Origin of the sequence: Cognatiyoonia sp. IB215182 (genome assembly GCF_033963905.1) — a bacterium.
In the GTDB taxonomy this organism is placed as follows: Bacteria; Pseudomonadota; Alphaproteobacteria; order Rhodobacterales; family Rhodobacteraceae; genus Yoonia.
On record NZ_JAXBMB010000002.1, the window covers coordinates 450900 to 495409 of the forward strand.

A 44510-nucleotide genomic window follows, 5' to 3' on the forward strand; every position below is an offset into this window, starting at 1 on the left:
CGGGTCTGGACCAAGGCAGAACTGCAGGCCGTCGCGGCCTTCACCAAGCGGCACGAACTGATCCTGGTCTCAGACGAAATCCACCATGACCTGACCATGCCCGGCCAGACCCATACGCCCATGGCCCATATCGATGGGATCACCGAGCGGTTGATCATGATGACAGCAACCACAAAAACCTTCAACATCGCAGGCAGCCATGTGGGCAATGTCATTATCGAAGACCCTGACCTGCGCGCCCGGTTTGGCAAGCGGATGGCAGCCTTGGGCATGTCGCCGAACAGCTTTGGCCTCTTCATGGCCACCGCCGCCTATACGCCAGAAGGTGCGGCCTGGGTCGATGATTGCTGCGCCTACATCAACGAAAACCGCAAGATTTTCGACACAGGCGTCAACGCGATCCCCGGCCTCGCCTCCATGCCGCTTGAGGCCACCTATCTCGCCTGGGTTGACTTCACGAATACCGGCATGGCCCGCGAAGAATTCACCGCGCGCGTGCAGGACAAAGCAAAGATCGCCGCCAACCACGGCCCGACCTTCGGCAAGGGCGGTGAGAGCTTTCTGCGCTTCAACCTCGGCGCCCCGCGCGCGCACGTGGAAGACGCTGTGGCACGCCTGCAGGGGGCATTTGCTGATTTGCAGTAACGCCTACTAGAAGAACGGGCCGTACTTCCAATCGTCGGCGTCCGGCGTCACCTCGTCCAGATCATAATCCGCGCCCTGCAACCGCCTTGCGATATCCAGCCCGTCTGCCGCCGCCTGATCAACGAGTTGTCGACCCAATGCCTCGTCCTGCGCAACGCCATGACCGCGCATCAGGTTCAAGCCATGGTTAAAACGGGCAACCGGGTCACCAGCTTCCGCCGCGCGCCGATCCCATTCGGCTGACGCATCCGGATCATAGGCGCCACCCATGCCGTTGTTTTCCAACTGGCTCATCCAGGTCATCGCCTTGGTGTACCCCGCCTCGGCGCATTGTCGGGTCAGTTCCCGTGCAAGCTCATGCGCGTCATTCTTGGTGGCGTTGATGCCCAGCGAGCAGGTCACCGAGTCGATCACGCCCATTTCGATCTTGCGGATCAGCATTTCGCGGCCCGTATCCTGCGGGTTCAGAATGCCCAGTTCATCCTCCACCGTAACCGGTGGATCTGCATGAACCGTTACTGGAAACAGTGCGGCAAGAAGTACGAGATGTCGCATGTCGATGACCTCCACGCAGCGAATATATCATCCGGCGCACATCTCGTCACCGCGGCAAAGGTCATAGAGACCCTGACCGGTGCTGGCTGATGCCCCGTCGTTACAAATCGGTCATCTGGCTTTGATCCCCCTGTCATCTTGTTTCGCAACCCTTTGCGCGGGTGGTGCAACCACCCGTTGTGCCACCAAAAACAGGGAGACAGATATGCCAGTTACCACCAGCCGTCGTTCGCTGATCACCGGGGCCGCCGCCTCGGCGCTTGCCCTGCCATTTTCCGGCCTCTACGCCCGCCGCGCCGCTGCCTTGACGCGGATGGAGCCCATCGGCTCCCCCTATGGCCCCGTCGCACCGGTGCGCGATCAGGTCACCGGCCTGCCGCTTTTGCAATTGCCCGAAGGCTTCACCTACCAGACCTTCGGCTGGTCCGGCGATCTGATGGATGATGGCAACCCGACCCCCATCGACCATGACGGCATGGCTGTCGTCCGCTCGCGCGTTGTGAATGGCGAAACCGAGCTCACCCTCGTGCGCAATCACGAAGACAAGCTGAACCCCATGATCGGCACGATCCCGGCACCCGCCGTCTATGACACCGCTGACGTGGTGGATGAAGAGGATGCCGGTCGCCCCTCTGGCGGCACGACGAACCTTGTCTTTCGGGGTGGGAAGTTCGTCTCAACCGTGCCCTCACTTGGCGGCACCTTCGACAATTGCGCCGGCGGACCGACGCCGTGGGGCACGTGGCTGACCTGCGAAGAAGACCTGATCAACTTCACCGATCAAGGCGGTAAGAAACACGGTTATGTCTTTGAGGTGGCCGCTGATCCGGATCAGACCACCGGTAACCCCATCGTCGGCATGGGCCGCTTCGTGCATGAGGCGATCGCCTATGACCCGGTCTCAAACGCGATTTTCCTGACCGAGGACAGCCGCAATCAGGCGGGCCTCTACAAGTTCCTGCCCAATGATGACAGCCGTCGCATCGGCGCGCTGGAACAGGGCGGCGCGCTTTACATGGCCAAGGTCGCGGGCGAAGACAAGGCCGATCTGATCCAGCCGATCATGGGCGAAAGCTATCAGATTGAATGGGTGCTGATCGAAGACCCCGATCTGGACCCGCAACCCTTTACCGAAGCCCCACACGAGGCGGACAACCTCGCCTCAGGCCCCTTCGTGCAAGGCCGCGATGCGGGTTGTTTGCGGATGAGCCGCCTGGAAGGGTGCTGGTATTCCGCCTCTGACCGGCTGGTCTATCTGGTCGATACCTCATCCGGCGTCGATGAAGACGGTGCCATCGGACGCGGCGACGGCTCTGTCTGGACCTTCGATCCCGCCTCTGACCGGCTGACCTGCATCTTCCAGGCCGAGAACAAGGCGGCAGGCAACAATTTCGACAACGTCACCGTCAGCCCCCGTGGCGGCGTGCTGCTCTGCGAAGATGGCGGTGGCGTCGAAGATGATTTTGGCATTGGCGAACGCCTGATGGGCCTGACCCCGGCGGGCGAGACCTATCTCTTCGCCAAAAACAACGTGATACTGACCGAGGCCGACATTCGCGGCGCTGGCAAGTCGCTCGAATTCATCACCGCCGACGATCACCGCAACAACGAATGGGCCGGCGCGACCTTTGATCCCTCGGGCCGGTTTCTGTTTGTGAACATCCAGACGCCGGGCATCACCCTCGCTATCGAAGGTCCCTGGGAGCGCGGCTTGCTTTGATCAGATGAACGGGAGGGGCGGCTCTGGTCGCCGCCCTTCTCATCGCTCAGTTCGGCGCATCATTCTGTGCCAACAGGTCTGCCAATAGCGGATGCGGGAAACTCCTCCGGATCGTGACCGCAAAAAACGCCTCTGTAATCTTCAGATCAAAGGGCGCCGTCACAATCCGGCCAGAGGCGAATTCATCCGCCAGAACCACCGTCGGTGCCACCGCCAACCCGGCATTCGCCCGCGCTAGAAGCCTCACCATCGCCATATCATCCACATCCGCCAGAACACGCGGCGTAACCCCAAGTTTGGCCACCAGACTGTCAAACGCAATCCGGATCGCATTGTCGGTGGGCACGATAAGTGGTTCATTTTGCAGCGCTTCTTTCAGGCTGGCATGGCGCAGACGTTCCGGTGTGCCATGCAGTGCAACAACCTGCTCGGCCAGCCGATGTGCGGTAAAATCACCCCCCGCCTGGGGTGGTTCGGTCGTCAGCACCACGTCCAGCGCGAGAGATTTGAGCGCAGAAAAAAGCACTGCGGCACTGCCCGATTTCAACACCAGATCAACGCCCCCATCGGTCAGAAGCGGCGCCAGAAACCGCATCTGAAAGTTCCGCGACAGGGTGGAGAGCGCACCAACCCTTAACGGCGGCTTTACCATACCGCTGCCATCAAGCGTCGCCAGCAATTCCGCCCCCGTCCCAAAGATCCGATCCGCATGATCCAGCACAATCCGCCCCACTTCGGTCAGTTCCAGCTTGCGACCTACCCGCTGGAACAGATCATGGCCCAGCCGGGCCTCTAACTGCTTGATTTGAGTAGATAAAGCCGACTGAGACAGGTTCACGCGCGCGGCCGTCCGGGTCAGGTTGCCGTCATGCGCGACCTCGCGGAAATACCGCAGATGGTGATAATTCAGGTTGTCCATAGTTCTTTTTCATAGAACATTTCATGCCAAAAGATATATTTTTCTTTTCGTCTTCGTAGATGCATATGACCCGTCAGAGCCGCAAAAAGGGTCAGATATGGACATCCTCTTCGACATCGCGACAACTATCGTCGCGCAGATGCAAAAGCCAACGCTGGCCTTCCTTCTGGGCGGCATGATGCTCGCCGCCTTGGGCAGCAAGCTGGAAGTCCCTGATCCTGTTTACAAATTCATCGTGATCCTTCTCTTGCTCAAGGTCGGGCTGGGCGCAGGTATCTCCATCAGAGAGGCTGATTTCTTCGCCCTCATGGTGCCCGCGATTGGTGCCGCGCTCATTGGCATCCTAATCGTCTTCCTCGGCGGCATCACCCTCGCCAGACGGCGCGGCGTGGCCCCCACGGACGGGATGGCCACGGCGGGGCTTTTCGGCGCCGTATCCGCCTCGACCCTCGCCGCAGGCATGGCGATGCTCGACAGCGAAGGCATCTTTTACGAAGGTTTCATCGGCGCGCTTTACCCGTTCATGGATGTCGCGGCCCTGGTGACGGCCATCATCCTCGCAAGGATGAGTGCTGCACGCAAAGCAGTCACCGCCACCGCTGGTGGCGGCGCAACCATTACCATGGGCGGCTCCGGCAGCCCAGGTTTCAATGGCGATCTGATCAAGGGTATTCTTGTCGACACGCTGCGCAGCCCGGCCATCTCTGCCCTGCTTCTAGGCATCATGATCGGCCTCTTCGCACGCCCCGAAAGCGTCTACGAAAGCTTCTACGAACCGCTCTTCCGTGGCCTTCTGTCGATCCTGATGCTGATCATGGGGATGGAGGCATGGTCGCGTCTGTCAGAACTGCGCAAGGTCGCCCATGCCTACGTTCTTTACGGCATCACGGCCCCGATCATCCACGGTCTTCTGGGCTTTGCCGTGGGCCTCGCCGCCCATCACCTGACAGGTTTCTCTGGTGGAGGTGTTGTCCTGCTGGCCGTCATGGCCGCCTCAAGTTCAGACATCTCCGGCCCACCCACCATGCGTGGTGCCCTGCCAGAGGCGAACCCATCAGCCTATGTGGGCACGTCCACCGGGCTCGGCACGCCAGTCGCGATCCTCAGCATCCCGCTTTTCGTCGCACTGGCTGAGCAATTCATCGGTTTCTAAGACAGCAACGTCATCGCGGCACTCCGCCGCGATGGCTCAATTCCCGATCAGACCCGTAGGCACAAAATCGGGACGTACAAAATCGGCAGCAGGCTGGCTCGCCACAGGTGTCAGCCACTTGAACTCAAACACCCGCTCATCATCCTCGTCAACCGAGGACACAACAAGGCACTGATAAAGGTGCTTTGGCCCGTCATAAATATCCACATGGCCACGCAACCGCTCCGACCCTTCCAGATCAAGAGCAAACCCCCCGTCCCAGAACCGCCGGATGCGATAGGTCTCATCACCATCATGGACCGCCAGCCGGTCCTTGCGTTTCAGCGCAGCCTTGCGCGCTTCTTCTAACCCCTGACGCACAGCCTCAGGCAAAAACGTATACATTACAGTCCCCTCCAGACATGGCTCAAAATGACCGAAAGAAGGTAAATTTCAAGTAACGAAATCCGCCGCGGCGCGGCAAACCCTTAGAATTAAGCCTTCACGCGGGGGCGCAAAACATGCGGTTTGGCCGCATCGTAAAGCGCGCTGTCCGGAAAGCCGTGCGAATCGGCCAATGCAGGCCCCACCAGAATCAATGCCGTCCGCGTGATTTTCGCCGCGCGAACCTTCTCACGAACATCCGTCAATGTGCCCCGAATGATCATCTGATCCGACCACCCGACGCGGTACACCACAGCCACAGGACACTCCGCCCCGTAATGGGGCACCAATTGCCGCTCAATCTCGCGCAGTGCGCGAACGCCCAGATGAATCGCCAATGTGGCCCCAGAACGCGCGAAATTCTCCAGCGTCTCGCCTGCCGGCATGCCTGTCGATTTCATCGACATCCGGGTCAGAATGATCGATTGCGCCACTTCCGGTACTGTCAATTCAGTTCCCAAAGCCGCCGCCGCCGCCGCATAGGCTGGCACACCGGGAATGATCTGGTAATCGATCCCATCCGCCTTCAGCCGCCTGATCTGCTCGGCAATTGCGCCGTAAAGCGATGGATCGCCAGAATGCACCCTCGTCACATCCTGACCCTTCTCATGCGCCTCCATGATCACCGCATGCGTCTCATCCAACGTCATCGGCGCCGTATCCATCACCAACGCCCCTTCGGGCGCACAAGACACAACCTCGGCAGGCACCAGAGAGCCCGCATACAAACAAACCGGACAAGCGCCAATCAGCCGCGCCGCTTTCAAGGTCAAAAGCTCCGGGTCACCCGGCCCGGCCCCAATAAAGTAAACCGTCATGCTGCCTCCCAGGGGATGGTGGGTGGGGCGGCTTTCGCGCAGCGAAACAGCGTCATCCCACCAGATCCCCATCAATCTTGCGCGCGTAACCACGCGGCGTATACATCCGCGGCCCCTCGCCCAATTGCGCCAACCGCGAGTGCGATGACCCGATCAAAACGACGGTCAGCATATCAACCTCGTCAACCTCCAACTCATCCAAGCGGCGGTAGCGCACATGCTCCTCCGGTCGTCCCAGCGAAGTGGCCAGCATCACCGGCGTTGCCCCGGGCCGGTGCTTCAGCAAAATGTCCCGTGCCTCCGCCAGCAATGTCCGTCGGCGCATGGAGACCGGATTGTAGAAGGCAATGACAAAGTCTCCTTCTGCCGCCGCTCGCAGGCGCTTCAAAATATCTTCGCGCGGCGTCAGCAGATCAGACAGCGAAATCGCGCAAAAGTCATGCCCCAAAGGCGCCCCCGCCCGTGCCGCCGCCCCTTGCAACGCGCTCACCCCCGGCGAACATATGATCTCGACCCGGCGCGCCGCATCCGAAACCCCCATCTGATCCGGGCCCCGGTCCAACAGCTCAAAGACAAGCGCCCCCATCGCATAAATCCCGGCATCACCCGAGCAGACAAGGGCCACGTTCTTGCCCGTCCCCGCCTGCTCCAACGCATAGCGGCACCGGTCTTCCTCGCCACCCAGTGGAAAATCCGACCTTTCCTTGCCGACCGCCAGCGGCCCCAGCAGATCAATATAGAGGCCATAGCCCACCAGCTCATCCGCCTCTGCCACCAGCTTCGACACCTCAGGCGTCCGCCATGCGGCTTGCCCCGGACCGATACCAACAACCGAAAGCCGCCCACGCCTGCGCCCGCGCAATTCCGTCAACGGGGCGGTGGCTTCCGCAATCGCACAGGTGGCGTGCGCCGATTTCTGCTTTGGCACGCATAGTGTCGCCGCATCGCCCGCCTGCGCCAATGCTGCGGCCTCCGACACGCCATGCGTGCCCACTTCTGCAAAAACCACTTCAGAAGGATGCGCCAATCGAGGTGTCTCGGCTTCCAACTCCCTTGCGGAAAACAGCCGTAGCGGCAGGCCCGCTTTCTCCGCAAGATCAATCACCGCCGGTTCATCGGCCTTGAGCGCCACCGTATTAACGGAGCTTAAGGCCTCAGAGCAAATCCCCGCCTCGGTCATTGCTTCATCAACAAGCGCGGCCACCTCATCTGGCGGACAATCCCGCGCGCAGCCCACCCCCAGCGCAAAGCGCGTAGGTGCAAACTGCAGATGATCCGGTCCCAAATCGGCCAACCGGGCGGGACCGCAACTGATCCGCAGCCCATCACCCGTTGGCAAACCCTGCAACCAGGTGGCGTCCCGCGCGTCCGGCCCTTCGACCGTTGCACCAGCCCCAGACAATAGAAGAGCCATAGCATCCTTTGCATGTTGCGGATTGACCAAGGACCAGCCAGCGGGCGGCGCATCCAGCGCCACACCAAGCGCCACATCCCCCGCAGTGGTCACGGCCGCGACAGCACCCAAAGCCTCCGCGATCTCTGCGGCCAACCGGTTAGCGCCGCGATGCCCACCCAAGAGCGGCACGACGACCGATCCATCGTCAGAAACCGACAGCACCGGTGGCTCAGCCGTTTTGTCAGCCAACAAAGGCGCGACGGCACGGATCAGGATGCCTGACGCGCAAACACCCACAATCGGCACCCCGGCGGCAAAAAGATCACGCGCATGATCCAGCGCGTTTGGAAAGAACCCATCCGCCTTATCCACCCGACCCTCCCGGCCGTAGACCTGCGCATCCAGGACCTCGGCCACGCGATGGGCCGTTGCCTGCCCCGACCGCGAAAGCGCGAGAACAACCGGTTTCACAGCCATGGATCAGCCCCTTTCGCAAGCAGGATCATTGAAAAATAGGGGGCGCGTTCCGGCGCATCCGCAAGCGGCAAGACGACCTCTTCCGGAAGGCTCGCCCGTTCAACGTAGACGGCCGTTTCGGTTAGCCCCAGTTCAGCAATCACCCTTCGTATCTTCGGCAAATGCCGCCCCACCTTCATGATCGCGACACTCTCGGCACCGTCGATGCGGGCGCGGAGTTCCGCTTCAGGCAAAGGCCCCGGCAAGATCGTCAACCGCTCATTCCGCGCAGCCAGCGGCATCCCCGCACGCGCTGCACAGGCCGTGACCGAAGTCACCCCCGGCACAACCTCAACCCGATAACGCTCTGACAGGCGCGCAAAAAGATACATGAACGAGCCATAGAAAAACGGATCTCCCTCGCAAAGGCAAACCACATCACTCCCCCGATCCAAGGCATCTGCTATCCGCGCGGCACCTTCATCATAAGCAGCCTGGGCTGGCGCGCGCTCCACCGTCATTGGAACATCCATCACAATCTCTTCAGCGTCCGACGCGATCAAATCCGCCGCAATGCCCCGGGCAAAACTCGCGGCCCCCGCAAGGGTCGGGTAGGCCACAACATCCGCCCCTTCGATCAACCGCGCCGCGCGTAAGGTGATCAGATCCGGCGCACCGGGACCGACGCCGACGCCAAAGAGCGTCCCATGGGATGGTGGGAGGGGCGAATTGGCATTGCCAAGAGCGTCTCCCATCATCGCTTCACCAGGTTCCACTGCGTCACCGGCATCAACGGGCGCCACCCGGTTAACCCACCGACGGGCTCCGCACGATGCACAGACAGTTTCGCCAGATCGCCACCATACTCTTTATGCAGCGCAATCAACTCGGCCTCACTCTCCAACGTCACCGCATTCGCGACCAGCCTTCCCAGGGGACGCAGCGCCGCCCACGCTGCCGCAAAACTCTCGCGGCTCAAACCGCCACCGACGAAAATCGCATCGGGTGCCTCCAAACCCTCCAGCGCCGCTGGCACCTCACCATCCACCAGTTCCAGCTTCGGCACACCCAGCGCCAGCGCGTTGGCTGCGGCCATTGCGCGCCTGTCAGCGCGCGGCTCGATGCCTACTGCGCGCGCATAGCGGGCCGCACGCATCCATTCGATGGCAACAGAGCCGCTGCCACAGCCGATATCCCACAGAAGCGCACCCCGCATGGGCATCAGCTTGGCCAAGGTCGCCGCACGGACTTCCCTCTTGGTCATTGTGCCGTCTGATTGGAAAAGCTCATCTGCAAGGCCAGGTACACGCGGTAATAGAGCCGCGTCAGGGGCGGCCACACATTCGACAGCAAGTGTGTTGAAAGCCGGGACAACATGCTCCCAACCATCAGCCACCCCATCAAACCGCGCCTCATCCTCGCCACCCATCGCCGCCAGCACAGTCATACGTGACTGCCCAAAGCCACGCTCCGTCAAAAAACGCGCAATATGCGCGGGCGTTTCCTCACCGGTCGTGAGAATCAACAACCGCGCATCGGGCTGGATAAAGGCAATCATTTGTTCGACCGGGCGGCCATGCACGGTGAGCGTTTCCACATCCGGCAAAGACCACCCCATTCTCGCGGCAGCCAGCTGAAATGCGGAAAGCTGCGGATGATAGATGATCTCGCCAGGATCAATCGCCCGCCCGATCCGCGCACCGACGGAGTACCAGAGCGGATCGCCCGTCGCGAGCACAACAACACGCCGCCCACGCAAGCCTTCAATAGTGTCGATCAACGCATCAAATGGGTGCGGCCACGAAAGGCGCTCCGCCGTTAGATTATCCGCCAGTGTATGATGGCGGTCACCGCCGATGATGATCTCGGCGGCCTCAACCACAGCACGGGTAGCAGGCAAAAGGCCCGCCATCCCATCCTCACCTATCCCGACGATATGAAGCCAAGGTTCAGACATCCTCCGGCAACCCCGCTGCCAGCGCATTGACTGCAGCTGAGGCCATAGCTGACCCGCCGCGCCGTCCACGCAAGGCCACAAATTCACAGCCGCGCGGATCGCGCGCAAGCTCCGCCTTGCTCTCTGCCGCGCCTACAAAACCGACCGGGAAGCCTAGGATCAGGGCAGGTTTTGGCCATCCGTTCTCCAGCAGTTCCAGCAAATGAAACAAAGCCGTCGGTGCGTTCCCGATAGCAACAACGGCACCGGCCAACTGGTCTTTCCATAGCGTCACTGCCGCTGCCGAGCGGGTATTGCCGATGTCCTTAGCAAGCGCGGGCACAGCCTGATCATTGAGCGTCACAACAACTTCGTTCTCTGCGGGCAGGTACCGCCGGATGATGCCAGCCCCGACCATCTCACAATCGCACAAGACCGGAGCACCCGATTGTAAGGCAGCCTGACCCACGGCTGCCGCCTGAGGTGAGAAGGTCAGACGATCCACAATGTCCACCATACCGCAGGCATGAACCAGGCGTGTCATCAAAGGCCGCATCTGGGGCGCAAAACGATCCAGCCGCGCCTCGGTTCGAACGGTCGCGAAACTCTGCGCATAAATCGCTTGTGGATCTTTTTCATAAGGTCGCATTGGGCCTCAAATTCGTCGCAGAAGAATTTGCCCACACAAGAATTTTTCGAAAAATTCTTTCATGAGATACGCCCCTTACGCGCGCTGACCGGACCGTGGGGGTGGTCAGCATGGGGGTATGACGCATGACGATGATGGTGGTGGTGATCATGATCATGCCCATGATGATGGTGATCATGCTGCGCCTCTAACCGGCAGAGCCCCGTGCAGAATGTCTCGCATAAGCTGCAATCGGCAACGTTTGATCCCGGCGCATGGGCGCCCTGCCCTTCGACATGGTGGTGATGGCTCTCCTGTATCGCGCCAACTTCCGCCTCGAAACCCAGCACCTGCACGCGGTATTTGCAGAGCACGCATGTCGGCGGTGGTACGGCACCAAAAGCAGGATGTTTGCGATCTGCCGCACTGATATGCACGTGCCCCCCATCCTCTTGCGCCAATACCTGCGCGCGATAGCCACAAATGCCGCAATTGGGGGGCGGGCTATCACTGTCCTGCTCCATAATCCGTTCGGCGAAGGTTTCGAGCACCTTCGGATGGTCACCCAGATACCCTGCCTTGACGAACGCAATCTCTGGATGCTCCGCCGCAACCTGATCTGTAAAGCCGTAAATCCGATCAATCAGAATGCCCGAAAACAGAAAATACGGGAAGACGATCACGCGCTTGTAGGGGAGCCGCGCCACGTGGCTCAGACATGGTTCGACCAGCGGGAAGGTCACCCCGGAATAGCCAACCTCGCACCAGCCAAAACCCATCCCCTCTTGCAGCAGGCGCGCAATCTTTGAGACATTGGCATTGGCATCCGGGTCCGATGCGCCCCGACCGATCACGACAAGGCAGGTCTCGGTCAGTGGTACCTCACCCAGATCATCATTGGCGCGGTCGACCGCTTCCTGAATGCGGCCCGCGGCGGCAGCAATCATCTTGGGATCCACGCCCAATTCACGCCCGTAGGACACGTCAATCCCGTGTTTTGCGGCATAAGAATTGAGGACCGTGGGAATATCGTTCTTGGCATGCATCGCCGCGAACAGCATGCCCGGCACTGCCAGAATCCGTTCGCAACCCGCAGCGCGCAGATTATCCAGACCGTCGCGAATGACCGGATTGGCAAATTCAAGATAGCCGTAATCGGTGACCCAATCGGGTGGCAAGTAACCGGGCAGTTTCTCGGCCAGCACGGCAAACTCATCCACCGCCGATTGGCTGCGCGAGCCATGGCCGCAGATCATCACCCCGGTTTTCATGCGGCCTCCTCTTCGCGCTCTTCTTCCTCCGGCTCAGGCTCTTTCTTTTTGCCCTTCAAAGCGCCCCACAAAGCCGCCAAACCAGCCAGCCCAATCGCAGCACCCGCAACCCAATGGTCATGACCTGCAAGTTCCCCCCAATGACCGGGATGGGCTGCCGCTGCCGAGCCTGTCAGAACCAGTAGCAATGAGATGATAAAGCGCATCCGCTCCTCCGATTTTATGCACGACCAGAGGCCCGAGTGTGTCGGGGAATGACGCTATGGCGCTTTGGTTCCCTGTTTGGGTCAACCGCCACACCAACAACCGTTCTGGCCACTTTGGGCTTCGTCTGTTTGCCTTTATACGAAGCGGCCAGAGCAACAGCAAACCAATAAACGACAGTTTGCGGACCAATCTCGGCGGCGAGCGCGCGCCGCAAGCGCGGCGATCATGTGCATCCACGCACCTGTTCTGCGCCCTGATCGCCCTTGGTTGGGTCACTGCCTTGCGCTAGCTCAGCATCAAGCAAAGGAGTAAGGCAATGGGCCAACTTGTTGACGGCGTCTGGCAAGACGTTTGGTATGACACAAAATCCACCGGTGGCGCGTTCAAGCGCAGCACAGCGAAGTTTCGAAACTGGATCACGGCTGACGGGTCAGCGGGCCCATCAGGTGAGGGCGGATTTCAGGCCGAGAGCGGTCGTTATCATCTTTATGTCTCTTATGCCTGCCCTTGGGCTCATCGCACATTGATCTTTCGGCAGCTGAAGGGGTTGACCGAACACATCTCCATCTCTGCGGTGCATCCGGATATGCTGTCAGATGGCTGGACCTTTGATACGGACGACAAGGGTGCAACGGGAGATACGCTTTTCGGCCTGCCCTTCGCGCGCGACATCTATCTGAAGGCCGACCCACAGATTTCGGGCCGTGTCACTGTGCCCATCCTTTGGGACAAGGCTCGTGAAACCATCGTCTCGAATGAATCGTCCGAGATCATCCGCATGTTCAACAGCGCCTTTGACGATATCACAGGCAATAGTGACGATTACTGGCCGGAGGCGCTGCGCGATGCCATGGCGCCGGTGAATGACCGCATTTACGACACGCTGAATAACGGCGTCTACAAATCCGGCTTTGCCACGACGCAAGAGGCATATGACGCCGCCGTGCATCCGCTTTTTGATACGCTTGACTGGCTTGAGGCACGTCTGAGCGACAACCGCTATCTGATGGGCGATCAATTGACCGAAGCGGACTGGCGGTTATGGACGACCCTTGTGCGGTTTGATCCGGTTTATCACCTGCATTTCAAATGCAATCGCAAGCGTATCGCGGATTACCCCAACCTTTCGGGTTATCTGCGCGAGCTTTACCAGATGCCGGGCATCGCCGAGACGGTGAACATGGAGCACATCGTGCGCCACTATCACTACAGCCACGAAAGCATCAATCCGCACCGGATCATCCCGATCAACCCGATACAGGATCTCTGGGCACCTCATGGCCGGAACTAGGGCTGCCGTAGTAGTGAACGATCTCGGCCAGATCGCGCGGCGGCGTCGCGGTCTGGATAAAGGCCCGCGCGTTGGCGCTGTGATGAAAAATCGAACCATCTGAGAAGAAGGTTGTGTTGGTCACGAACACGACATTGGCCTGAGGTTGCCGAAACTGCGCAAAATCGGCAACTGTCAGGGCGCTCCCTTCTGTCAAAACCAGATCAAGCACGATTACATCGAACAATGTCGCTTCGATCTGGTTCAACGCCTGTTCACCGGTATTCACGAGGGTCACCTCAGCGTCCAAGCGCTCCAGATGCTGCTGCCAGAGCAGACCCAGGTTCTTGTTGCTTTGGACGATCAAAACGCGCATGTCTTCCTCGCTGATCCACACTTTATTAACTAGGCGTGAACAAATGGTAAATTAACCTCGTGCAAACACAAATCTGTCCAAATTACTAACGAAGTGTTAACGCACACGTCACCCTGTACCAAAAGACACTCACCAAAGCTAAAGTTGACGTGAACGGCAAGAATCCGCCGCCAAAAAATGAAAACACGAGCAGAAATTGAACGCATGACTACCTGGATAACGACTTGTGACACCTGCAAACGCGAGGGCTGGGAAGAGGGTGAGATGACCCAAACCGATGGTGAGTCGCTTGCGGATCTGATCGAGGCAGCGGCGACCGGGCTATCGGGTGTGAAGACCAGACGCGTGTCCTGTTTGATGGGCTGCAAAAACGCCTGCAATGTGACGATACAGGGACAAGGTAAACTGAGCTACACGCTTGGGGCGTTTGTGCCTGATGCAGATTCAGCCTCTGGCATTGTCGCCTATGCAATGGCGCATGCGGGATCAGAGACCGGGCAGGTGCCTTACCGCGAATGGCCGCAGGCGATCAAAGGCCATTTCGTGACACGGCACCCGCCCTTGCCGGAGGATGAATGATCACGTCGCGTGATCACGGCGGCGGTATTGATGCAGCCATTGCGACCTTTGGTGGCACGCGAGAGGGATGGTTGGATTTGTCGACGGGGATCAACCCGGTGCCTTATCCGATGCCAAAACTGCCGCAGGACGCATGGCGGGCGCTGCCTGATCAAGCCGCGTTCGACCAGCTTTATGCCCGCGCGCGCAGCTTCTGGAATGTGCCAAAGAACGCGGCGATCATCGCTGCACCGGGTGCGTCCGCGATCATTGCGGCCCTGCCGCACGTCTTGTTACAGGGCACCGTTTGCATCCCCGGCCCGACCTATAACGAACATGGTGCGGCATTCCGCGCTGCGGGATGGACACTAACGTCAGAGCCCGGCGATGTCCTTGTCGCGGTGCACCCCAACAACCCCGACGGGCGGCGCTGGACCACAACCGAACTAGATGCGGCCATCACAATTGTCGATGAAAGCTTCTGCGATGTTGCGCCTAACGCTTCACTTATGAGTCGTGCCGAAAAGCCGGGGACAATCATTCTGAAGAGTTTTGGCAAGTTCTGGGGCATGGCCGGGCTACGCCTTGGATTTGCCGTTGGCGACCCGGATATCATTGCACGCCTTGGCGAGCTGCTTGGTCCGTGGCAGGTCTCGGGGCCAGCATTGGCCATCGGGGCGGAAGCATTGGCCGACCCGCAATGGGCGGATGAGACACGTGCGCGCCTCGATCAGGACGCCGCACGCCTTGACGCGCTGCTAAAAGGCACCGGCGCGGAAGTGGTGGGGGGCACAACGCTCTTTCGCCTCTACAAGGTTCAGGACGCAAAAGCGGCACAAACCCATCTGGCGCGCAGGCATATCTGGTCGCGCGTCTTTCCTTATGCTGATGACTGGCTGCGGCTGGGCTTGCCTGCGCCAGAACGTTGGCCAGAACTTGAAGCCGCGTTTTGACTCTGATCCTGGGCATGCTGCTTGATGCGCTGTTGGGAGAGCCGCGTTGGCTTTGGTCGCGCATCCCCCATCCCGCCGTGGCGATGGGGCGCCTGATCGGCTGGTGCGACAGATCGTTCAACACCGGGCCACGTCGGCGGCTGATGGGCACCATGACCCTCATCGAGTTATGCATTCTGGCGGGTGTTATCGGCTGGCTGCTGCAACTGATCCCTGGGAAGGTGGTGGATGTCGTCATCCTAGCGATCCTGCTTGCGCAAAGATCCCTTGTCGATCACGTGCAGGCCGTCGGCGACGCTTTGCGACTTTCCCTGGGGGACGGACGGCGCAGTGTCGCCATGATTGTCGGACGCGATACGCAGGACATGGATACCGCTGCCGTCACGCGATCTGCCATCGAAAGTGCGGCCGAAAACCTCTCCGACGGGGTGATCGCACCGCTTTTCTGGTTTGCGGTCGCAGGTCTGCCGGGCTTGTTGATCTACAAGGTCACGAATACCGCCGACAGCATGATCGGCTATCGCACGCCGCGCCATGCTGAATTTGGCTGGGCCGCGGCCCGATTTGACGACCTGCTGAACCTGATCCCCGCCCGGCTGACGGCGGCGTTGATCTGGGCGGTTGCATCCCGGCCCAATCCGGCACCGATCATGCAAGAGGCGCCGCTGCACCGTTCCCCCAATGCAGGTTGGCCAGAGGCCGCGATGGCCCATGGCCTGGACATCGCGCTCAGCGGGCCGCGCAGCTATGAGGGCGCGCTGCGCGATTATCCGTTTGTCAACGCAGCGGGCCGCCACGATCTGGGGCCGGACGATATCGATCAGACCGTGCGGGTGCTGTGGCGGACATGGGCGCTGACACTGGTGCTGTCGGTCCTGGCCACCATCCTGATCTGACGGACACCACCGAAAGCGTTACCCCAGATCGAAGCTCCACTCCGGCATGCCCAAGGCCCCGTCGGCCAGAAAACCGATTTCAACCGTCTCGCCCACACCGATTTCAGCACTGCGCCCTTGCCCGGTGATAACGACCTCACCATCATCAATGTCCATTTCGCCGCGCCAAAGCTTCGTCACCTCAAACCCGTCCATCTCAAGCGCAAGGACCCAGTCATCGATAACCGCATCCGTGTCATTGGTGATTACGATCTTCCCCTTAAAGCCATCGTCCCAGCTTTTGACGATATCAAAGGAAACATCAGGGTCCTCCATGGCCATTTGCGGTCTGATTGGCGCCGGTTCCGCAGATGGGACCGGCGTTGAGGGGGTTGCCACCGGGCTGGCCGGCGCCAAAACAGGTGCCGCATCAAGCGCTGCTGGCGACCTCGCATCTGCCGTCTCGACAACTTCTAGGGTGCTCGCATCACCATTGCCCAGACCCACATCAGCTGGGTCGGTTGAAATGATGAAATCGTCGAAATAGGCGCTCACATCCCTCTCTGGCAGCCAACCATCGTCATTGCCGCCAAAGAAGCTGCTGAAGTAAAGCCGGTCGATGCCTGAACCGTCGGTGACAAAACGGAGACCGTCGAGGTCCAGCACCTCTTCACCATCCATCCAGACTGTGATTTCACCATTTGCCCGATTGCCGTCATTGATGGTGACCTTCTGGGTCAGTTGGTGCCACTCACCGGGCTGAAACTTGATCGGTTCGCCATCCGCATCCTCAAACTCAAAGCTTTCGCCATAACGGCCAGGTTGATCCATGTGATATAGGTAAAGCTCTGCCGCACCATCCTCGCGCCACATGTAGCGCGCGGTAAAGCCATTATCTCCGGTGACGTCCCGACCACCGCTGGCCAGCCCCTCGGAGGCGAGGCCGGGAAGCTTGCCGCCCGAATGGTCATCGCCGTCAAAGTCGAAATCCTCTTCGAACATCACCCAATAGGACAGGTAATATGTGTCTTCCTCGGGTAAGACCCAGGATGAGGCAGCCGCATCCTTTTGGTCATCCTGATAGGTCACTTTCAGCGACTGATTGCCAGAGACGGCGTATTCGCCGCTGATTTCGGCGTTTTGGCCGGTCTTGCGGCCAAAATCCACTGCCCAATCCTGTTCTTGCAGATCAAGGTCATAGGCCGCGCCATCGTCGTGATTCTCAAAACCACGCGTGATCGGGCCCGTCGTCACGCTTCCGTCTGAACTTTGATAGTCTTCCATATTCGCTCCGCTCGTTGCTGCACCCCCCTCATCGCCCGGCTACAAGCATGGTCGCGCAAACTCAAAACACTTCCTGTCGTGAGTGGAGCGTTCAGCGAATTTTGGCGGCTTGCCTGCAAAGACCCGCCCATTGACCTAACGTTCGGACCTTGCGCTGCGGCAAACGCTTGCTACGGTCCCCTTGACATTTTGCCGGAGCTTTCTGATGCGTCTTGCCCTTGCCTTCACTCTTCTTGCCAGCACAGCAACCGCCCAGACCTGCGGTGGTGACGTCAATGCCTTTATCGCCGGTGTGAAGGCCGAGGCACAAAGCGCGGGTCTGCCCGCCGCAACAATTGACCAGTTCTTTCAGGGCGCGCGCATTGACCAGTCTGTTTTGCGCGCAGACAGGGCCCAAGGCGTCTTTCAAAAGGATTTCATCAGCTTCTCGCGCGCGCTCATTTCACAAAACCGGATCAACAATGGCCGGGTTTATGGCGACCGTTACGACCGGACCTTCAACGCCATCGAACAACGTTTCGGTATTCCGCGCGGCGTGTTGCTGGCCTTCTGGGCGTTTGAGACCGATTACGGCCAGGTTCAGGGGTCGTTCAACACACGCGACGCTTTGTTGACGCTGGCCCATGATTGTCGTCGGCCAGAGCTTTTCCGCCCCCAACTGATTGCCGCGATTGAGCTTTATCGCCGCGGCGGCATGGACCCTGCGCGGACAACAGGCGCCTGGGCGGGTGAAATCGGGCAATTGCAAAAGCTCCCGCGCGAGATTGTGCGGCAGGGCATGGATGGCGATGGCGACGGGATCGTCGATTTGAAGAACTCCGCCCCCGATGCGCTGATGACGGGTGCCAATGTGCTGTCATCCCTTGGCTGGCGCGCCAATGAACCGTGGCTCCAGGAAGTCATCGTGCCAGCAGATCTTGATTGGTCGCTGACCGGCCTGAACAACAAGCTGAGCGTGCGGGATTGGGCCGCACGCGGCGTGACCGCACGCCAGGGGCGTCTCGGCCCGGCCAATCTGCCCGCATCGATCCTTTTGCCGATGGGACGCGACGGACCTGCCTTTATCACCTATCCGAATTTTGAGGTCTATTTCGACTGGAACAAGAGCTTTGTCTACGTAACCACCGCCGCCTATTTCGCCACCCGGCTAGGCGGTGCGGCGGTCTACGACGCTGGTAATCCCACGCCACCACTCAGTGGCCCGCAAATGCAGCAATTGCAGCAAAAGCTGGCGGCGCGTGGGCATGATGTGGGCGGGATTGACGGTATTCTTGGCGCCAAGACACGTGCGGCAGTGCAAGCAGAACAAGTGAGGCTTGGCCTGCCGGCGGATGCCTGGCCCACGATTGATCTGCTCAACCGGTTATAATCACTCAACGAATTTCCCGAACCGGATAGCGTTGGCCGTCTTCGGTCAGCAGGATCAGTCTGTCACCCGCCTGCACAAACCTGTCACAGCGGCTGCGCAAGGTCCGAAAATCAATGCAAACCGTGCCATCAGCGTCAATGATGTGGGTGCCGAACCAGCTTCCGCCGCCATTCTCTGCCGAATAGGTCCAGCTATAGCTCCCACCCGGGGAATAGCGCGACTTGCCGCCATCAAAAAACTCCAGCTCGCGCCCCAGGATCAGGGCCGAGAGCGCCTGCGCATCAAGGGCCTTGTCCGAAGGACGCGTTTCAAAGGATTGCGAAAAGCCTGTGCTGGCTGTGACAACGAGGCTAAGAAACATGGAGCATAGAAACTTCATGCGACCGATCCTATCCAAATTGCCCCCTGCGCCAACTCACGAATTGGTGTCGTTAATGTAATGCCTCGGCCTCGACAGCCGTTTCTTTGCGGGAACTTATGTCAACCGCACGGACCATCATAAAGCGACCTGACAATGCGGGGCTTTTCGGAAACCGCCACCTCCCCAAAATCCGGGTCATAGCGCTGTTCAATTGCCCCTCATAAACAGGATCATCGCCCTGATCGAAACCGTCATAAGTCTTGCGAAAATACACATCATGGCCCGTCCGCTGACCCATCAACGTCGCGGTCAATTCGGCCCCCATATCACGATGAAATGTATTGGGTTCGGTTATGTCACCCAAAAGCTGCCCTGCCGCTTCTGCAATCACCGCTTCAAACGGAACAGGCTCCGCGCCCAAACCATATTCGTAGCGCCCGGTCCAATGGCCGCTTATCGATATCCTGTCATCCGTGCCCATATCCGTGCATGCCACGTCTGCCGAACCGCGTCCACGGGATGGCGGGCGGGGCGCGTTGCGTCAGCAACAGCGCCGCCTGGCATCATGCAACCAGCGCTTCGGCCCGCTTCAGATCCACTGACACCAATTGCGACACACCCTGTTCGCCCATGGTCACGCCAAAAAGCCGGTCCATCCGGCTCATCGTCACTGCATGGTGTGTGATGATCAAAAACCGCGTATCGGTCCGCCGTGTCATCTCATCCAGCAGGTCACAGAAACGCGTCACATTGGCATCATCAAGGGGCGCATCGACCTCATCCAGCACACAGATCGGGGCGGGATTCGCCAGGAACACAGCAAAGATCAGCGCCAGCGCCGTCAGCGTCTGTTCCCCACCTGACAAGAGCGACAGGGTACTCAGCTTCTTGCCGGGCGGCTGGCACATGATCTCCAGCCCAGCCTCAAGCGGATCATCGGATTCCACCAGCACCAGCTTGGCCTCACCGCCACCGAACAAATGCGTAAACAGCAATCCGAAATTGTCATTCACCTGCTCGAAAGCCGTCAAAAGCCGCTCGCGCCCTTCCTTGTTCAGGCTCGCGATACCAGACCGGAGTGCCGCAATCGCCGCCTCCAGATCCGCCTTCTCGGAGACCAGCGCATCATGCTCGACCTGCACCTCCTTGGCGTCCTCCTCGGCTCGCAGGTTAACCGCACCCAGACTGTCGCGCTGCCGCTTTAGCGCATTGACTTCACCTTCGATTTTCTCTGCGGCAGGCATCTGTTCCACATCGACGGCCAGGCTTTCGAGAAGTTTGTCCGGCGTGACCTCCTGCGCCTCCATGATCCGCTCGGCGGCGTAGGCGACTGTCTCGCGGGCAGCATCGCTTCGCGCTTCGGCACGGGCACGCGCCTCACGCGCTTCCGAGGCAACGCGCTCTGCCTCACGTTCCGCATGGCCTGCATCCCGCAGCACAGTCTCGGCTTCGGCCAGCTTATCGGCAGAGGCTTTCCGTCGCGCTTCCGCCTCATCAATCGCATCAGCAAGTTCTGCCCGCTTAGCGGCAATCACTTCCGGTGCCGCAGTGGCCTCGGCCAATTCCGCTTCGGACGCCTCCTTGCGTTCAGCCAGTTCCGCCGTACGTTTGCTCGCCGTTTCCAACCGGTGCTTCCAGCCCGAGATTTCTTTTGTGATCTCCTGCGAGCGCTTCAGCCGCTGTTCACCTTCGCGGCGCACCTCGTCAAAGGCCGTGCGGCGGGACATCATCGTGATCCGGGCCGCCTCGACCGTCATTTTGACATCCTCGACCGCCGCCCGCGCCGCATCAAGGTCACCCAAATCGGATGCCGCCTTTTCGGCGCTCGCCAGCGCCTTGCGGGCAGCCATCGCCTCCTCTTCGTGGCGCTTCACCGCAAGCCCCAGGCTCTCCAGCTTACCTTCGCTCAGGTTCCGTTCCGCCTCAGCACGGCTTGCAGCGCGGTTGGCATCGGTCACCGCCTGATCGGCGTCGCGGCGCGCTTTCCGCGCGCTATGGTCAGCTTCGGTTTGCTCTTTCAGCAAGACGGTCAGCGCCTCATGCGCTTGGGCTGCACCCTGTGCCGTCGCATTGGCCTCTTCAAGATCGCGCTTGAGTTCGGTGAGCCGGTTCAGCTGTTGCAACCGCAACGCAGCCGTGGACGGCGCATCTTCGGCACCCGCGCGGAAACCGTCCCAGCGCCACAAATCGCCCTCAACCGACACCAGCCGCTGCCCCGGTTTCAGATCGGCCTGCAAGCGCGGCCCATCGGCCTGATCTACCAGCCCGACCTGCGACATCCGCCGCACCAAGACTTCCGGCACCGTCACATAATTGGTCAGTGCCTTCACGCCATCGGGCAATGTCTGAGGCGCGGTATAGCCCGGCAGCAAAGCCCAGCCCGACTTGGCGTCAGACCCCACAGCGGGTGCACGCAAATCATCCGCCAAAGCCGCGCCCAGCGCCTTTTCGTAGCCGCCTTCGACGCGCAGAAGGTCCAGCACCTGTCCGCCTTCAGCCGTGTCACGCTCCACTAGCTTGGCCAATGCGGCCACCTCCGCCCGCAGCGCGTTTGCCTCGCCTTCCGCCTCCGACCGCAAAGCCCGCGCCTCGCTTTCGCGCGATTGGGTTTCTGCGCGCGCCGCTTCAGCCGCTACCAGAGCCGTATCGGCGGCCTCAGCGGCCGCGATCGCGGCCTTTTCGGCCTCACCGGCACTCGCAAAATCGGCTTCGGCCTTCGTCAGGTTCGCGCGCGCCTCATCCATGGCTGCCTTGGCACGCGCGGCCTCAGCTTCGCTTTTTTCCAGCGTCGTGCGATTGTCATCCAGCAAGCGCTGCGCGGATTGATGCCGCGCCGCAAGCCGCGCCACATCCTCTGTCATCCGCGCGGTATCGGCCTCACGTTCCTGCAAGACACCAGCCGCTTCCCGCGCCGCCACCTGTGCTGCATCCAGCCGCTTGTCATGCCCCTCTCCGGCCTTCGCGATTTCGCGCGCTTCCCATTCGAGCCGTTCAATCGTCTCGCCCGCATCCTTGTTCAGCCCGGCCTCACGCTCCATATCGCGGCCCAGCTGATCGATGCGCGCGCGCAGCGTCTCGATCATATCAAGCGCACGCTGTTCCTGATCCTTCAGCGTATCCCGCTGCACCTGCAGGCGCTGCAGAACCGCCGCTGCAATCGCCTCTTCTTCGCGCAAGGGTGGCAGCGCATCTTCCGCCCCCTGCCGCGCTTTCCCGGCCTCGCGCGCCGCCTTTTCGGCCTGCGCTGCCGCGGTTGTCCGCTCGCGCAACTGTTCGGACGCGGCCAAGAGCGCCTCGTCAGCCTCTTTCCAGCGACGGTAGAGCAACATGCCCTCCGCCTTGCGCAACTTCTCACCGATCTCGCGATAGCGCGCGGCCTGCTTGGCCTGTCGGGCGAGTTGCGCAAGCTGTGAGGCCAGTTGCTCAATCACGTCATCAACACGGGTGAGGTTCGTCTCAGCCCCTTTCAGTTTCAATTCAGCCTCATGACGCCGCTGATAGAGGCCCGAAATCCCCGCCGCTTCTTCCAGAATACGGCGGCGCGACTTGGGTTTCGCGTTGATCAGTTCCGCGATCTGCCCCTGCCGGACAAGTGCTGGCGAATGCGCCCCGGTGGAGGCATCGGCAAACAGCATCTGCACATCCCGCGCCCGCACATCCTTCGCACCCACTTTATAGGCCGAGCCCGCATCGCGCGTGATCCGCCGAATGATCTCCAGATTATCGCTGTCGTTGAAGGCCGCCGGGGCCAACCGTTCCCCATTGTCGATGATCAGCGACACTTCGGCAAAGTTCCGGGCAGGCCGGGTGGAGGCGCCGGCGAAGATCACATCCTCCATCCCGCCCCCGCGCATGGCCTTGGGGCGGTTTTCACCCATGACCCAGCGCAAAGCCTCCAAGAGGTTCGATTTGCCGCAACCATTCGGCCCGACCACACCTGTCAGACCGTCGGCGATGATAAGATCGGTTGGATCGACAAAGCTTTTAAAGCCATTCAGTCGGAGCTTGCTAAACCGCACGCGATGTCCTGCTCTTGATTCCCTCAAGTTGACAAATCTTGTCCCCTCGCCACGGCGCGAGTCAACGCGGGTGCGCTAGATAAGGCCAAAACCGGCCACTTATCCACAAGATATTGGGGTAAACCTCCTCTTTTGGCCCCAAATATCCCCGCCGGAGGCATCCAACCGCACCATAAGCGCCGGTCCTGACCCTGCGACCGTCGCTTTCCACCTTGACCCTTCTGCCTCCAAAGGCGCACACATAACGCGTATGGTTCCCCGTCGATGCCCAGCATTAGGGGATGAAATGGGAATGTGGACGGGTCGATCTACCTCAGAGACCTCAAGCCACAGCCGCCCCCGCGACTGTATGCGGAGAGCGTTTGCGACAATGCCACTGGGGCAATCCCCGGGAAGGCCGCAAAACGCCAAGACCCGCAAGCCAGGAGACCAGCCGTACAAAGTAACGCAACCTGCCGTCGGGGATGACGGTAAAGGAGGATCAACATGTCTATCGCATCAGGTGCCGTTCATCGCATCACGTTTAAACCGGCAAGCCCGGCTGCTTACCGCGCTCAGGCGGTGTCTTCACCGGATATCAGGCGCACCACGACCGCTTAGTCCCCAAACCATGCGGCGTGACCGCATGACATCTGATCAAACGCGATAGGACACACCATGCCCGCAAAAATCCCTGCTACCGTTGTTACCGGCTTTCTTGGCGCCGGAAAGACCACTTTGATCCGCCATATGCTGCAAAATGCCGAGGGCAAGAAGATCGCGCTCATCATCAACGAATTCGGCGATCTCGGCGTCGATGGCGATATCCTGAAAGGCTGTGGTGAGGGAACCTGCACCGAGGATGATATCGTCGAGCTGTCCAATGGCTGCATCTGCTGCACCGTGGCCGATGACTTCATCCCGACGATGGAGCAGCTACTCAGCCGCGATGACAAGCCGGATCATATCGTCATCGAAACCTCCGGCCTCGCCCTGCCGCAACCGCTGATCCGCGCGTTCAACTGGCCCGGCATCTCGACCAAAGTGACTGTCGATGGTGTCGTGACCGTTGTCGATGGCCGGGCCGTCCATGATGGGCAGTTCGCCCATAACGTCGATGCCGTCGATGCCCAGCGCGCGCAGGACGAGAACCTTGATCACGAAACGCCGCTGTCAGAGCTGTTCGAAGATCAGGTCGCCTGCGCCGACATGATCGTCGTGAACAAGACCGACCTTCTGAACGAAGATGAGGCTGTGGCGCTGACAACTCGCCTGAAGACCGAGTCTCGTCAGGGCGTACAAGTGGTCAAAGCGGCGATGGGCGCACTTCCCGTCGATGTGCTACTCGGTCAGGGCATCGGGGCCGAGGCTGACCTCGAAAGCCGTCACGAAATCCACCACCATCATCACCACCACGATGACGATGACCACCATCACGATCATGAACACGAGCACGGCCATGATGAGTTCGAAAGCTTCATCGTCACCCGTGGCGAAGTCACTGATGCCGCCGCCTTCGCCGCGCAAGTGGCCGACACGATCCGCGCGCATGGTATCCTGCGACTGAAAGGCTTTGTCGCCGTCGTAGGCAAGCCGATGCGGCTGACACTACAGGCCGTGGGCCCGCGCGTAGACACCTATTTCGACCAGCCCTTTGGTGACGCCCCACGCGACACAAGGCTGGTCGTGATCGGTGAAACGGGGCTCGACCAGGCCGCCATCAGCGCAGCACTGACCGCATGATTATCGTCGAACGGAATGACCCGCACCATCCCGGCGCCAAGGCTTTGCTCGAACAAAGCCACGCGCTGATGCGTTCGCTCTTTCCACCGGAAGAGAACTTTTTCCTCGATTTCGACGCACTCGCTGCACCCGACATTCACTTTTTCACCGCCCGCGAAGGCGATGAGGTCGTCGGCACTGGAGCATTGAAAAACTGCGATGACTACGGCGAGATCAAATCCATGTTCGTCGCCGAAGAGGCGCGCGGCAAGGGCGTCGCCGACGCTATCCTGCGTCAGATCGAGGATCAGGCCCGCGAAGACAACCTGTCCGTCCTGAAACTGGAAACCGGAGATGCGCTGGTCGCCGCGCTGAAACTCTATGTGCGCAATGGATACAAGACCTGCGAAGCCTTCGGTCCGTACATGACGGCAACCCGCTCCGTCTTCATGGAGAAGGCGCTGTGACCCAACCAAGACGCAGGCCCGGACACTCAACCTGACATGCACCTGCTCGCCGCCACCCCTGGCGCCATCGCTGACGGCACCGAACCGGTTGATCTGAACCAGACACCCGCAGATGTCGTCATCATTTCGGCAGCGGATACAGAACTCGCCGCCCTTTCGGACGCGCGGGCCGAGATGCACAATCCGCCCACCCTGCGTCTCGCCAATATGATGCACCTGACCCACCCGATGTCGGTCGATCTGCATCTGGACAATTGCGCCACGAAGTCCCGCCTCGTGATCGCCCGCATTCTGGGTGGCGCGGGCTACTGGAAATACGGGCTGACCCAATACGCGGCGCGGCTGCACGAAGCGGGTGTTCCCTTCGCCGCCCTGCCCGGCGATGACAAACCGGACCCGGAATTGCGCGAGCTTTCCACGGTCACGCCAGAGGACTACGATACGCTCTGGTCCTATCTCATCGAAGGCGGCCCGCAGAACAGCACCAACCTGCTGCGCTATGCCCAGGCCATGCTGCAGGGTGGCGAAAGGCCCAGCGCGCCCGCACCACTCCTCCGCGCGGGCATCTATTGGCCCGGCGCGGGCATAGCCGATCTCGATGCGGCCAAGGCAGGTTGGATCGAAGGCGCGCCCATCATCCCCATCATCTTCTATCGTGCCCTCGTTCAGGGCGGCGGTCTCAACCCGATCAACAAGCTCACCCGCAGCCTCAGCCGCGCAGGTCTTAACCCGCTCCCCATCTTCGTCGCCAGCCTCAAGGACCCCGTCAGCACTGCGACGCTCAAAACCCTGTTTGACGCAGCTCCACCTGACGTGATCTTGAATTGCACTGCATTTGCCGTCGGCTCGCCGCATGATGGCGATGACAGCCCGGAAAACCCGCTCATCGCCAATCACGCGCCGATCTTCCAGGTGATCCTGTCGGGCGCTGCCGAGGCCACATGGGCCGAGGGGCAACAGGGCCTCACCGCCCGTGACATCGCAATGAACGTGGCCCTGCCCGAGGTTGACGGGCGCATCCTGTCACGCGCGATCAGCTTCAAGAGCGAGGCGTTCTTTGATGAGGCCACCGAATGCCCCATCGCCACCTATCAGGCGCGGGGCGACCGAATCGATTTCGTCAGCCAACTAACGAAAAACTGGGCGGCGCTGCGCCGCACCGCTCCAGCCGGCAAAAAGGTCGCTCTGATCCTCGCCAATTACCCCAATAAGGATGGACGGCTCGCCAACGGCGTCGGCCTTGATACGCCTGCAGCCACCTTGCACGTACTGAACCTGCTTCAAGCGGAAGGCTATGCCGTCAACCCGCCGCCCGATAGCGCCGCGCTGATGCACAAAATCATGGACGGCCCGACCAATTGGCTGACCGACCGGGCCGAGAAGGAAGGCGGCGAGGTGTTGCCCCTCGACACCTACAGAGCGCATTTCGAGGCGCTGCCTTGGGACGTCAAGGAACAGATCACCACCCGCTGGGGCCAGCCGGACGCTGATCCCTTTCTCACTGATGACGGCTTCGCCCTTTCAATCCATCGCTTCGGCAATGCGGTCGTCGGCCTGCAACCGGCGCGCGGCTACAATATCGACCCGACCGACACCTATCACTCGCCCGACCTCGTCCCGCCGCACAACTACCTCGCCTTCTATTTCTGGCTGCGGCATCATTGGGGTGCGGACGCCATCGTGCATATGGGCAAGCACGGCAATCTTGAATGGCTACCCGGCAAGGCGGTCGCCCTGTCCGAGACCTGCTGGCCCGAAGCCGTATTCGGCCCCACACCCCATATCTACCCGTTCATCGTCAATGACCCCGGTGAGGGTACGCAGGCCAAAAGGCGCACAAGCGCGGTCATCATTGACCACCTGACCCCGCCGCTCACCCGCGCCGAAAGCTACGGGCCGCTCCGCGACCTCGAAGCGCTGGTGGACGAATACTACGAGGCCGCGGGAGTCGACCCGCGGCGGATCGGCCATCTGCGAAAGGAAATCCTCTCGCTGTCAGAGGTCACGGGCCTTTCTAAGGACGCAGGCTTCACCGGCGACAATGACAGCGATCTTGGCAAACTCGACGCGTACCTTTGCGAACTCAAAGAGGCGCAAATCCGCGACGGACTGCATGTTTTCGGACAATCGCCAGTGGGCCAACAGGAACGCGACCTCGCCATTGCCCTCGCACGTGTGCCACGTAGCGACGGCAAGGGGGCGAATGCTTCGCTGCTCCGGGCGCTCGCTGAGGATCTGGACCTCTCCATCGACCCGCTTGATTGCGACATGGCGGCACCGGCAGCAAAGAAGCCAGACACACTGGCTGATGGCACGGTCTGGCGGACAAACGGCGACACAGTGGAGCGTCTCGAAAATCTCAGTCAAAAGCTCCTGCGGGACGGCGGGTGGGGCGATGTGGGGTTCACCCCACGAGCGTCACAGGCCGTCCTGACCGAAATCCGGGAAAACATCCTCCTTACAATCAAAGCCAGCGGCAGGTCCGAGGGGGCGGCCCTCCTTACCGCCCTTGCAGGGCACTTCGTCGGCCCGGGCCCGTCTGGTGCCCCGACCCGAGGACGCCTTGATGTTCTCCCCACTGGGCGCAACTTCTACTCTGTCGACAGCCGGGCCGTCCCCACCCCAACCGCTTGGGCTCTGGGATGGAAATCGGCCAACCTCCTGATCGACAAGCACCTTCAGGATCATGGCGACTGGCCGCGTACAATGCTGATCACTGCATGGGGTACCGCCAACATGCGCACCGGCGGCGACGACATCGCGCAGGCGCTGGCCCTGATGGGCGTGAAGCCCACATGGGACAGTGCCAATCGCCGCGTCACCGGTTTCGACATCTTGCCCCAATCCGTGCTTGGCCGCCCCCGTGTGGACGTCACTCTGCGTATCTCCGGCTTCTTTCGTGATGCCTTCCCGCAACTCATCGCATTGGTCGATAGCGCCGCCCGCGCTGTCCAGGCCCTTGATGAACCCACAGACCTCAACCCAGCCGCGGCCCGCACCAAGGCGGGGGAAGACCAAACCCGCGTCTTCGGCTCCAAACCCGGCGCATACGGTGCAGGCCTGCAAGCTCTCATCGACGAACGCCTCTGGTCGGACAAAACGGATTTTGCCGAAGCCTATCTGGAATGGGGCAGCTACGCCTACGGCGCTGGCGCCGAGGGCCGGAAGGCCCGGAAAGCCATGGAGCAGCGCCTGTCGCAAACCGAAGCCATCGTGCAAAACCAGGACAACCGCGAACACGACATCCTCGACAGTGACGATTATTACCAGTTCGAAGGCGGGGCCGCCGCCGCGATCAGCACGCTGCAGGGTCAGGACAGGCCCATCTACCACAACGACCATTCCCGCCCGGAACGTCCGATCATCCGCACGCTGGATGACGAAATTGGGCGGGTCGTCCGCTCCCGCGTGGTGAACCCCAAATGGATCGACGGTGTGAAACGCCACGGCTACAAAGGTGCGTTCGAAATCGCGGCCACAGTCGATTATCTCTTTGCCTTCGCAGCCACGACCGGTGCGGTGCGCTACCACCATTTCGATCTGGTGGAAGAGGCCTTTATCAAAGACGACGCCACCCGCACCTTCATCGACGATGCCAACGCCCCAGCCCTGAGAGAGATCGCCGAACGGTTGCAGGAAGCGATCGACCGAAACCTCTGGGTACCCAAATCGAACTCTGCTCGCGCCCGTATCGCCGGACTGCTGTAAGCTGGGTGCAACCCACCATATGAAAGGGAAAGCCATGACCGAAGAAGACGACCGCCACGCCGCCAAGATGGCCAAGAAAAAGGCAGCCCGCGACAAGATCATGGCAACGAAGACTGATCAGAAGGGCCTGATCATTGTCCATACCGGCAAGGGTAAGGGCAAATCCTCGGCGGCATTTGGCATGATCTTCCGCTGTATCGCGCATGACATGAAATGCGCCGTCGTGCAGTTCATCAAAGGCGGCATGTCAACAGGCGAACGCGATCTGATCCTGTCGAAATTCAGCGATACCTGCGCCTTTCACACGATGGGCGAAGGTTTCACCTGGGAAACACAGGACAAATCGCGCGATACCGAAATGGCGCAGGCTGCCTGGGCCAAGGCGAAAGAGTTGATCCTCGATAAGAGCAACAAGATGGTGCTCCTGGACGAGATAAACATCGCAATCCGCTACGACTATGTCAGTGCCGCAGAAGTTGTCGCATTCCTGCGCGATCACAAACCTGAAATGACCCATGTTGTCCTGACCGGTCGCAATGCGCATGACGACCTCATCGAACTTGCTGATCTGGTCACCGAGATGGAGTTGGTCAAACATCCCTTCCGGTCAGGGATCAAGGCCCAGATCGGGGTCGAATTCTGAGCAACACACAAGTCGGGATGGGCTGTGCAACAGAATGCGCGACGACAAGAGAATTGGCATTAGCGAAGACGCTGCACAAATTGATGCGCGGCGACCTTCTCACATCACGCAATCATGATCTGCTCGATGACAGGATCAACCGCCTTTGTCAGTTCCAAATTCGTTCAGTTGCTGGTTAGTCAAATCGGGGCGGCCTTTTGCGGAACGGCGAGCCGCGAGAGCCTGACTAGCCAGCCCGAGAGCTAATCCTTTCTTGGATCGCACTTGCCAAGCAATCGTCGCGAGACAGACGTGCAACTCACCAAACCATTCCCGATCGAAAAATGACATGATCGATACCGCAAGCGCAATTTCACAGCGGTTCGCAGCTGCCGACACTGTGAGGCATTGAACTGTATGGTTCAGTCCACATATAACGCCTCGATAATGGCCCAGCTAACCCTTTCACCAGCAAATCTCGTGGCAAGCGGCGTACAGCGGGCCGTCTATCTGCATCCGAATGATCGCACCAAACTGATCAAGGTGCTTAAGCCCGATGAAGAGCTTGCCCACCGGAACAACTTTAACGGTGTGATGGACAGGTTGATGCCCAGTACGCGGATACGTCAGATCCGCAAGGAGTATACTGAGTATCTGCGGATCATGCTGAAACACCCTGAGCCCGATTTTCGCGCACCTATGTCGCATATGTTCGGCTTTGTCTCGACCAATGTCGGGCTGGGTTGCCTTACGGAAAACGTCATGGGACCGGATGGCAGCGTGGGCGAAACGTTGGGTCAAAAGATTAGGCGTGGAACGCTCACCGATTCACAGATCAATCTGCTGAACGATACGATTGACGCCCTTTTCGAGCATGGCGTCCGGGCAAGCGATTTGAACCCGAACAACTTTGTCTTTGGACGCCGGGCCTATGGTAATGAGTTGGGCCCCGAGGAATGCGTGCTTGTGGATGGTTTTGGCGATATTCATGCAATCCCGGTCAGGTCCATGGGCCGCTGGCTGAACCGCATGGGGCTGGCCGACAGTTGCAAGCGGCTGGCGCGAAACACAAAGCTGATTTGGAACCCAAAGACGCGCCGGTTCTCGCGCTCTTGAACGCGTTCCGATAGGTTGCAGCAAATCACCTTTGCAGAGGATTTTGCCGATGCCAAAGCACCGTGTTCTGACCGAATTTGGGATGGGGACGAGCCTGCGCCGACAGGATTACACCGAAGCTGCGCGGCGGGGCCTGCAGGACGCGCTCTGGCATAACTCGATCAATATGGCGGAGCTTTTCGGATTTCCGAAAGAGGCGATGCTAATCGATGTAGAAATTGGCGTGCAGCAGCCCGATCAGGTCGATACCGAAAGCCTGCTTAGCATCTTTCCTTACGGGCAGCCCACGATCACTGTCACCCACGGTGGCCTCGACGTGCCGCGCCCGGATGGTAATCCAACGGTGATCGCGAATGTCGCCATCAATGTGGCCTTCATGATGGAGAAAGCCTGATGGAGCAGCGGATTATCATCGAGATGGGGATGGGCAATGATCTACACGGGATGGATTACCAAAAGGCGGCCGCGCGCGCCATTGAAGACGCGATCCGGCATTCAACGCTGCCAATCTTTGAAAGCCTCGAGCTGCCGCATACCGATATGCGGCTGAAGGTGACAATCGGGGCCCAGGAGCCGGACAAGATAGATGCAGACGCGCTGAAATCAGGGCTGCCGCGGGGCCACGCGGTGCTCTCGGCTGTGAAGGGCGGGTTGAATGTCCCAAATCCCGAAACGGGCGAGACTGCAGTGGTTGCAACCGCTGCGGTCGAGGCCTTTCTGCCCACCCAAAAAGGCAAATGGAAAATGCAATAGATGGAAATGACGGCAGCGCACCGCGCCGCCCTTCAGGATATCCTGAAATGGCGGCGAGATGTCCGGCACTTCCGGCCCGATCCGATATCTGCGGCCACGCTGCGACGCCTACGCAATGCGATAGACATGGCGCCATCGGTTGGCAATGCCCGGCCATGGCGGGTTTTGCAGGTAACAACACCTGCCTTGCGCGATGCTGTCATTGCCAATTTTGAGGCTGCCAACAGGACGGCGTCCGCAATCTATACGGATGAAAAACGTCAGGATTACAATGAGCTGAAGCTTGCGGGCCTGACCGACGCGCCGGTGCATCTGGCCGTCTTTACCGAGCAAGAGCCACCAGAGGGCCACGGGCTCGGCCGACAAAGCATGCCAGAGATGCTGACCTATTCGACCGTGGCCGCCGTACACACACTGTGGCTGGCCGCACGGGCCGAGAATATCGGGGTTGGGTGGGTGTCGATCCTTGACCCCGATGCGGTCACGCAGCTTCTGAAGGTGCCGCAGACCTGGAAACTGACCGCATATCTTTGCCTTGGAACGCCTGCATTTGACGATGACACGCCGCTGTTGGACCGCAACGATTGGCAGGCCAATACACCAACGGATTGGCGTGAGGTTTAGGGCGTCAGATTCTCCGGAAAATCTCGGCAATTTCTCAGCGCTGCAAAGCAGCCTTGCGTACCGCGCTGAGCGTTGCACCGGTGGCCAGCGCTTCTTCATCCAGCTGACATTCGATAACTGCAATCGTGCCAGCGGCTTGCGCGCGGGCAAACGCGTCCGGGAAATCCTTTGTCTTCGTTACCACTTCCCCATGCCCGCCATAGGCGCGCACCAATGCCGCGAAATCAGGATTGATCAGCGCCGTGCCCGAAACTCGTCCCGGATAGGTCTTTTCCTGATGCATCCTGATTGTACCGTAACGCTGGTTATTCATGATCACGACAATGGGCTTCGCGCCGTGCTGGATGGCTGTTCCCAGCTCATTGCTGGTCATCTGAAAGCACCCGTCACCGGCGAGGCAAACCACTGCGCGGTCGGGGTGTTCCAACGACGCCGAAATCGCGGCGGGCAGCCCGTAGCCCATGGATCCTGAGGTCGGGGCTAGCTGCGTACCATATTGTTTGTAGACGAAATACCGATGCAGCCACGCCGCATAATTCCCGGCGCCGTTAGTGACAATTGTGTCGTCGGGCAAGTGATCCGACAACCACTTGACCACCTCTTCCTGTTTCAGCGCGCCGGGGCTTTCTTGCGGTTGGATCCATGCCTCGTAATCCGCGCGGGCGGCGGCGGTCCAATCAGGCCACGCGCCTGCTGGGGCCGCATCCGCCAATTGGCGCAGCATCGCGGGAGCAGCGGTCACAACACCGATATCAGGTGTGTAGACTCGGCCAATCTCATCCGCATCGCTATGCACATGCACAATGGTTTTTTGCGGATCGGCGGGATCGACCAGCGTGTAGCCTTGCGTTTCTATATCGCCAAACCGGGTACCGAGCAGGATCAGCGTATCCGCCTCCCGCACGCGCGCAGCGAGCCTAGGATTGATCCCCACATTCAGATCACCGGCGTAACTGGCGTGGTGATTGTCCATGTAATCCTGCCTGCGAAACCCAACGGCGACAGGTACTTGCTGGCTTTCTGCAAATGCATGCAGATCGGCTTGGGCCTGCGTGCTCCAATGCGGGCCGCCGACGACGATCAGTGGTTTTTCCGCCTGCCCCAGAACATGCATGATCGCTTGAACAGCATCGCCGGGAACGGGCTGCATCATCGCTTGCGAGATACGCAGGTCCGGCACATCCGCCGAGGCGCTGAGCATGTTTTCCGGCAATGCGAGCACCACCGGACCGGGCCGGCCCGACATCGCCATATGGAAGGCACGCGCGATGTATTCAGGCAACCGATCAGTGTGATCGACCTGCGCGACCCACTTCGCCAGGCCGCCAAAGAGCGCCTTGTAGTCGACCTCCTGGAAAGTCTCGCGATCCGTATGCCGGTTGTCGATCTGACCGACAAACATGACCATCGGCGTGCTGTCCTGCCGCGCGATATGGATACCCGCGCTCGCATTGGTCGCACCGGGCCCACGTGTGACGAAGCAGACACCGGGCTGGCCCGTCATCTTGCCATAGGCCTCGGCCATCATGGCCGCCCCGCCCTCTTGCCTGCAAACCACGTTGTGGATACCACTGTCGTAAAGTCCATCAAGTGCAGCCAGAAAGCTTTCACCCGGCACCGAAAAAACACGGCGCACGCCGAGCTTAACCAGTTGATCGCTCAGGATTTTTCCGCCGTGCCGGATCATCTTACCCTCCCCTGACGTCTTGACGTGGATCATGTGCGAAAGCATGCGCTTGCGCAATCGGCCAATCGCGTTAGCTGTTGTCACGAGCAAAGAAAGGCATTCATCATGACAACACTTCTTGGGATTTCAGGATCGCTGCGTAAGGCATCCACGAATACGATGCTGATGCGCAACGCGGCAGAGATTTTCGGGCCGGATGAGTTCGTTGAGGCGGATATCAATCTGCCACTCTACAATGGCGATCTGGAAGCGGCGGAGGGGATCCCCGCAAGCGTCCAGACACTCGCCGATCAGATCGCTGCCGCCGACGCCGTAATCATCGCAACCCCCGAATATAACAAGGCAATTTCCGGGTCGCTCAAGAATGCGCTCGACTGGGTCAGCCGCACAAAAGGCGGACCGTGGAAGGCTAAACCAGTGGCAATCATGTCCGCCGCCGCAGGCCGCGCGGGCGGTGAACGCAGCCAGTTTTCCCTGCGTCTTGCGATGATGGCATTCCGCCCGCGCATCCTGCAGGGGCCAGAGGTTTTGGTCGCCAATTCCAGCAAGGAATTTGATGAGAACGGCAAGCTGACGGGTGAGCTTTACATCAAACTTCTGACCGAACTGATGGACGAGTTGCGGGCCATGACCTGAGCCACAACCTTTTCTGGCAATCGCCTCCTGCTGGCCATAGATATGAACGGCAAGACAAGACGGAGACAACAATGGCGCGCGGTGCAGGTGGTAGTGAGGGCGGAACGGGCAGCTTTCTGATCGGGCTGATCATGATGATCGGGGGTGGATACCTGCTCTTGAACAATATCGTCGTGCGCCCGAATTTTGGATTTGGTGCCGTCGCATTCCGTTTCGGCGGCTTCCCGATCACCAGCGGCATGATCCTGATCCCGTTCATGTTTGGCGTGGGGATGATCTTTTACAACTCCAGAAACTGGATCGGCTGGCTTTTGGCGGGAGGTTCGATGATCGGGCTGATCTTCGGCGTCATCGCGAATATGGAACTGCAACTCACGCGGATGAGCGCATTTGACCTGATCGTGATATTGGTGCTGCTGGTCGGGGGGATCGGGTTGTTTTTGCGGTCGTTGAGGGCGGGGTAGCACATGGCTGAATTGCTTTATTGCTATGCGTTGCGACGAGTGACGCCACTTCTTGATGAAGAGGAATGGTCAGTATTGAAGCCCCACCTCGATAATCGCCTAAATGAAATCAAAGAGTATCGAGAGCAGCATCACTGCTCCATTTCCGAGGCTGCGGCAAAATCGAGTGCGTCTAGTCTGCGCGTCTATGAACAACTCACCGGAGCTCGCTTGGATCATCCCGACCAGCTATGGAGGGTTAGAAGAACGCAATATGGCCCGGTTTGCACGCAATGCGGTAAACCGTTGCGCACACCGCGGGCAAAGTTTTGTGCCGAATGCGGATGCCTGAGGGATGGAGATATCCAAGTTTCCTAGATTGCAGGTGGGCAGAGTAACGTTGTATTTTGGTTGGCTGGGTGGCTTAGATTGGTAAACTCACCCATCCGACGACGTGTACCTTGCACGCGCCGATCTATCGGCAGTCCGCGGGCTGCCGATACCGCGCTTCTTCCCGGGCGCTTTGATGGTTCAAGGATATCGCTCCAAATGCCTTTCGCACCAAGACCAGCCAAATCGACAGCCCGGTGGGGCGGACTGTCGATGGATCGGCGCGCTTCGCGCTTATCCCGATCCGGGCGCGACCACACTGTTGTTCTAGTACCCGATCGCACATCCGTCCTTACGCGGATCGCTTCCACCTTCTAGAACGCCGCTCTCATGCAGCAGGATTGCCTGTGACCCGCCGATCGCCGTTGCTGGCGTTTGCACGTTGTGACCGAGGTCGCTGAGTTCCGCCTTCACCGCGTCGGAATACCCGTTCTCCACATTCAGCACGTCGCCTTCCGCAAAGCAGCGGGGGGCGTCCATGGCGGCCTGCGGGCTCAACCCGAAATCGGTCACATTGGTGACGAACCGTGCATGGCCAGTGGACTGGTATTGCCCGCCCATCACGCCGAATGGCATCAGCACCTTGCCCTTTTTCTTCAGCATGGCCGGGATGATCGTGTGCATGGGGCGTTTGCCGGGGCCGACCTCGTTCGGGTGGCCCTGTTCAAGCGTGAAGCCCGCGCCGCGGTTCTGGAATAGAATGCCGAATTTGTCTGATGCAATGCCAGAACCGAAAGAGTGGAAGACCGAATAGATGAGCGACACGCACATGCGGTCCTTGTCCACCACCGTGATATAGATCGTGTCCTTATGCACCGCCTCGGCGCCGGGCACATTGCCCGGCATCGCCTTTTTCGTATCAATCAGCGCCGCGAGCTTTTCCGCCGTTTCCGGCGCGGTCATATGGTCAAGCCGCGTCATGTGGTCCGGATCGGCGAGGAAACGGTTGCGGGCGTCGTAGGCGAGTTTCGTCGCCTCGGCCTCGATATGCGCGCGTTCCGCCCCCCACGGGTCCATACCTGCAATATCGAAATGTTTGAGCATGTTGAGGAGGAGGATCGCGGTTGCCCCCTGCCCGTTTGGCGGATGCTCATAAAGGTCGAGGCCGCCATACTCGCCCATGATCGGATCGGTATAGTCGCAGGCGGTGTTCGCGAAATCATCCAGCGTATGCGTGCCGCCCAGCGCGCGGAGCGAGTTCACCATGTCTTCGGCAATCTCGCCTTCGTAGAAGCCCGCCCGGCCCTCCATCGCGATCTCGCGCAGGACTTTTGCCTGACCCGGCGCGCGGAAGATCTGACCCGGCGCCGGTGCTGCACCATCCATCAGGAACAAGTCACGCGCATGGCCGGAGAGGTTGTCCACCGCTTTGCCCCAGTCATCGGCAACGCGTTCGGCGACCGGCACCCCTGCTTCCGCGTAATGGATCGCAGGTGCGAGGATAGATTTCAGCCCGATCTGCCCCCAATCCTTGGAGAGCTTGCAGAAGGCGTCAACAGCGCCGGGAACGCTGATCGCATCTGCCGAATATGGCGCGATCACATCGCCCTTGGCCCGCAAAGCCTCGGCATCAATGCCAGCGGGCGCGCGGCCCGATCCATTAAGCGCCTTGACCTTATCTGAACCGGGCGGTGTGAACAGCACAAAGCAGTCGCCGCCGATGCCGGTCATCTGCGGCTCGCAAAAACCCAACAGAACCGCCCCCGCAATCGCCGCATCCATGGCATTCCCGCCAGCCTCAAGGATTTGCACCGCTGTCTTTGCGGCAAGCGGGTGCGAGGTCGCGCACATGCCGTTTGTGGCGTAGACGGCGGAGCGACCGGGTTTGTGGAAATCACGCATGTTCGGGGCCTTTCATGTTCTTGCCCAGACCCTAGGGCGAAGTGCGGGCTGTGCAACGGGAAATCCTTGCCTTTGCCGGTGGGCGGCGTAGCCTGTGGGTCAGACGAATGGGAGGACATGATGCGAGACGTCTTTATCACCGGTGCCGCGCGCACGCCGATGGGTGGGTTTCAGGGTGTGTTTGCCGATGTCGATGCGCCGACCTTGGGCGGTACGGCGATCAAGGCGGCGATGGACGGCGCCGGCGTCTCGACGGTTGATGAAGTTCTGATGGGATGCGTTCTGCCCGCTGGTCAGGGTCAGGCCCCAGCACGGCAGGCGGGGTTTCTGGCAGGTTTGGGCGAGGAGGTACCCGCAACGACGCTCAACAAGATGTGCGGGTCGGGGATGAAAACCACGATGATGGCCTTTGACCAGATCGCGCTTGGCGGGGCCGATGTGATGGTCGCGGGCGGTATGGAGAGCATGACAAATGCACCATATCTGATGCCGAAACTGCGCTCCGGGGCACGGATCGGGCATCAGGAAGTACAGGATTCGATGTTTCTGGACGGGTTGGAGGATGCCTACGACAAGGGCCGCCTGATGGGCACCTTTGCGGAAGACTGCGCCGAACAGTTCCAGTTCACCCGCGAGGCGCAGGATCAATATGCGATTGCCTCGCTGTCGAATGCTTTGGACGCGGAGCGTTCGGGGGCGTTCGATGCAGAGATCACGCCAGTCGCGGTACATGCCCGCACCGGAGAAGAGGTGATCACCCGCGACGAACAACCCAGCAAGGCCCGGCCCGAAAAGATACCCATGCTCAAGCCTGCGTTTCGCAAGGATGGGACGGTCACAGCCGCGAATGCGTCGAGCATCTCGGACGGGGCGGCGGCACTCGTGCTATCCTCGGTGGGTGGCCGCGCCCGGATTTTGGGCCACGCAAGCCACGCGCAAGCACCAGGATGGTTCACCACAGCGCCCGTGCCTGCGGCGCAAAAGCTGCTTGCCAAGGTCGGATGGTCGGTCGAGGACGTCGATCTGTGGGAAGTGAACGAGGCCTTTGCCGTCGTCCCGATGGCTTTCATGCACGAGATGGGCATCCCGCGGGATATCGTGAATGTGAATGGCGGGGCCTGCGCGTTGGGCCATCCGATTGGTGCGTCGGGGACGCGGATTATCGTAACCCTTCTGCATGCCATGGAAACACGCGGCCTAAAACGCGGGGTCGCTGCGATTTGCATCGGCGGCGGCGAAGGCACGGCAATCGCGATTGAACGGGTCTGACAGCGCTGCTACCGTTCGCTAAGGGCTGTGCGCCCCGTCGACACGCAGCCACACCATTTAAAGGAACATAACCATGCACATTGTCAGCATCCTCGTCGTGGTATCAGAAAGGTGCATGGTCCGATAGGTTTCGCCATATCCGCGACCATGTGCCCCCGGACCTTGTTCGGGGGCTTTTTTGTTTGAATGCCAATAAGGCCGAAATAGATGAAACGACGCACGCCTCCCGCGTTAGTTACGCTGATCCTGCTAACCGGCGTCTCGACGCTGTCGCTCAACATGTTCCTGCCATCGCTTGCAAATATCGCGCAGGATCTCGACGCGCCTTATGCGGTCGTCAGTCTGTCGGTCGCGGGTTATCTTGGTCTGACCGCCGTCATTCAGTTGATCATCGGCCCGCTGTCAGATCGGATTGGCCGACGCCCGGTGTTGCTGATGTCACTGGCCGTATTCACCTTGGCGTCGATCGCCTGTGCCCTGGCCACGCAAATCTGGGTGTTTCTGGCGTGCCGTATGCTGCAAGGGGGGATTGTCGCAGGATATGCGCTGTCCCTTGCCATCGTGCGCGACACAAGGCCAGAGCGAGAGGCCGCTGGACTGATCGGTTATATCAGCATGACGATGGCCATTGCCCCGATGTTGGGGCCGATGCTGGGCGGCGTGCTGGATAGCTGGTTTGGGTGGCGGGCCGCGTTCTGGGTCTACGCCATCGCGGGAATAGGACTTTTTGCGCTGTGCTGGATTGATTTGGGTGAGACCAGATCACTCGCATCGCAGCGGATTGACACGGATCGCCCTCGCCTGCGCGCGCTTCTGCGCGAAAGGCTGTTCTGGCTATACGCCCTCTGCAGCGCCTTTTCGACGGGCGCATTCTACGTCTTCCTGAGCGGAGCGCCGCTGGTCGCGCAGGTTCAGTTTGGCGTAGGCACCGCAGAGATCGGGTTCTGGCTTGGCAGCATTACCGCAGGTTTCGTCTTCGGCAGTTTCTTCTCCAGCCGCTTTGCGCCCCGCAATGCGCCTCTGACGATGATGATCACCGGCCGCATCGTGGCCTGCCTTGGGCTGCTTGCCGGTATTGGTGTGACGGCTTTAGACGCAATCACACCCGCGCTTTTCTTTGGCAGCACAGTTTTTGTCGGAATCGGCAATGGGATCACGATGCCGAGCAGCAATGCTGCCGCAATGTCGGTGCGGCCTGACATGGCGGGTAGTGCGGCAGGACTGAACGGCGCATTGGTGGTCGCGACGGGTGCGCTTTTGACAACTTTCGCGGGCATCACGTTACCCGCCGAAGCTCCGGGTCTGACCCTGCTATGGCTGATGTTCGGTTCATCAGCGGCGGGGCTCTTCGCGGTGCTCATCGCCATGAAATTGCGGCGAAAACGGCCAAACATGACGGAACGTCACTAGGCCTCTTGCCGCCCGGCACAACCCGGACCGTCTTGCATCCCGAAGAAGAACAGGATGACATACACCTGTTGCATAGCGTCACTAGTGCCTCGTTTCATCAAAATCTGCGTTTTGTCGCGCCTCCAAATGGGGTGCGTTTTTCAACTGGGAAGGGGACTTTATGTCTGATCTTATGATTACGGGCGTCATTGATGGCGGCCTGAGTGGCGGGCTGCCGAAAGCCATTCAACTTTTTGCTGTGAACGATATTGCTGATTTGTCAGTTTACGGCGTCGGTTCGGCCAATAATGGCAATGGCGGCGGAGCGGTGGAGTTCGACTTTCCGTCCGTCTCTCTCGCGGCTGGTGAGACGATTTACATCGCCAGTGAAACAGATGCTTTCACCGCCTTCTTTGGATTTGCCCCCGATTACACCGGCGGCGTGGCCAGCATCAACGGCGACGACGCGATTGAGCTTTTTGAGAACGGCGTGCCGGTCGATGTCTTTGGCGACATCAATGTCGACGGAACCGGTGAGGTGTGGGAATACATGGATGGCTGGGCCTCGCGCGATCCTTCCGTAGGCCCCAACCCCGTATTCGAGCCCGCAACTTGGACCTTTAGCGGGCCCAACGCGCTGGACGGTGTGACGTCAAATGCGACCGCGCCCAACCCGTTCCCTGTGCCTGATGGCGGCACGACCGATCCGCAGATTGCGATCAATGAATATCGCATCTCTTCGTCCGGTGCCTCGGACGACACGTCAAACTTTGTGGAGTTGTTCACGGAACCTGGCACCGCGCTTGACGGCAAAACGCTGCTTGTGCTCTCGGGAGAGTTCGCACCGGGCCAGGTCGATTTCGCCATTGATCTGACTGGCGCTGTCGCCGATGAGAATGGCTTTGTCTTGATCGCCAATGATCAGAACCCGAACCTTGGTGCAGGTGATGTTGGCGTCGCAGGCCTTGATTTCTTTGGTTCACCGCAAACTTTCCTGCTGGTAGACAACTTCACTGGCGCTGTTGGTGATGATCTGGACGCCAATGATGATGGCACTTTTGATGTCACGCCATGGGACAGCATCATCGATGGGGTTAGCGGTGTGGATGGCGACGGCACGCCTGATCTGAGCTATGCCGATACGGTTGTCCCTGCTGACGGTAATTTCTCCGCTGCCGGTGCGGCACGAGATGAGGATGGGACAGGCGATTTTGTCAGCCTCGCCTTTGGCGACACGTCAGGTGACACGCCTGGATCGACCAATGATCCTGAAGTGCCGGTTGAGCGTGTCACCATCATGGAAATCCAAGGCGCGGGGCATGTCTCTGGCCTGATCAGTGACAACCCGCTTGATCCGACGACAGGCGATGGCAGCGGTCCGCGCGTGATCACGACCGGTATTGTGACAGCGGTCGATTCCAATGGCTTTTACATGCAGGATGCGGAAGGCGATGGTGATATTGCCACGTCTGACGCGATCTTTGTCTTCACCGGCAGCGTTCCCGGCGTGACCATTGGTGACGAGGTCGATGTGACCGGCAATGTCAGCGAATTCTATCCCGGCGGTCAGGACACCGGCAACCTCAGCACCACGCAGCTTGGTAGCAATCCTGAAATCACTGTCCTGTCTTCGGGGAATGAACTGCCAGAGGCTGTGATCCTTGGCGCAAATGGCCGCCCCCTTCCTTCCGAAAACATCGAAGACGACAACTTCACCTCATTCGATCCAGAAACCGATGGCATCGATTTCTGGGAAAGCCTTGAAGGGATGCTCGTTACCGCGCCGCAGCCTGTCGCGATTTCGGGCACAAGCCGGTTCGATGAGATATTCGTGGCCGTCGATGGCGGTGCGGATGCGACCGGCATCTCGAATCGCGGCACGCTGAATATCTCGCCAGACGACTTCAACCCTGAGAAGGTGCAGATCGATTGGGATTTCGGGCTTGATGCGATTGAAGCGAATGTGGGCACCACGTTTGAGGATATCACCGGCGTCGTGTCCTATGATTTCGGGAACTTCCAGATCAACCCGACAGAGCAGCTTGTTGTTGTGGAAGAGTCGACCCTCGAACCAGAGGTGACCGCGCTAGCGGGGTCCGAAAACCAGCTGACAATCGCCACTTACAACGTCCTGAACCTTGATCCGGTGGTCGAGCGTCAGGAACTGACCAACAACGGTGAGGCGCGCAATGTTGATGACGATGTGGGCAATGGCCGATTTGACGCGATTGCCGCGCAGATCGTCAACAACCTCGGCAGCCCAGATATCATCGGCCTGCAGGAAATCCAGGACAATACCGGCGGTGAAACCGGTGACGGCGTCGTGTCAGCGTCGGAGACTTTTGAGACCCTGATCGCGGCGATTGATCTGGCTGACGACGGGCTGATGAATGACAGCTCTGGCTATGCCTATATCGACAACACGTTTATCACCGATCTCTCCAGCGGCGGTCAGCCCGGCGGCAACATCCGCACCGGGTTCCTCTATAAGGAAGATCGAGTGGATCTGGTCGAAGGCTCTGTCCAGACCATCGGCACCCAGGACCCCGGCGGCGCATTCGAAGGCGCGCGCCTGCCGCTGGTCGCCACGTTTGAGTTCAACGGTGAAGAGGTCACGGTCGTTAACAACCACTTCTCATCCAAAGGCGGCAGCGCCCCGATCCTGGGCGTGGAACAGGACTTTGCCGACCGTCAGGAAGACGTGAACGTGAACGGCTCGCTTGATGAACGTCAGGCGCAATCGGCGGCTGTCAGCGAATTTGTCGCCGACGCGTTGGCAGAGGACCCCGACGCCAATGTCGTGGTTGTCGGTGATTTCAACGAGTTCGAGTTCGTCTCGCCCCTCACCCAGTTGGAAGATGCAGGACTGACCAATCTGACGAACACGCTGCCAGAGGACGAACGCTATACGTTTAACTTCCAGGGCAACTCTCAGGCGCTGGATCATATCCTTGTGTCAGACGCACTGGTCGACGATGCCGTTTACGATGTTGTGCATGTCAATTCGGAGTTTGCGGAGACCGAAAACCGCGCCAGCGACCATGATCCTGGTCTCGTGCAACTGACCATCGGTGATGTCGCGCCAGAGACTGTCGATGTGGCCGTGGCCTTTGATCCACGCGGCTTCTTTGGCAGCAAAGCGACGGAGTTCATTGATGGCGAAGCGGTCGATGTGGACCGGCTGCCCTTCATCAGGAACGCTGTGAATTTCAACGATATCGACGTGAAGATCAAAGCCGAGGCACCGGGCCGCGAAAAGATCACGTTCGTGGATGGTGAGTTGGGGATCTGGTCGCGTGGCGACAACATCTTCAGTGGCGAAACCAACCTCGTCAACGATGACGAGCAATTGGCACTGACCTTGAAAGATGGTGATTTCGGCGATGCGCTTGAAGTGGAGTTCGAATTTGCGGACTTGCACGGCAGCGGTGAGGTTGAGGTCGAATTCTTCGATGACGGTGTGCTGATCGGCTCCGAGATTTACGACGCTACCAGCGGCGCAATCACCGCTGATCTGGATGGCGAGAGCTTTGATCAGGTCAAGATCGGCGCGGTAGGTGATACCGCATTCGCGCTTGAAGGTTTCGGGTTTGAACGTCTGGTCGGCAGCGACAGCTTCGACTTCGTCTAAAGGAAAAGAGTCCGGGCGCCGCGAAGCGCCCGGACCTCCTTACCCCACAAATAGCGGAGTTTGCAGGCCTTACACACGTGCTCAGACCAAGGGGCTTCGCCTTGGCATCTGTTTGGCCTGCTGCCGGTTTCGTGGACGCCGAGATACGGTGTTTATGAAACTGGAGAATCTACATGACGAGAAGGATGTTCAGCCGCGAGTTTAAGCAGGAAGCGGTGGAAATGGTGACGAAGCGCGGCGTGAGTACGGCGCAAGCTTCGCGGGATTTGGGAATACATGCGACTGTGCTGCGCCGTTGGGTTCGGGCAGCCGCAGTTGATGGGCCGGCGGCGTTCCCAGGGAATGGCAAATTAACACCTGAGCAGGAAGAGCTGAGGTCTCTTCGACGTGAGGTTTCTAAGCTGAAGGCGGAGCGTGACATCCTAAAAAAGGGTGAGACCATTTTCCGCCATTGGTCCGAGGACAATGGTCGAACGCCTACTTTGCCAAGGACCAACTGTGATGTTTGGGTTTGTGGCGAAGCACCGAGGGGTATGGCCGGTCAGTTGGATGTGTGATGCGCTCGGTGTGTCACGAAGTGGCTTCCATGCTTGGCTGACACGGCCATGCAGCGACCGGTCGATCCGCGACGAAGAGTTATCTGTGGCGATCCGGGCAAGCTTTCTACGCTCGGATCGCACATATGGAGCACGGCGGGTTTGGCACGATCTTCTCGAAGAAGGTTATTCCTGTGGCTTGCATTGCGTTGAGCGATTGATGCGACAAGCCGCATTCAAGGCCCGTCCCAAACGTCGGCAACCACCGAAAGACCAAGGCATGAGGTCGGTCATAGCTGCGAACGTGCTTGAACGAGAGTTTGATGCGGAAGGGCCGAACCAGAAATGGGTGGCCGACTTCACTTACGTTTGGACTGCGGAAGGATGGCTCTACGTTGCAGCCGTCATCGATCTGTTCTCGCGCCGCGTCGTCGGTTGGTCCATGAGCGATCAGATGACCTCCCAGATGGTCACAGATGCCCTGATTATGGCGATCTGGCGCAG

Annotated in this window: 41 protein-coding genes, 1 pseudogene and 1 riboswitch (1 of these 43 only partly in view); of the genes and pseudogenes, 24 read left to right on the forward strand and 18 right to left on the reverse strand. The window is 59.7% G+C overall.

Annotation, left to right across the window (positions count from 1 at the left end; genetic code table 11):
• Nucleotides 1-645 carry the 3' portion of a MalY/PatB family protein gene (locus tag SLH47_RS05950; RefSeq protein ID WP_320238492.1) on the forward strand. 525 nt of this gene lie to the left of the window's left edge, so only the last 645 of its 1170 coding nucleotides appear in the window; its start codon lies off the left edge, out of view; it ends in the stop codon at nucleotides 643-645.
• Nucleotides 646-651: 6 nt separating this feature from the next.
• Here SLH47_RS05950 and SLH47_RS05955 read toward each other — a convergent pair whose 3' ends face one another.
• Nucleotides 652-1200: a sel1 repeat family protein gene (locus tag SLH47_RS05955; protein ID WP_320238493.1), complete on the reverse strand. Its 549-nt coding sequence runs from the start codon at nucleotides 1198-1200 to the stop codon at nucleotides 652-654.
• Nucleotides 1201-1405: 205 nt separating this feature from the next.
• Between SLH47_RS05955 and SLH47_RS05960 the strand changes: the two genes are divergently transcribed.
• Nucleotides 1406-2920 (forward strand): PhoX family protein, encoded by a 1515-nt coding sequence (locus tag SLH47_RS05960; RefSeq protein WP_320238495.1) that lies wholly within the window; start codon nucleotides 1406-1408, stop codon nucleotides 2918-2920.
• 46 nt (nucleotides 2921-2966) lie between these two features.
• Here SLH47_RS05960 and SLH47_RS05965 read toward each other — a convergent pair whose 3' ends face one another.
• Nucleotides 2967-3839 carry a LysR family transcriptional regulator gene (locus SLH47_RS05965; protein ID WP_320238496.1) on the reverse strand — a complete coding sequence of 291 codons (873 nt, stop codon included), beginning with the start codon at nucleotides 3837-3839 and terminating at the stop codon, nucleotides 2967-2969.
• 97 nt (nucleotides 3840-3936) lie between these two features.
• Between SLH47_RS05965 and SLH47_RS05970 the strand changes: the two genes are divergently transcribed.
• Nucleotides 3937-4992: a sodium-dependent bicarbonate transport family permease gene (locus SLH47_RS05970; RefSeq protein ID WP_320238497.1), complete on the forward strand. Its 1056-nt coding sequence runs from the start codon at nucleotides 3937-3939 to the stop codon at nucleotides 4990-4992.
• Between the two features lie 36 nt (nucleotides 4993-5028).
• Here SLH47_RS05970 and SLH47_RS05975 read toward each other — a convergent pair whose 3' ends face one another.
• The 8 genes from SLH47_RS05975 to SLH47_RS06010 form a co-directional block, all read right to left on the reverse strand.
• On the reverse strand, nucleotides 5029-5376 hold the full coding sequence (locus SLH47_RS05975; RefSeq protein ID WP_320238498.1) for a hypothetical protein: 348 nt from the start codon (nucleotides 5374-5376) through the stop codon (nucleotides 5029-5031).
• Nucleotides 5377-5465: 89 nt separating this feature from the next.
• A complete protein-coding gene (gene cobM / locus SLH47_RS05980) occupies nucleotides 5466-6233 on the reverse strand; it encodes a precorrin-4 C(11)-methyltransferase (protein ID WP_320238499.1) in 768 nt (255 codons plus the stop codon).
• A gap of 52 nt (nucleotides 6234-6285) precedes the next feature.
• The gene (gene cobJ / locus SLH47_RS05985) at nucleotides 6286-8106 is read right to left on the reverse strand and encodes a precorrin-3B C(17)-methyltransferase (protein WP_320238501.1); all 1821 of its coding nucleotides are present in this window, start codon (nucleotides 8104-8106) and stop codon (nucleotides 6286-6288) included.
• On the reverse strand, nucleotides 8097-8840 hold the full coding sequence (cobI, locus tag SLH47_RS05990; RefSeq protein WP_320238502.1) for a precorrin-2 C(20)-methyltransferase: 744 nt from the start codon (nucleotides 8838-8840) through the stop codon (nucleotides 8097-8099). The genes cobJ and cobI overlap by 10 nt, the downstream gene beginning before the upstream one ends.
• Nucleotides 8840-10042, reverse strand: a complete 1203-nt coding sequence (gene cbiE / locus SLH47_RS05995; RefSeq protein ID WP_320238503.1) for a precorrin-6y C5,15-methyltransferase (decarboxylating) subunit CbiE — start codon at nucleotides 10040-10042, stop codon at nucleotides 8840-8842. Before cbiE ends, cobI begins: the two co-directional genes overlap by 1 nt.
• Nucleotides 10035-10670, reverse strand: coding sequence for a precorrin-8X methylmutase (locus SLH47_RS06000; RefSeq protein ID WP_320238504.1), 636 nt, complete (start codon nucleotides 10668-10670; stop codon nucleotides 10035-10037). Before SLH47_RS06000 ends, cbiE begins: the two co-directional genes overlap by 8 nt.
• Nucleotides 10671-10729: 59 nt before the next feature.
• Complete coding sequence (locus tag SLH47_RS06005) at nucleotides 10730-11920, reverse strand: sirohydrochlorin chelatase (protein ID WP_320238505.1); 1191 nt, start codon at nucleotides 11918-11920, stop codon at nucleotides 10730-10732.
• Nucleotides 11917-12126 carry a DUF6732 family protein gene (locus SLH47_RS06010; RefSeq protein WP_320238506.1) on the reverse strand — a complete coding sequence of 70 codons (210 nt, stop codon included), beginning with the start codon at nucleotides 12124-12126 and terminating at the stop codon, nucleotides 11917-11919. Before SLH47_RS06010 ends, SLH47_RS06005 begins: the two co-directional genes overlap by 4 nt.
• Nucleotides 12127-12182: 56 nt before the next feature.
• Between SLH47_RS06010 and SLH47_RS06015 the strand changes: the two genes are divergently transcribed.
• Together SLH47_RS06015 and SLH47_RS06020 are read left to right on the forward strand one after the other, a co-directional pair.
• Nucleotides 12183-12416 carry a hypothetical protein gene (locus SLH47_RS06015; RefSeq protein ID WP_320238508.1) on the forward strand — a complete coding sequence of 78 codons (234 nt, stop codon included), beginning with the start codon at nucleotides 12183-12185 and terminating at the stop codon, nucleotides 12414-12416.
• A 27-nt stretch (nucleotides 12417-12443) separates the two neighbouring features.
• A complete protein-coding gene (locus SLH47_RS06020; protein WP_320238509.1) occupies nucleotides 12444-13418 on the forward strand; it encodes a glutathione S-transferase family protein in 975 nt (324 codons plus the stop codon).
• Here SLH47_RS06020 and SLH47_RS06025 read toward each other — a convergent pair.
• Nucleotides 13375-13773 carry a response regulator gene (locus tag SLH47_RS06025; RefSeq protein WP_320238510.1) on the reverse strand — a complete coding sequence of 133 codons (399 nt, stop codon included), beginning with the start codon at nucleotides 13771-13773 and terminating at the stop codon, nucleotides 13375-13377. The two genes, SLH47_RS06020 and SLH47_RS06025, sit on opposite strands and share 44 nt — an antisense overlap.
• Before the next feature lie 204 nt (nucleotides 13774-13977).
• On the opposite strand from SLH47_RS06025, the gene SLH47_RS06030 reads away from it, so the two are divergent.
• Genes SLH47_RS06030 through cbiB form a run of 3 tightly spaced genes read left to right on the forward strand, consistent with a single transcriptional unit; the run spans nucleotide 13978 to nucleotide 16180 of the window.
• Complete coding sequence (locus SLH47_RS06030; protein ID WP_320238511.1) at nucleotides 13978-14352, forward strand: DUF1636 domain-containing protein; 375 nt, start codon at nucleotides 13978-13980, stop codon at nucleotides 14350-14352.
• Nucleotides 14349-15284, forward strand: coding sequence for a threonine-phosphate decarboxylase (locus SLH47_RS06035; RefSeq protein ID WP_320238512.1), 936 nt, complete (start codon nucleotides 14349-14351; stop codon nucleotides 15282-15284). The genes SLH47_RS06030 and SLH47_RS06035 overlap by 4 nt, the downstream gene beginning before the upstream one ends.
• Complete coding sequence (cbiB, locus tag SLH47_RS06040) at nucleotides 15281-16180, forward strand: adenosylcobinamide-phosphate synthase CbiB (protein WP_320238513.1); 900 nt, start codon at nucleotides 15281-15283, stop codon at nucleotides 16178-16180. The genes SLH47_RS06035 and cbiB overlap by 4 nt, the downstream gene beginning before the upstream one ends.
• An 18-nt stretch (nucleotides 16181-16198) precedes the next feature.
• Here cbiB and SLH47_RS06045 read toward each other — a convergent pair whose 3' ends face one another.
• Nucleotides 16199-17443, reverse strand: coding sequence for a polysaccharide lyase (locus SLH47_RS06045; RefSeq protein WP_320238514.1), 1245 nt, complete (start codon nucleotides 17441-17443; stop codon nucleotides 16199-16201).
• A 205-nt stretch (nucleotides 17444-17648) separates the two neighbouring features.
• Here SLH47_RS06045 and SLH47_RS06050 point away from each other — a divergent pair, with 205 nt between their 5' ends.
• Nucleotides 17649-18812, forward strand: a complete 1164-nt coding sequence (locus SLH47_RS06050) for a lytic murein transglycosylase (protein ID WP_320238516.1) — start codon at nucleotides 17649-17651, stop codon at nucleotides 18810-18812.
• Between the two features lie 4 nt (nucleotides 18813-18816).
• Here SLH47_RS06050 and SLH47_RS06055 read toward each other — a convergent pair whose 3' ends face one another.
• The 3 genes from SLH47_RS06055 to smc all read right to left on the reverse strand — a co-directional run bounded on the left by SLH47_RS06055 (nucleotide 18817) and on the right by smc (nucleotide 23192).
• On the reverse strand, nucleotides 18817-19191 hold the full coding sequence (locus SLH47_RS06055) for a hypothetical protein (RefSeq protein WP_320238518.1): 375 nt from the start codon (nucleotides 19189-19191) through the stop codon (nucleotides 18817-18819).
• Between the two features lie 52 nt (nucleotides 19192-19243).
• Nucleotides 19244-19669: a hypothetical protein gene (locus SLH47_RS06060; RefSeq protein WP_320238520.1), complete on the reverse strand. Its 426-nt coding sequence runs from the start codon at nucleotides 19667-19669 to the stop codon at nucleotides 19244-19246.
• Nucleotides 19670-19736: 67 nt separating this feature from the next.
• Nucleotides 19737-23192, reverse strand: a complete 3456-nt coding sequence (gene smc, locus SLH47_RS06065; RefSeq protein ID WP_320238522.1) for a chromosome segregation protein SMC — start codon at nucleotides 23190-23192, stop codon at nucleotides 19737-19739.
• A gap of 234 nt (nucleotides 23193-23426) precedes the next feature.
• A riboswitch (cobalamin riboswitch) is annotated at nucleotides 23427-23645 on the forward strand.
• A gap of 204 nt (nucleotides 23646-23849) precedes the next feature.
• Here smc and cobW point away from each other — a divergent pair.
• From cobW to cobO, 4 genes are read left to right on the forward strand one after another with little or no spacing between them, the layout of a single operon-like run.
• On the forward strand, nucleotides 23850-24914 hold the full coding sequence (gene cobW / locus SLH47_RS06070; protein ID WP_320238524.1) for a cobalamin biosynthesis protein CobW: 1065 nt from the start codon (nucleotides 23850-23852) through the stop codon (nucleotides 24912-24914).
• Nucleotides 24911-25360, forward strand: coding sequence for a GNAT family N-acetyltransferase (locus SLH47_RS06075; protein ID WP_320238526.1), 450 nt, complete (start codon nucleotides 24911-24913; stop codon nucleotides 25358-25360). The genes cobW and SLH47_RS06075 overlap by 4 nt, the downstream gene beginning before the upstream one ends.
• A 36-nt stretch (nucleotides 25361-25396) precedes the next feature.
• Nucleotides 25397-29068 carry a cobaltochelatase subunit CobN gene (gene cobN / locus SLH47_RS06080; protein ID WP_320238527.1) on the forward strand — a complete coding sequence of 1224 codons (3672 nt, stop codon included), beginning with the start codon at nucleotides 25397-25399 and terminating at the stop codon, nucleotides 29066-29068.
• A gap of 34 nt (nucleotides 29069-29102) precedes the next feature.
• Nucleotides 29103-29711, forward strand: coding sequence for a cob(I)yrinic acid a,c-diamide adenosyltransferase (gene cobO / locus SLH47_RS06085; protein WP_320238529.1), 609 nt, complete (start codon nucleotides 29103-29105; stop codon nucleotides 29709-29711).
• Between the two features lie 135 nt (nucleotides 29712-29846).
• On the opposite strand, the gene SLH47_RS06090 is transcribed toward cobO, so the two are convergent.
• Nucleotides 29847-30041 carry a hypothetical protein gene (locus SLH47_RS06090; protein ID WP_320238530.1) on the reverse strand — a complete coding sequence of 65 codons (195 nt, stop codon included), beginning with the start codon at nucleotides 30039-30041 and terminating at the stop codon, nucleotides 29847-29849.
• 96 nt (nucleotides 30042-30137) lie between these two features.
• On the opposite strand from SLH47_RS06090, the gene SLH47_RS06095 reads away from it, so the two are divergent.
• The 4 genes from SLH47_RS06095 to bluB are packed head-to-tail and all read left to right on the forward strand — an operon-like array spanning nucleotide 30138 to nucleotide 32183.
• Nucleotides 30138-30806, forward strand: a complete 669-nt coding sequence (locus SLH47_RS06095; protein ID WP_320238531.1) for a YrbL family protein — start codon at nucleotides 30138-30140, stop codon at nucleotides 30804-30806.
• A 49-nt stretch (nucleotides 30807-30855) separates the two neighbouring features.
• Nucleotides 30856-31200 (forward strand): Lin0512 family protein, encoded by a 345-nt coding sequence (locus SLH47_RS06100; RefSeq protein WP_320238532.1) that lies wholly within the window; start codon nucleotides 30856-30858, stop codon nucleotides 31198-31200.
• Complete coding sequence (locus SLH47_RS06105; protein ID WP_413785624.1) at nucleotides 31200-31559, forward strand: Lin0512 family protein; 360 nt, start codon at nucleotides 31200-31202, stop codon at nucleotides 31557-31559. The genes SLH47_RS06100 and SLH47_RS06105 overlap by 1 nt, the downstream gene beginning before the upstream one ends.
• Nucleotides 31560-32183, forward strand: coding sequence for a 5,6-dimethylbenzimidazole synthase (gene bluB, locus SLH47_RS06110; protein WP_320238534.1), 624 nt, complete (start codon nucleotides 31560-31562; stop codon nucleotides 32181-32183).
• A gap of 34 nt (nucleotides 32184-32217) precedes the next feature.
• Here bluB and SLH47_RS06115 read toward each other — a convergent pair whose 3' ends face one another.
• Nucleotides 32218-33870 (reverse strand): thiamine pyrophosphate-binding protein, encoded by a 1653-nt coding sequence (locus tag SLH47_RS06115; protein WP_320238565.1) that lies wholly within the window; start codon nucleotides 33868-33870, stop codon nucleotides 32218-32220.
• Nucleotides 33871-33975: 105 nt separating this feature from the next.
• On the opposite strand from SLH47_RS06115, the gene SLH47_RS06120 reads away from it, so the two are divergent.
• From SLH47_RS06120 to SLH47_RS06130, 3 genes are all read left to right on the forward strand, one after another.
• A complete protein-coding gene (locus SLH47_RS06120; protein WP_320238535.1) occupies nucleotides 33976-34506 on the forward strand; it encodes an NADPH-dependent FMN reductase in 531 nt (176 codons plus the stop codon).
• A gap of 71 nt (nucleotides 34507-34577) precedes the next feature.
• The gene (locus SLH47_RS06125) at nucleotides 34578-34970 is read left to right on the forward strand and encodes a hypothetical protein (RefSeq protein ID WP_320238537.1); all 393 of its coding nucleotides are present in this window, start codon (nucleotides 34578-34580) and stop codon (nucleotides 34968-34970) included.
• A 3-nt stretch (nucleotides 34971-34973) separates the two neighbouring features.
• Complete coding sequence (locus SLH47_RS06130; protein ID WP_320238538.1) at nucleotides 34974-35327, forward strand: hypothetical protein; 354 nt, start codon at nucleotides 34974-34976, stop codon at nucleotides 35325-35327.
• 279 nt (nucleotides 35328-35606) lie between these two features.
• On the opposite strand, the gene SLH47_RS06135 is transcribed toward SLH47_RS06130, so the two are convergent.
• Nucleotides 35607-37181, reverse strand: coding sequence for a gamma-glutamyltransferase family protein (locus tag SLH47_RS06135; protein ID WP_320238539.1), 1575 nt, complete (start codon nucleotides 37179-37181; stop codon nucleotides 35607-35609).
• A gap of 120 nt (nucleotides 37182-37301) precedes the next feature.
• Between SLH47_RS06135 and SLH47_RS06140 the strand changes: the two genes are divergently transcribed.
• From SLH47_RS06140 to SLH47_RS06155, 4 genes and pseudogenes are all read left to right on the forward strand, one after another.
• Nucleotides 37302-38450, forward strand: coding sequence for an acetyl-CoA C-acyltransferase (locus tag SLH47_RS06140; protein WP_320238540.1), 1149 nt, complete (start codon nucleotides 37302-37304; stop codon nucleotides 38448-38450).
• Between the two features lie 207 nt (nucleotides 38451-38657).
• Nucleotides 38658-39860, forward strand: coding sequence for a multidrug effflux MFS transporter (locus SLH47_RS06145; RefSeq protein ID WP_320238541.1), 1203 nt, complete (start codon nucleotides 38658-38660; stop codon nucleotides 39858-39860).
• Between the two features lie 160 nt (nucleotides 39861-40020).
• Nucleotides 40021-43470: an endonuclease/exonuclease/phosphatase family protein gene (locus SLH47_RS06150; protein WP_320238543.1), complete on the forward strand. Its 3450-nt coding sequence runs from the start codon at nucleotides 40021-40023 to the stop codon at nucleotides 43468-43470.
• A 173-nt stretch (nucleotides 43471-43643) separates the two neighbouring features.
• Nucleotides 43644-44510 (forward strand): annotated as a pseudogene (locus tag SLH47_RS06155) (IS3 family transposase); the annotation flags it as partial.

What these genes read in the sequence shown, in the direction of transcription:
- SLH47_RS05955 (WP_320238493.1), bottom strand. Translation starts at nt 1,200, where the DNA reads ATGCGACATCTCGTACTTCTTGCCGCACTGTTTCCAGTAACGGTTCAT.
- SLH47_RS05960 (WP_320238495.1), top strand. Translation starts at nt 1,406, where the DNA reads ATGCCAGTTACCACCAGCCGTCGTTCGCTGATCACCGGGGCCGCCGCC.
- SLH47_RS05965 (WP_320238496.1), bottom strand. Translation starts at nt 3,839, where the DNA reads ATGGACAACCTGAATTATCACCATCTGCGGTATTTCCGCGAGGTCGCG.
- SLH47_RS05970 (WP_320238497.1), top strand. Translation starts at nt 3,937, where the DNA reads ATGGACATCCTCTTCGACATCGCGACAACTATCGTCGCGCAGATGCAA.
- SLH47_RS05975 (WP_320238498.1), bottom strand. Translation starts at nt 5,376, where the DNA reads ATGTATACGTTTTTGCCTGAGGCTGTGCGTCAGGGGTTAGAAGAAGCG.
- cobM (WP_320238499.1), bottom strand. Translation starts at nt 6,233, where the DNA reads ATGACGGTTTACTTTATTGGGGCCGGGCCGGGTGACCCGGAGCTTTTG.
- cobJ (WP_320238501.1), bottom strand. Translation starts at nt 8,106, where the DNA reads ATGGCTGTGAAACCGGTTGTTCTCGCGCTTTCGCGGTCGGGGCAGGCA.
- cobI (WP_320238502.1), bottom strand. Translation starts at nt 8,840, where the DNA reads ATGGGAGACGCTCTTGGCAATGCCAATTCGCCCCTCCCACCATCCCAT.
- cbiE (WP_320238503.1), bottom strand. Translation starts at nt 10,042, where the DNA reads ATGTCTGAACCTTGGCTTCATATCGTCGGGATAGGTGAGGATGGGATG.
- SLH47_RS06000 (WP_320238504.1), bottom strand. Translation starts at nt 10,670, where the DNA reads ATGCGACCTTATGAAAAAGATCCACAAGCGATTTATGCGCAGAGTTTC.
- SLH47_RS06005 (WP_320238505.1), bottom strand. Translation starts at nt 11,920, where the DNA reads ATGAAAACCGGGGTGATGATCTGCGGCCATGGCTCGCGCAGCCAATCG.
- SLH47_RS06010 (WP_320238506.1), bottom strand. Translation starts at nt 12,126, where the DNA reads ATGCGCTTTATCATCTCATTGCTACTGGTTCTGACAGGCTCGGCAGCG.
- SLH47_RS06015 (WP_320238508.1), top strand. Translation starts at nt 12,183, where the DNA reads ATGGCGCTTTGGTTCCCTGTTTGGGTCAACCGCCACACCAACAACCGT.
- SLH47_RS06020 (WP_320238509.1), top strand. Translation starts at nt 12,444, where the DNA reads ATGGGCCAACTTGTTGACGGCGTCTGGCAAGACGTTTGGTATGACACA.
- SLH47_RS06025 (WP_320238510.1), bottom strand. Translation starts at nt 13,773, where the DNA reads ATGCGCGTTTTGATCGTCCAAAGCAACAAGAACCTGGGTCTGCTCTGG.
- SLH47_RS06030 (WP_320238511.1), top strand. Translation starts at nt 13,978, where the DNA reads ATGACTACCTGGATAACGACTTGTGACACCTGCAAACGCGAGGGCTGG.
- SLH47_RS06035 (WP_320238512.1), top strand. Translation starts at nt 14,349, where the DNA reads ATGATCACGTCGCGTGATCACGGCGGCGGTATTGATGCAGCCATTGCG.
- SLH47_RS06045 (WP_320238514.1), bottom strand. Translation starts at nt 17,443, where the DNA reads ATGGAAGACTATCAAAGTTCAGACGGAAGCGTGACGACGGGCCCGATC.
- SLH47_RS06050 (WP_320238516.1), top strand. Translation starts at nt 17,649, where the DNA reads ATGCGTCTTGCCCTTGCCTTCACTCTTCTTGCCAGCACAGCAACCGCC.
- SLH47_RS06055 (WP_320238518.1), bottom strand. Translation starts at nt 19,191, where the DNA reads ATGAAGTTTCTATGCTCCATGTTTCTTAGCCTCGTTGTCACAGCCAGC.
- cobW (WP_320238524.1), top strand. Translation starts at nt 23,850, where the DNA reads ATGCCCGCAAAAATCCCTGCTACCGTTGTTACCGGCTTTCTTGGCGCC.
- SLH47_RS06075 (WP_320238526.1), top strand. Translation starts at nt 24,911, where the DNA reads ATGATTATCGTCGAACGGAATGACCCGCACCATCCCGGCGCCAAGGCT.
- cobN (WP_320238527.1), top strand. Translation starts at nt 25,397, where the DNA reads ATGCACCTGCTCGCCGCCACCCCTGGCGCCATCGCTGACGGCACCGAA.
- cobO (WP_320238529.1), top strand. Translation starts at nt 29,103, where the DNA reads ATGACCGAAGAAGACGACCGCCACGCCGCCAAGATGGCCAAGAAAAAG.
- SLH47_RS06090 (WP_320238530.1), bottom strand. Translation starts at nt 30,041, where the DNA reads ATGTCATTTTTCGATCGGGAATGGTTTGGTGAGTTGCACGTCTGTCTC.
- SLH47_RS06095 (WP_320238531.1), top strand. Translation starts at nt 30,138, where the DNA reads ATGGCCCAGCTAACCCTTTCACCAGCAAATCTCGTGGCAAGCGGCGTA.
- SLH47_RS06100 (WP_320238532.1), top strand. Translation starts at nt 30,856, where the DNA reads ATGCCAAAGCACCGTGTTCTGACCGAATTTGGGATGGGGACGAGCCTG.
- SLH47_RS06105 (WP_413785624.1), top strand. Translation starts at nt 31,200, where the DNA reads ATGGAGCAGCGGATTATCATCGAGATGGGGATGGGCAATGATCTACAC.
- bluB (WP_320238534.1), top strand. Translation starts at nt 31,560, where the DNA reads ATGGAAATGACGGCAGCGCACCGCGCCGCCCTTCAGGATATCCTGAAA.
- SLH47_RS06115 (WP_320238565.1), bottom strand. Translation starts at nt 33,870, where the DNA reads ATGATCCGGCACGGCGGAAAAATCCTGAGCGATCAACTGGTTAAGCTC.
- SLH47_RS06120 (WP_320238535.1), top strand. Translation starts at nt 33,976, where the DNA reads ATGACAACACTTCTTGGGATTTCAGGATCGCTGCGTAAGGCATCCACG.
- SLH47_RS06125 (WP_320238537.1), top strand. Translation starts at nt 34,578, where the DNA reads ATGGCGCGCGGTGCAGGTGGTAGTGAGGGCGGAACGGGCAGCTTTCTG.
- SLH47_RS06130 (WP_320238538.1), top strand. Translation starts at nt 34,974, where the DNA reads ATGGCTGAATTGCTTTATTGCTATGCGTTGCGACGAGTGACGCCACTT.
- SLH47_RS06135 (WP_320238539.1), bottom strand. Translation starts at nt 37,181, where the DNA reads ATGCGTGATTTCCACAAACCCGGTCGCTCCGCCGTCTACGCCACAAAC.
- SLH47_RS06140 (WP_320238540.1), top strand. Translation starts at nt 37,302, where the DNA reads ATGCGAGACGTCTTTATCACCGGTGCCGCGCGCACGCCGATGGGTGGG.
- SLH47_RS06145 (WP_320238541.1), top strand. Translation starts at nt 38,658, where the DNA reads ATGAAACGACGCACGCCTCCCGCGTTAGTTACGCTGATCCTGCTAACC.
- SLH47_RS06150 (WP_320238543.1), top strand. Translation starts at nt 40,021, where the DNA reads ATGTCTGATCTTATGATTACGGGCGTCATTGATGGCGGCCTGAGTGGC.